Below are 56,123 nucleotides of genomic sequence, written 5' to 3' on the forward strand. Positions count from 1 at the left end.
TGGCGGCCGGGCGTGACTGGCGTGGTGTGCCCGGGCTGTGGTTCTGGCAGGAGGGCCGGGTCCGCAGCAGCGGCCCGCCCAAACTCCCCGACCTCGCCCACGAGCCCTGGCCGGCCCGGGACCTGCTCGTGCACCACCGCAAGAACGGCATCCCCACACCGCGTGCGTCCACGTACACCAGCCGCGGCTGCCACGCCAAGTGCACCTTCTGCTACGCGCCGCGGCAGCCCGGAGTGGTGGACGGGCCCTGGCGGGTCCGGCCGGTGGAGGACGCGGTCGACGAGATCGAGTACCTGCAACGGGAGTTCGGCACCCGGTTCCTGTGGTTCAACGACGACAACTTCGGCGGCGCCTTCCAGGACGGCTACCACCACGCCGTCGGCTTCGCCGAGGAGATCCTCCGCCGCGACCTGAAGATCACCTTCCACTGCGAGTTCCGCGTCGACACCGGCCTCATCGACCGGGAGGCCCTGCGCACCCTGCGCAGGGCCGGCATGGACCTGGCACTCCTCGGCATGGAGACCGGGTCGCCCGGCATGATGAAGCGGTTCCGCAAGGGGACCACCGTCGAGTACAACTTCGACGCCGCCCGCCTGTTCAAGCAGGAGGGCATCGAGCTCGAACCCGGCTGGATCATGATCGAACCGGGCACGACCCTCGACGAGCTCTGGGAGAACCTGAAGTTCATCGTGGCCGCCCGGGTGCACGAGAGCGAGAACCCGTTCTTCCTGATCAACCGGGCCATCGCACTGCGCGGAACCGAGATCTACGACAAGGCCACGCGGTACGAGGAGCCCGACATCCCCGGAGTGGAGGGCGCCGCCTGGGAGGTGCTGCGGCACGCCCGCCGCGACTACCTCGTCGAGGACGAACGGGTGGAACACCTGTGGACGGCCTGGAGCCGGGTCTCCTCGGAGATCAACGACCGCAAGGAGAACGAGGTCCCGTTCCTCGCGCAGAGCATCGCGGACGCCGTCCGGGCCCGACGCGGCACCGGCGCCGAATCCCTGCGCCCCCTGCTGGGCCGGCTGCGCAGCTGGGACCAGGGGCTCGCCGGGCTGCTGATCGCCTTCCTCAACGCGGGACTACTGCTCGCGGACGAGAACCCACCCGGACTCGCCGACCGGCTGGAGACCGAACTGCGCGCCATGATCACCGCGTACGACCGTGAGCACCTCGGTCACGCCTTCCCGGACTTCGTCGTCGAGACGGCGAAGGCGTGCGGCGAGCACGCCCTCGCCCAGGTGAGGGGCTGAGGCGATGACCCGCGAGCGGATCCGGTTCGCGGCCGTGGGCTGCGGCAGGGTCTTCCAGCGCTACCACCTGCCCTGCGCCGACGAACGGGACGCCATGGAACTGGTGGGTCTGGTCGACGCCGACGTCGAACGGGCCCGGTCACTGACGGCGGACCGCCCGCAGGTGTGGACCGGCACCTCCGTCGACCGCCTCATCCACGAGACGCGGCCGGACCTGATCAGTGTCTGTACGCCCAACGACGCCCACGCCGAGCCGGTGCTGGCGGCGCTGGACGCCGGCATCGCGGTGCTGTGCGAGAAGCCCCTCGCCGCCACGGTGGAGGAGGCGCGGCGGATGGCTGCCCATCCGGCGGCCGAGAAGCTGCTGGGGGTGAACATGCCCTTCCGTTTCCATCCGCTGCTGGAGGCGTTCGCCGACGCGGCACGGCCCGGCGCGCAGCGCGTCGACTTCTCCTTCGCCACCCCCGGCAACAGGGTGTGGCGGGCCTGCACGCCCTGGTACGGGGACGCACGACGGGCCGGCGGCGGCGCGCTCCTGGACCTCGGGCCGCACGCCCTCGACCTGCTCATGACGGTGTTCGGACCGCCGGACGTGGAGGCGTGCGAGGTGGATGCGCCGGGCGTGGAGGAGCGGGTCCGGCTGGACCTGTCGTTCCAGGGCGTGCCGGCGACGCTGCGCATCGACCGGGCCGCGCGCAGACTGGAGACCTCGGTCACCGTCACCACCGCGGACGGTGACCACGTCCTGGACCTGCGCCGCAACGAGCTGCGCCGGGCGGACGGCGCGGTCGAATCGGCCGGACAGGGACCCGAACTCGCCGCGATCTCGGCCTACTTCGACCTGGTGACGGGGGCTCCCGCCCCGCATCCGAAGGTGACCGCCCAGGACGCCCTGGAGGTCCAGCTCGTCGTGGAGTCGGCCTACCGGCGCGCCACGACAGCGGCGGCGCCCCTGCCGCAGGGCAGGTGACGGACGGTCATCGGAGGAAGCGGGCCACTTCGGCGCAGAATCGCTCCGGTTCGGTGCGATGCACGTAGTGGCCCGCGTCGATGGCCAACAGCCGTCCCCGGGGCACTGTCTCGGCGACCTCGGCCAGCAGGGAGCGGGGGACCGGGCTGGACAGCCCGCCACTGATCACCAGCGTCTCGGCGGTGACGTCGGCAAGCCGCCGCCACCACACGGGGTCCGCTTTCCGGAGGTCGTCGATGACGGGGCGTACCGCGGCGCTGTCCAGCTCTCCGGCCCGGCGCAGCTCGCGGAACTCCTGATACAGCGAGATGACGTGCGCCTGTCCGTCGGCCGGCCCGGACCGCGCCCGCAGCTCCGCCTCCGCCGCCGCGTCCCGTGGCGGCGGAGGCGTGTCCTCGATCACCAGCCTGCGGACCCGTGAGGGATGGCGCTGGGCGATGAGCCAGGCCACATGACCCCCCATGGAGTGGCCCACCAGGTCCACCTCGTCCAGGCGGTGCCGGTCCAGCAGGGACAGCACGTCCCGGTACATCAGCTCGAAGGTGTAGGCGTCCGCCCGGGGGCTGCGCCCGTGTCCGCGAAGGTCCGGTACGAACAACCGGCGTCCCCGGGCAAGCAGCGCGCAGACGAGCCGGTCCCAGCTCCGTCCGGTGTTGCCCAGCGCGTGGAGCAGAACCGCCGGTCTCCCCGCCGGATCACCGGTGATGCGGCAATTCAGCGTCAACGGTGCCTCGCTCGCCCCACCCCGGCCCGGCGTCTGATCCACGTCACGCAGCACCCCCCGATGCTATCCGCCGGGGGCCGCGACAGACAGAGGCCAGGAGCGGGGCCCGGCCGGCCGGGGCGTCCGCCCGGCCGACCGATCCGTCCTTCCGTCCTTCCGTCCTTCCGTCCTTCCGTCCTTCCGTCCTTCCGTCCTTCCGTCCTTCCGTCCTTCCGTCCTTCCGTCCTTCCGTCCTTCAGGAGCGTGAACTGGTCACGAGGTAGTCCACGATGGCCGTGACCGTCTGCTGGTGCCAGACCAGGTTGGCCGGCAGCTTGCGCTCCAGCAGCCGTTCCAGGCGGCGGCGGATGACGATCGCCATCACGGAGTCCAGGCCCGTCTTCAACAGCGACCGGTCGGGGTCGAGTTCGGCCGGGTCCAGCTTCATCTCGCTGACGATGACGGAGACCGTCTGCTCGTGCAGCAGAGCCCGCAGCGCCTCCTCCGACAGCTCCTCGGACGGCCGGGCCCCGGCCGACGCCCCCTCCCCCGCCGGCCCCGCCGGGTCCTCGTCGGCAAGGTCGCGCAGCAGACCCGTACGGCGGACCCCGTCCGGGAGCGGCACGGTGCGCAGCACCGCGAGGGACGCGGCGCCGGTCCGGCCGGCGAGGTCCCAGGCGGCGAAGGCCTCGGGTGCCGTGATGTCGCCGACACCGTGCGCCTGGAGCTCGGCGTCCACCGCGGCGTTGGCCGCCATGCCCATGCCCCGCCAGGACGTCCACGCCAGGCTCATGCTGCCGACGGCACCGAGGGTGTGGTCGTATCCGGCCATGGCGTCGAGGAAGGCGTTGGCCGACGCGTACGCGGCCTGGCCGGTGAGGCCCAGGTACTGTCCGCACGACGAGAAGTGGACCAGGAAGTCCAGGGTGCCCGGCGGGAACAGCCGGTGCAGGGTCAGGGCACCGCCGGCCTTCGGCCGCATCACCGCCGCCAGGGCGTCGGCGTCGAGCCGGTCGACCAGCTGGTCCTGCAGCACGCCTGCCGCGTGCACCACCCCACGGACCGGGGGCATGCCCAGCGCGTCCGGGGTCAGGGCGGCGGCCGCCGCCTCGACGTCGGACAGGTCCAGGGACAGCACCCGTACGGCCGCCCCGAGGGCCTCGAGCCTGCGGACGGTCGCGACGCGGCGCGCCTGGACCTCGTCGGTGACGGCGTCCCACTCCGAACGGGGCGGCAGGGCAGCGCGTCCGGCAAGCACGATGCGGCGTGCGCCCCGCTCCACCAGCCACCGGGCGATCTCCCCGCCCAGGCTGCCCAGACCGCCCGTGACGAGATACGTGCCGTCCTGCCGGCACCGCAGCGGGGCGCGGTCCGCACCCGCGCCCACGGAGCGGACCAGCCGGTTCGCCCAAACCCCGCCCTCACGGACGGCGACGACGTCCTCGCCCCGGTTCGCAGCGACCACGCGCAGCGCTGCGACCAGGTCGTCCCTGGTGGGCCGCGGGCCGAGATCGACCGTGCCGCCCCACAGTCCGGGGTGCTCGCCCCCGACGACCCGGCCGAGACCCCACCGGGCCGCCTGAGCCACCGCCTCCAGCCGGTCCGCCTCGCGGACGCCGCAGGTCAGTGACCAGAGCCGCGCCGTACCGGGCGGCCACGCGCCCAGCCGCCGCGCCGCCGACGCGAGCTGCCACGCCTCGCGCACGGCACGGTCCGCGGCCTCGGTCTCCCCGGCCGGACGTTCCGTCAGGGGCAGCAGGAGCACGTCCACGGGACCGGGGAGCTGCCCGCGCAGGCCGTCGAGACCGTCCGGATCCTCCGCCGCCAGGCACGGGATCCCTCGCTCTTCGGCCGTGGCCCGCAGCGCGGCCGTCAGCTCCCCTTGCGCGCCGACCAGCACCAGGGACCGGTGCGGGCGGGGGGCGTCGGAGCCGTCGAGGGGGAGGGACTTCCAGTCCGTCCGGAACAGCAGTTCCCCCGGCGGGGCCGAACGCGCCTCGACCTCGCCGCCCGCGTACCGGACCCCGGCCAGCACGGCCACGGTCCGTTCGTCCTCCGCCGTGATCCGCACGCCCACCGAGCCCCTGCCGTCGGCGTACGCCTCGAGGCGGGCGCGGGACGGGGGCGCGCCCGTGGTCCACACGCGGCCGACACCGGCCACCACCCGTAGCGCGGCGGGTCCGGGGAAGGCGACGGCCGCCATGGACAGCGCGGCGTCGAACAGCGGGGCCCATGTCGCCGGGGTGGACGTCGGCTCGTCGGCCGCGACGACGTCCGCGCGCAGCCCGTCCGGGACCCGCTCCAGACGGTCCACGCGCCAGGGGAAGGCCATTCTCGGCACGCCGACCGAGGCGAGGTCGGTGGCGATCCGGTCGACGGGGAGCGCCGTCCCCGGTCCGGCCGCGGCCGGCGGAAGGGGTGGCGGCGAGCCGTCGCCGGACACGGACGCCACCGCGTGGGTCAGCGACTCGTCCCCGTCCGGCCCGTCCGCGCCCGGATCACCGGGACCCGGCTCCTTCGGGTCGGCAGTCCGGGACAGCAGGCGGATCACGCCGTCCTGCGCGATCACGTCGACGTCCTGGGCCGTGGACAGTGTCAGCGGCAGCTCGAACGACACGTCGGAGAGACCGCCCGTCCCCCGGCTCGCCCCGGCCGCGTCCAGGAAGGTCTGGAGGACGACGGCCGCCGGGACGATCTCCACGCCGTGGATGGTGTGGCTGCCCGGATACGGCCGGGACTCCAGGTCGACGCGGGTGCGCCAGAGGTCCAGCGGCGTGGTCCCGGCCAGCGTGGTACGCGGCCCCAGCAGGGTGCGGCTCGACGGGTCGTGCCGCCCCCGGTCGGCCCGGTGGACCGGCAGGTCGCGCCAGTACCGCTGGCGCCGCCAGCTGCGGACCGGCAGCGACAGGGGCCGCGCGCCGGGGGCGGAGGGCCAGTCGAGGGAGACGCCGTGGCAGTACAGCAGCCCCGCGTTCAGCAGCAGGTGTTCCCTCTCCCCGGTGTCGCGGCGCAGGGAGGCGGCGAGACAATGCCGGTCGGCCCCGACCGTGTCCAGCGTCTCCTGCACGGAGTGCCGGACCACCGGATGGGCCGACACCTCCAGGAACGTGCGGAACCCGTCCTCCGCCGCCGCGGTCACGGCGCCGGACAGCCGTACCGGGCTGCGCAGATTCGTCGCCCAGTAGGCGCCGTCGCGGACGGCCGCGTCGCGCGGGTCGTCCAGCGCGGTGCTGTAGACGGGGATGGTGGGGGCGTGCACGGTGAGGTCGGCCGCGGCCTCGGCGAGCTCCTTCATCAGGGGCTCCATCTGCGGGCTGTGGAAGGCCACGTCACTGTCGACGCGGCGCACCAGCAGGGACGGGTCCGCGGCCAGCTCCCGCGCGAGGGCGTCGATCTCCGCGACCGCGCCGGCCACCACGGTCGTGGTGGGCGAGGCGAGGACCGCCGGCGCCACGCCGCCGGTGCCGCCGAGCCGTGCCGCGGCCTCGTCGGCGGGCAGGCCGATCATCAGCATGCCGCCCGCGCCGGCCACCCGCCGCAGCAGGACACTGCGCCGGCACACCAGCCGGGCGCCGTCCTCCAGCGACAGGATGCCCGCCGTCGCGGCGGCCGCGATCTCCCCCATGGAGTGGCCGATGACGGCCGCGGGCCGGACCCCGAGCGACCGCCAGACGGCGACCAGGCCCATCTGCACCGCGTAGATCATCGTCTGGGCCACGTCCACGCGGGTGACGTCGCCGTCCTCGATCAGCTCCCGGGCCGTCGTGCCGAACTCCTCGGCGAAGACCGGCCCGATCCTGTCGATCACCTCGGCGAAGACGGTGTCCGTGGCCAGCAGCTCGCGGCCCATGCCCGGCCACTGGGCGCCGGTCCCGGAGAAGACCCACACCACCTTGTCCAGGCCCTCGTCCGTCACCGTGCCGTCGGCGAGGCCGGGCGCCGAGTCACCGGCGGCGAAGCGGCGCAGCCTGCCCTCCAGCTCCGCGCGGTCGGCGGCGACGACGGCGACCCGGCGGTCCAGGTGGCTGCGCCGGGTTCCCAGGTGCTGCGCGAGGGAGGCGAGCGGAACGCCCGCCCCCGGTCCGTCCAGCCAGTCGGCGAGCCGGGCGGCGTCCTCCCGGACGGCCGCCCCGGACCGGCCGGAGAGCGGGAACAGGCGGGGCGGCGCCGGGACGACCTCGGCCGCGGCGGACGGCTCACGCCGTGCGGGCACCTCCTGCGCGGCCGGCGGTGCGCCCTCCAGGACCGTCCGAGCGTCCTCGCGGACCGCCGGTGCCTCCCCCAGAACCGTCGGTGCGTCCTCGCGGACCGCCGGTGCCTCCCCCAGAACCGTCGGTGCGTCCTGCGAGGCCACCGGTGCCTCCCCCAGAACCGTCGGTGCGTCCTGCGAGGCCGCCGGTGCCTCCTCCAGGACGACGTGGGCGATGGTGCCGCCGTAGCCGAAGCTGGAGACACCCGCTCGGCGGGGACGCTTCCCACGGCGCCACGGCGTGCGCTCCTCCGTCACCCGCAGCCGTGACTCCGCCCAGGGAATGCGCGGGTTGGGGGTGGAGAAGTGCACGCTGGGCGGGATCTCTTCATGGAGAAGCGCGAGGATCGTCTTGATCATCCCGGCGATCCCCGAGCCGGCCTCCAGGTGCCCGATGTTGCCCTTCACCGAGCCGATGAGGCACGGGCTGCCCGCCGGCCGGCCCGCGCCGAAGACCGCGGCGAGCGCACCGGCCTCCAGCGGGTCGCCCGCGACGGTTCCGGTGCCGTGGGCCTCGACGTAGTCGACGGTCTCCGGGGCGATGCCGCACTGCGCGTACGTCCTGCGCAGCAGGTCCGCCTGCGCCTCGCCGTTGGGCGCCATGATGCCGGCGGTCCGGCCGTCCTGGCTCACCCCGCTGCCGCGGATCACCGCCAGGACCCGGTCCCCCGCCCGCTCGGCGTCCGAGAGGCGCTTCAGGACGAGGACGCCCGCCCCTTCGCCCCGGCCGTAGCCGTCCGCCGAGGCGTCGAACGGTTTGCTGTGGCCGTCCGGCGAGGTGGCGCCCGCACGGGCCAGGGTGACCGAGAGTCCGGGCGCGACCATGAGGTTCACGCCCGCGGCCAGCGCCACGTCGGACTCCCCGGAGAGCAGGCTCCGGCGCGCCAGGTGGACTCCGACCAGGGAGGCGGAGCACGCGGTGTCCACGGCGAGGCTGGGGCCGCGCAGGTCGAGGCTGTGGGAGATGCGGTTGGCCGTGGCGCACAGCGCCGCGCCGATACCGGTCCAGGGCTCGATACGGGCGAGGTCCTCCAGCAACCGGCGCCCGTAGTCGTCCGAACCGACGCCCACGAAGACTCCGCAGTCGGTGCCGCCCAGACCGAGGGGCGGGATCCCCGCGTGTTCCAGGGCCTCCCACGCCAGTTCCAGCAGCAGCCGCTGCTGGGGGTCCATCAGTTCGGCCTCGCGCGGCGCGATCCCGAAGAACTCCGCGTCGAAACCGGCGATGTCGGCGAGGAAGCCTCCACGGGTCGGGGTCTCCCGTACGACGGCCGCGTGCTCGTGTCCGGTGTCCGCGTACGGAGCCCAGCGTTCCGCTCCGTCGCCGATGCCGTCCCGGCCCTGGACGAGGAGGTCCCAGAAGGCGTCGGGAGAGTCGGCGTCACCGGGGAACCGGCAGCTCAGCCCGACGACCGCGATGGGCTCCCCGGGCCCGCCGGTTTGCCCCCGTGGGGCCACCGGGCTCGTCACACCGGGCTCCCCTCAGCGCCCGGGGCGCGCCAGGCGGGAGGTTCCAGCACCGTGACCACGGCTGCGGTGATCATGAGTCCGGGGCCGGCGCTCAGCAGCAGCAGGTGGTCACCGGCGTTCACCTGCCCGTCCTCGACGAGGTGGTTGAGCTGCAACCCGACGTCGGCGGCGCCCGCGTGGCCGAGGTCGCGGAAGAAGTCGACCGCGCCCAGCGACGCGTCCAGGCCCATCGGCCGCAGATGGCTGTCCAGGAAGTCCGTGGTGCCCGCCCCGAGATGGAGCACCTTCGACAGGTCCGCGACGGTGATCCCCGCCTCGCCCGTCACCTGCTCGACCAGCTTGGCGCCGCTCGCGCCGTACTCCTGGCCGATCTCGGACGCCTTCGGGCCCAGTTCCTCGACCATCGCCTCCAGGTGCTCGTTCATGTCGAGTGCGCGCCCGGTGGTGACCGCCGGAGGGAAGATCGGCTCGTGCCCGCGGTTGAGGATCTCGAACTGGGGCAGCGACACCGACTCGACGGACCGTAGCGCGGCCCATCCGGACCGCTTCGACAGGACGACCGCCGTGGCCGCGTCGGCGAGCACCGCGTCACGGTGGGCGTACCACCGGTCGACCGAGGGGGTGCCGAAGTTGTCCGCGCTGCTCACCACGGCGCCGGTGCGGGACGGCGCGCACAGCAGGTACTGGGTGGCCATCTCCAGGGCGGCGAGGAACGCGTTGCACCCCTGCTCCACCGTCAGCGCCGGGACCGGGGAGCCGAGGGTGGAGCGCAGGATGTAGTGCGGTGCCGACCAGCCGTCGGGGCCCTGGTGGTACGCACAGGAGTGGACGAGGATGTCGATGTCCTCAGGGCCGAGGCCCGAGCGGTCCACCGCCTGCCGGACGGCCGCCACCGCCATGTCCGGCGCGGAGGTGCCGTCGGCCACGGCGATGTTCCGCCATCCGCACGACTCCATCCGCTCCCGGTCGTAAGCGCCGCGCCGGACCGCCTCCTCCACACTCACCCTGGGCGGAATGAACGCCCCGGTCCCTGCCAGGAAGATGTTCTCTGTTCTCACTCTCACATGTCCTCACTGACCGGTCCGGGGCCTGATGACCTTCCCGGTCTCGGTGGTCGGCAGTTCCGCCCTGGAGGCGAAGACGTGGGGGACCCAGGAGGGCGACAGCCGCTCCCGGCAGAAGCGCTCCAGCTTGTCGAGGTCGACCGTGTCGGGTGTCACCGTCGCGTTGATCCGCTGTCCCAGGACAGGATCGTCCGCACCGGACACCAGACAGGTGGCGACATCCGGGAAGGCGAGCAGGACGGCTTCGACCTCCTCGGGGCTGACCTTGGCGCCCGCGACGTTGATGCTGGTGGACAGGCGCCCGGCGAGGACGAGGTCCCGTCCTTCCCAGCGGGCCAGGTCGCCGGTGGTGAACCCGTCGCGCAGCGGGGTCGCGTCGACGGCCCCGCCCTCGACGTAACCCAGCATCATCGACGGCGACCTGACGGTCACCAGCCCCGTCACGGCGTCGCCGACACCGTCCCCGGCCCCCGGGACCGGGGAGAGTTCGACCCGCACACCGGGCAGGGGGGCGCCGGGCCCGGAGACGCCGGGCCGCCACGGGGCCGGGCGGCTTACACAGATCGGCCCGGTCTCCGTGGTGCCGTAGACCTGGCCGACGTGCCCGCCGAGCCGGGTCGCGACCAGTTCGGCGGTGTGCGCGTCCAGCGCCATGCCGGCGGAGAGGAAACCGATCGCGGGGCCGTCGTGCGGGCGCGTGCGGGCGGCCTTGGCGAGCAGCCGCAGCATGGGGGGCACACCGACGAACAACGTCACGTCCCCGACGGCGAGTTCGCGCAGCAGCAGGCGCGGCTTGTCCGGCGTCGTACAGCGGACGGGCGCGCCCGCCAAGGGCGCAGCGACGGCGCACAGGCCGAAGCCGTACGCGTGCTGGAGGGGTACGGGGCAGAGCAACCGGCTCTTCGTCCCCAGCCCCAGAGCCGTACGGTAGTGCTCCGCCTCGGCCAGCAGAGCGGCGGCGGAGCGCAGCGCGACCCGGGGGTATCCGGTGGTGCCCGACGTGATCTGCGCCGTCGCCGCCTCCTCGAAGGCCGACCGGCGGGCTCCTTCCCGGCCGACGCTCAGGATCCTTTCCCCCCAGTCCGCGGCCGTGACCGGGAAGGCCGGGGACGAGCTCGGGGCCGAGAGGAAGTCGAGCGGACAGCGTTCCTGGATCCGCTGGAGCTCCCACGGCGTCAGCCGGCGCGAGAGCGGCACCGCGACCGCGCCGGTGGAGATGATCGCGAACACGTCGCCGACGAACTCGGCCGCGGGCCAGGCGACGGTTCCCACCAGGGTGCCCGGCCCGACGCCGGCCTCCCGCAGGGCACGGGCCCTGGCGTCGACGCGCTCGGCCAACTGCGCCGCGCTGGTGGTCCCGGAGTCGTCGATGATCAGCGGCGCATCCCCGGCACGGGCGCCCTGGGCGCGCAGCAGGGAGAGCAGCTCCGCACGCGCGGCGGTCATCCGAGACCGGTCAGCGCGCGCCGCAGCGCCCCTACCGCCTTGTCGAGGACGTCCCCGGTGTGCGCGGTGCTCAGGAACCACGGCTCCAGCGCGTTCGGGTGGAAGTAGACACCCTCCCGCTGGGCGAGGGCCTGGAAGCGGCGGTGCCGGGGGAAGTCGACGGCCTCGGCGAGGTCGCGCAGGGTGTCGCCCTTCTCCAGCGGTTTCCTGAGCAGGGCCACCCCCATCAAAGTGCCGACCCGGTTGATGTGCACGGGCCGCTTCTCCACGGCGAAGACCTCGCGCACGGCCTCCTCCGCGCCGGCGCCGATGGCCTCGAGCTCCTCGTAGAGGCCTGACAGCGCGCGGATCTTGGTCAGTACGGTGACGACCGCACGCAGGGCCGCGTGGTTCCCGGCGTAAACGCCTGCGTGGTGCGCCTCGTTCGTGGCGAGCATCCGCATCGCGGCCCTCCGCCCGCCGAAGGCGGCGACCGGGAACCCGCCGCCCATGACCTTGGACAGGACCGTGAGGTCGGGCTCGACGCCGTACAGCTCCTGCGCCCCTCCTCGGGCGACCCGGAAACCGGTGATCACCTCGTCGAAGATCAGCATCGCGCCGCTGCGCGCGGTCAGGTCGCGCAACAGCTGGAGGAAGCCGGGTACCGGGGCGATCACCCCGGCGTTGACCAGAATCGGCTCCAGGATGACGGCCGCGATCTGGTCACCGTCCCGCGCGAAGAGCTCCTCGACGGCCTCGGCGTCGTTCCACGGCAGCTGCGCGGTGTGGGCGAGGGCCTCGGGGATCATTCCGGGAGCGCCCGCGACGACGTCCGTCGGCCGGGTGCCCTGTATCTGGAGCGTGGTCTTGCCCGCGCGCAGGACGGTCTCGCTCCAGCCGTGGTAATGGCCTTCGAAGGTGACCACCAGGGAGCGGCCCGTGGTGGCGCGCGCCAGCCGCAGCGCGGAGGCGACCGCCTCCGTGCCGGAGTTGGCGAACCTGACCTGCTCCACGCCCGGCACGAGTTCGGCCACCAGGGATCCGGCCTCGGCGTCCAGTTCGTGCGGCAGGCCGGTCATGTGGCCCTTGGCGAACTGGTCGGCCACGGCGTCGGCCACGTCGCGGTCGGCGTAACCGAAAAGATTCGGACCGTAGCCCATGTTGAAGTCCACGATCTCGTGGTCCTCGACATCGTGGATCAGGCAGCCTTCCGCGCGCCGCACGACCAGTGGCACGGGGACGGCCGCCGCACGCATGCTGCTGCTGACACCACCGGCGATGACCTCTTTGATGTCCTCCAGACAATCAGCGTTCGTCCGACGTTCGGCGTCCATGGCACCCACTGAAATCCTCCAGCTTCGTCGGCCTGATCCGGCATCACAGAATGCCCCAGGGATTTCGGGCCCGACAGCGGTCGTTACCGGAATGGCCGGATCGCGGGGGTGATCGGCCTGTCTTGGATGGCAGTATCGGACGGGCTGATCGGCGCGCGTCGCGGAGGGGGAATGTGATGTCGTCTCGGGGCGTCGCCGTGGTCACGGGGGCGGGATCGGGCCTCGGGGCCGGCATCGCCGTACGGCTGGCCGCCACCCACGACCTGGTGCTGACCCATCTGACCCGGGACACCGGGCTCGCCGACACCGCTGACCAGGCGTCAGCGGCCGGCGCGGAGGTCGTCGCCACCGTCGTCGGGGACCTCACACACGAGGAGACGGTGGACCGTCTCGGACAGGCCATGGACTCCTGCGGGCCGAGACTGGACGTCCTGGTCTGCAACGCCGGGGCGTACAGGTACACCCCCTGGCAGGACACCACGTGGGACGACGTGCGCTCGGCCGTGGACGTCAATCTCCTAGCGCACATCGCCTGCGTCCGTGCCGCCACACCCCATTTGGTGGCGCGCGGAACCGGCCGGATCGTGGCCGTTTCCACGGTGCTCACGCGGATCGGGCGCGTGGAGCTCGCCCCCTACATCGCGGCGAAAGGGGGCCTGGAGGCATTCGTTCGCGCCCTGGCCCGCGAACTCGGCCCGCACGGCATTACCGTGAATTCCGTCAGACCGGGGCCGATCGAACTCAGTACCGGGCAGAGGTCCCACCCGGATTACCCTGCCTGGCGGCAACGGGAATTCGCCCGGCAATGCATCAAACGGCACGGACGCCCCGAGGACGTGGCCGCGGCCGTTGCGTTTCTGACTTCTCCCGGAGCCGGTTTCATCACGGGCCAGAGTCTGACCGTCGACGGCGGCTGGGATCTCCACTGACCTGCCCGCGCAGGCCGATCCAAGGAACCATGACGCGAATGGCGCACGAACAGGAACAGGACTCCACCACCCGGGTACTGCTGGTGCGGCACGCCCAGTCGCATGCCAGCGTGAAGAAGCTGATCGCCGGGTCCCGCACCTGTCCCGGTCTCACGGAGCAGGGGCGGGAACAGGCCGCCCGGCTCTCGGCGCGGCTGGCGGCCGAACCACCGCGGCCGCACGCGCTGCTGACCAGCCCGGTGCGCAGAGCCCGCGAGACCGCCGAAATCCTGGCGAGCGGGCTGGAGTTCGGGGCACCGGTCGTCGAGACGGAGGCGCGGGAACTCGACTTCGGGGCGGCCGACGGTCTCTCCATCGACGAATACCAGCGTGTGCACGGGGCGTTCGACATGACCGCCCAACCCGACCGCCCGTTCGCCCCCGACGGTGAGACCTGGAACCGGTTCCGGGCCCGAGCCGGCCGTGTCGTCGACGACCTGGTCTCCCGCCACCGGGGCGGAACGGTCCTCCTGGTGTGCCACGCCGGGTTCATCGTCGCGGTGATGTCCGCGCTGCTGGACGTCGTCCCGCCCGTGCTGTTCACGGACTCGACACCCGCCGCGACATCGATCAATGAGTTCGTCCACGACGGCTCACGGTGGCGCCTGCTCCGGTTCGACGACGCGCGGCACCTCGACACGGCCACATGAGGACAGCGGCACCTCGACGGTGCCGCACGAGGACAGTGACACCTCGACGTGACCGGATGACGGAAACGACACCTCGACGGGGCCGTACAAGCACAGTGGCACCTCGTCTCGGCCGTACGAGGACAGCCGGTCCGTCCGGCCGGCGACCGCCCCGGAAGCGGACGGCGGCGCCCCGGTCCGCCGACGGGCGGGCCGGATTCACTGCTGCGGGCCGCGCTTGCGTTCCATCATGTGGCGGCCCAGCGCCTTCTTCCGCTTCCAGCTCCGCAGGATCTCCGCGTTCAGCCGCGCGTCGCTCCGGGCGGCGATCCGCTCGTTCTCGCGGAGCAGCTTGTGGTAGTTCTCCAGCCGCCGCACGGACAACTCGCCCTCCTCGACCGCCGCGCACACCGCGCACCCGGGCTCTGCGCGGTGCGAGCAGTCGGGGAAACGGCAGTCCCGGGCGAGGGACTCCACGTCGGTGAAGGCCTGGGCGACGCCGTTGTCTGCCTCCCACATTCCCACCCCGCGCAGCCCCGGGGTGTCGATCAGGAGACCGCCGCCCGGCAACGGCAGGAGGTCGCGGGTCGTCGTCGTGTGCCGCCCCTTGCCGTCACTGTCACGCGTGGCGTCGACCCGCTGCGCGTCCGCTCCCGTGAGCGCGTTGACGAGGGTGGACTTGCCGGCACCGGACCGGCCGAGGAGAGCCGCGGTGCCGTCGACGAGGGCCGCGAGGGCGTCCATTCCCTGGCCCGTGGCCGCGCTGACGGACAGCACGCGTGCTCCGGGGGCCACCCTCTCCGTGTCCTCGACGAGATGGGACAGCGTCACCGGGTCGGGAACCAGATCGGCCTTCGTGAGGACCACCACCGGCTGCCCGCCGCTCCCCCACGCCAGGGAGAGGAAACGCTCGACGCGCCCGAGATCCAGCTCGTCGGCGAGCGAGACGGCGATGAGCACCTGGTCGATGTTGGCGACCAGGACCTGACCGTCGGAGCGCTGCGAGGAGACGGCACGGACGAACGCCGTGCGCCGCGGCAGCAGCACCCGGACGACCCCCTGGTCCGGGTCGAGCGCCACCCAGTCCCCGGTGCAGGGGGTGAGCAGAGGATCGGAGGAGGCCACGGGCCCTGTGCCCGCCCGAACGGTCGTCACCCGCCCGTCCTCGGCGGCGGTGACGGTCTCGCAGCTCCCGCGGTCGACCCGCACCACACGGCCGGGCCGGAGACCGTCGGCCTCGTGAGGGGCGAAGTCGGTGGCCCACGCGTCGTTCCAGCCGTACCGGTGGAGCGGATGGGAGGCAGTGTATGCGGTCACGCTCGCCCCTCCAGAGGGGTGTGAGGGCAGCGGAACCGGCGAAGGGTGCGTGCACCGGCTGCTCAGTCCCGCAGTCTAGTCCCCGCCCGCCGGGCACACGAGAGACCGGCGTACCCCGCGAGGACCGCCCGCGGGGGTGGGTCAGCGGTTTCCGGCCACCGCGTCCGACGCGGACAGGTCGCACAATGCCTCGCGGTCCGGCCGCGTGGTCTTGGTCAGCAAGGCCGCCACAGGCTTGCAGGCGGGGCGGGTGCGGGACGGCCCCGGTACCGCGAACGCGCTACCGGGCCGGGAGTGTTGCCGGACAGGTGCGGGGGCAATCCGCCTTCACTCGGCCGCGGTGACAGCCGCGTTCGCGAAGGCCATCTCCTGCGCTGCCGCCGCGTGCGCGCACGGGCCGACGCCATGGGGAATCGCCTTGGCCGCCCCCATCGTCCCGGGGGACGGCCCGGCCCCCCGCTCTTACGGCGCGCCCGCCCGGCCACGCGTCGAGCCCCCGGCCGCTGGGCCCCCGGCGGCCGCAGACTGGCCAATTGGACATGACGTATCGATACTGCTTTTCCCCAGGCCGCATGAGCCAGCTGATGGCACCGAGGACGAGGCACGACTCCAGGACCGCTCGTGTCCGCAAGGGCGGGTGCTCTCGCGGTGTCTTCGCCCAGCGCGCACGGTCTGCCGCTTGGTGCGTCTTCAGTGCATGGCTCGGGCGGCTTTTTCTCGGGTGATATCGGCGTAGAGCCGGAAGAGGGCCGGGCGGGACTCGCCCTGGTCGCGTTCGTGCAGGGCTGCCCAGCACCGGGTGATGAGCTCCCGGGCCTGGGTGCCGGGCCAGGGCTGGGGCAGGAGCTGAGGCGCCAGCAGCGGGTCGGGCTCCATGGCGCGGGTGAGTTCGGTGGCCAACTCGATTGCGATGGTGAGCAGTGCGGCCGGGGAGAGTTCGCCAGGGCCGGTGAGCCGGGCGAGGCGGGGCTGGGTGATGCGGCTGAGGCGGTGGTAGCGGTCGGCGATCTCCTGTAGAGGCCACAGACGGCGGGCGAGTTCGGCAGGTTCTCTGGTGTCGCCCCTACGCAGGTCCGTCGTGGTGAGGAGGGTGAGCGCGCCGTGGGCGCCGAGGCGGCGGGCCGCTTCTTCGACGTACGGTTCCCATGTGTTGGCGCAGACGTACAGTCCGCCCTGGAGCGGGGCGCCGCCGAGGTGGATGAGCGTCTCGCGCAGGGCGTCCCGGGCGGTGCGCGCCGATTCGGGCACCGCGAAGGCGGCCAGGTGCCAGACACCGTCCCAGGGCGCGAGCCCGGCGTCCTGTTGGAATGCGTGCCGCAGGAAATCCGCGTTGGGGGCGAGGGCACGCATGGTGTCTGGGGTCGCGTGCAGTTCCGCCTTGCGGCCTCGGCCTTCGTGGGTGAATCGCCCTTCGGACACGAGGCGTTTGACGCACAGCCGTACCTGCTGGTCGCTCATGCCCAGGGTGTTGGCGACGGTGTACAGCTCGTCCGCGCCGACGGTGCCGTCCTCGCGGATCAGCGCGTGGACGAGCATGCGGGTGGGGACCTCGACGTGGTCGGTGTCAGCTCTCACAGTTCTTTCACCCTTCTGTTCCGACCGGGCGGTGCATGGTGGTCACCGCGCCGAATCCGAGCAGCCCGCGCAGGTAGGGCGTGTGCTCGGTCCGTACGGCCGTGAAGCCGCGCCGCTCGTACAAGGCCCGGGCGCGCGGGTTGGTGTCGATGACGTCCAGTCTGATCTCCCGGCAGTCCTGCTCCGCCGCGACGGCGGCTACTTCCTCGATCAGCAGGCTTCCGACGCCGCGGCCGCGCATGTCCGGGTCCACGGCGATGCCGTCCATGACGAGCTGCCCGGGAGCCGGGTGACGCTCGAACAGGGCGAGGAGTAGGAGTCGGTGCAGCCCACGCAGGTGCCCGTAAGCGCGCAGCACGGCACAGGCCGATCCCCCGGTGAGGGCGCGCCCGCCGTGTTGGTAGCCGGCGAGGCCGACGACCTGCCCGTCGAGGAGTGCGCAGACCGCTCGATCGGTGTTCAGGTGGGCGGCGATAAAGGGCACCGCCTTGCCCGCCGGGTTCAGGGCGGGACCGAGTTTGCGGCCGAAGGCGTCCCAGTACAGCTCGGCCACCCGCCGCTCGGCTCCAGCCGGAACGCCCCGCTGCACCGTCACCGGGCCGGCCCCGGGGCCTGTCGCGTCCAGTCCCATGCCGTGCCTCCTCTCCACTTGAGACCTAGACCTAAAAACTATCAGACCCCGTACGGCCGTTTTTCAAGTGATAGTTTTGGTGCCTGCTCCACACCCGAACAGAGGCGGCCCTCCCATGCGTACGAAGACCCAGCCCCGACGGCGCGGGCTCCGCATCGCCGTGTGGTCACTCGTCACGGTCCTGGCCGTGGCCGTCGGTCTCGTCGGTGTGGTGCTGTGGCAGAACTCCTACGACATGGACGAGCAGCGGGTCACAATCCGCCACGGCGGCCACACCCTCAGCGGCGTACTGGCCATCCCCAAGGACGGCCGCAAGCACCACGGCCTGGTGGTGTACGTCCACGGCGACGGCCCCGTCGACGCCACCCACGACGACGGTTACAAGCCCATGTGGGAGGCAAACGCCAAGGCCGGGTACGCCTCCCTGTCCTGGGACAAGCCCGGCGTCGCGGGCGCGCCCGGCGACTGGCTCGACCAGACCATGGACGACCGGGCCGACGAGGCAGCCGCCGCCATCGCCTGGGCCCGCGCCCGCCCGGATATCGACGACGACCGGATAGGACTCTGGGGGGCCAGCCAGGCGGGCTGGGTCCTGCCGAAAGTCGCCGCCAAGACGTCCGTGAGCTTCGTCATCGCCGTCTCGCCCGCGATCAACTGGCTCCAGCAGGGCCGCTACAACCTCCTCGCCGAGCTGCGCGCCGACGGCGCATCAGCAGCCCGCACCAAGGCGGAGGTCGCCAAGAGCGACACCACCCGCCAACTGCTGCGACACCACGCGACCTTCGAGGAGTACGTCAGGGCGATGGGCGGCGACGCGGACGGCATGACCGCCGACCGCTGGGGCTTCGTCTCCAGGAACTACACCGCGGACGCCACACAAGACCTCCGCGCCCTGCGCGGCGTGCCCGTGCTGCTGACGCTCGCGGGCCATGACATCAACGTGGACACCGCCGACACGGAGCGCACGTACCACAAGGTGCTGGACGCAGGCGGTGCATTGACGGTCAGGCGTTACCCGGACGCGACCCATTCCCTGCTCAAGCAGTCCATCGAGCAGTCGGACCTGAAGATCACGCTCACCGCGCTGTTCTCCCCCCGCTCGCTCTTCGCGGACGGATTCCTGGACGGCCAGAGTCAGTTCCTCAAGGAACTCAGCCGGGGCAGTCACGCCACTTCATGACACTCCGTGAAGGTGACGGAGACTACGCTCGCCTCCCTCCACGACGTGGGACGCCCGGCAGAAGCGGGGGGGGAAGGTCAGCCCCCGCTGGGCGATGGCATCGATGGGCAGGTCCTATCCCTGCTGGGCAGTTTGCCGTCGATCAGGTAGCGGTTGACGATGTCGTCGATGCACTGGTTCTGCGGGGCGAAGAGCCCTGCGTAGACGGTGTGGCGGAAGGCCCCGCGCAGGGTGACCAGGCGGGAGCCGGCCAGGGCCCGGTGCGCGACCTGCTGACCCGGATAGCCGGCCGCCGGGTCGCCGGTAGCACCCACCATCAGGACCGGGACGTTGTTGTGGACCTTCGTGGCAGGTTCCGCCGGGGTGGTACCGGGCGGAGAACAACCACCGGACGACCAGGAACGAGAACGGGCGATGAGGGGCTTCCGCTCGGTGGGCGGGGCCCGGCGGATCCTGTCCGCGTTCAGTGGCATCTCGCCCTGCTTCCGGCCCCGCCGCCATCTGATGCCCGCACACGACTACCGGGCCGCCCAACGTCGTCGCCGAGGTACGCGCCGGCACAGCGGTGGACCACGGCCGGCACCGGCACCCAGTGCGCTACCTACGTATTCGGGACGACCTCACCCCTGACGACGACATCAAGCCTTGGCAGCGGTGTGACCGTACGTCAGTGCCAGGTTGGCTCTGTCCACGAGTACCGGTTCTGGCACGAGTTGTGTGACGCGGGCGCACGATGAGCGACGGCCCCGTGCCTAGTGGATGTGGTCGTCGGCGCGTTCATCCTCGGGTGTCCGTCGAAGACGCCACACGCCGAAGCCGGCCCCGACGGCCCCACCCATGAGAGCTGCCGCTCCTGACCACATGCCGCTGGGCGAGAGCGCCGCAGCGAGCAAGCCGACCAACAGGGCGCCAACCAGCAGGTACATGACGACGATGAAGCACGCAGCGAGGTATCGATTCCTCAGCGGCGTCATGCCACCTTGCATGAGGTCCTCCTGTCCCCTTCGACTGGTCCCCTTCTCGCCTTTCCCCGAACGTTCACGACAATCCGGCTCACGGTCGGCTGCGATTCGAGCAGTGCAGGAGTCTCGGCAGTGCCGCGGCAGCCGATTGCGACGGAGGGCCCTGGTGCCGAGGCACTTCACACCGTGGCGGCTGGACGTCCGGACACCGTCGTTGAGCACCATCCTCTGATTGACCCCATGCGTCCGACGGCGTGGACCGTCCGATAGGGGACGTGGCCGCGTGGGAGGGCTTACTTAGATTCGACCCGTCCTATCGGATCGGGGTGGGTCGTCAGTGCCTCGCATGCGGCCTGCCACGTGGGGGCACCGGGACGCAGCTGGGTGCGGAGGTAGGCCGCGGTGAGCCGGGCGAGGACGGCGACTCGTTCGGGGTTCTCGTCGGTGGTCTCGGCGGCGTCGTATCCGGCGATCCCGCCTAGTCCGTGCTCCGCGCCGAACAGGGTGAGCAGAGTCTTGGGTCCGGGTGCGAGGGTGTAGGGGTCGGCGTGCCAGTCCGGCCCCGTGTCCGTGAAGTGCCGGGAGTCGTCCTTGTCGCCGACGACGACCAGCGCGGGTGTGGTCATCGTGGAGAAGTCGATGGTCCGGAAGACCGGCAGTGCGTCAGCCATCGGTCCGTTGAGGACGTCACCCCTGCCGGGCGCGGCGAGCAGTACGCCCGCCTTGATCCGGGGTTCGAGAAGACTCACCTCTCCCCCCTCGTCGGGGTCGGTGACCTGCGCACCGAGCAGGAGGCTGGAGGTGAAGCCGCCGAACGAGTGCCCGGCAACGGCAACCTTGGTGTGGTCGATCCGCCCGGAGAGCAGCGGCACGGCCTTCTCGATCACGTCGAGTCGGTCGATGATGTGCGACATGTCCTCGGAACGCGAGCGCCAGAAGAAGGGCGCCCCCGGGGCGTCGGCGACCAGGTGGCTCAGCGTCCTGGAGGTGAGGTGGGTCGGCTGGATGACCACGAATCCGTGGGCGGCCCAATAGTTGACGAGCGGCGCGTAGCCGTTGAGCGAGGAGAGGCTGTTCGAGGGGCCTTGACCGTGGGACAGGAGGATGACGGCAAGACCGGTTCCGGTCGCGGGTGCGGAGACGCGTACCTGGAGCTCCACGGGACGTCCGGGCACGGAGAGGGCGACGGGGCTGAAGGACAGGACCGGGACGGGCGTGCCAAAGGCGTCGGCGCTGGCGATAGTGGATGTGCTCACGATGTGGGTTCCCTTTCGGTGGCATCTGCTGCCCGGCGGGCTCCTGCGACCGACAACGGACAAGGTGGTCAGGGGCATCCCGCTTCGACTAACCTGAAGCGGAGCGCCGCTCCACTTAGTATCCGGAGCAGCGCTCCGTTTTGTCAATCGGCGTAGGAGGAGAACGTGATGGCCACCGACAGCGCAGGGCAGTCGCCGTCCGGAGGAAAGCGTGCCGACGCCCAGCGCAACCGGCAGACAGTGCTCGCTGCCGCCGCCGAGGTGTTCGTCACCTCCGGCGTCGACGCGCCGATCCGCCAGATCGCGGCCCGGGCGGGCGTCGGGATGGCCACGATCTACCGCCACTTCCCGACCCGGGCGGATCTTGTCACCGCCGTCTACCGCCACCAGATCGAGGAGTGCGCCGAGGCCGGCCCGAACCTGCTGGCCAGTACCGACTCCCCGCTCGACGCCCTGCGCCGGTGGATCGACCTCTTCGTTGACTTCCTGGTCACCAAGCACGGACTCGCCGACGCCCTGCAGTCCGACAACGACCGCTTCGCCGCGCTGCACGCCTACTTCCTCGACCGCCTGCTGCCCGTCTGCGCCCAATTGCTCGATGCTGCGGTCGAGGCCGGCGACATCAGGCCCGGCATGCAGCCGTACGAGCTGATGCGCGGCATCGGCAACCTCTGTATCGGACGCGACAACGACCCCCGCTACGACCCCCGACGCCTGATCGCTCTCCTCCTCCGAGGACTCCAGCGACCTCACGCGCCCGATGCCGACGAGTGACATCGCGGCCTGCTCCCTCCGCGACTTCCACGCGATCTGAGCGGTCGCCTCTCAACCGCCGGAGACGCCGGCAGGTGACAGCGCTCCCGAGCCGGTGCTGTCGCATCTCATGAACATCGAACACGGTGCCATCGAAACGCCGCTCAACGTCGGGAACATCCGTTGTCGTGACTGGGGTTCTGGCACGAGTTGCGTCAAGGATCTACGCAGCGCGACTGAGGCTATGAGGGCGTCAGATTTGATCTCCCGGGTGCCGGGCGGTCCAAGAGCTGAATATCGCTGCTCGCTGGTCGTCGAGAGTGGCAACGTCTCCGGTGGGTGCGGGGGCGAAGATGTCGACTGTCTCAGTACCCTCGCTCCAGGGTTCCGGAGCTGTTCTGCAACTTGACCTCGCCACCGCTGTCCGGCATTGAGCCCGACGCCTTGCGCACGGGATTCCTCGCGGCCGAGCTCCTCGACGGTATGACGGCCGGTCACCCACGAACCGCGGACGTCCGCAGGGTTCCGCCACTGCGGACCGCGCCCCGGCAGTCGTCCGACGTCGTCGCCGTCGACGAGCCGTTGCTCGCAGCGGCACTGCGCTACATCCATGACCACGCCGACCAAGCCCTGACCGTGCAATCGGTCGTCGACCACACACCCCTGTCGCGCCGTGCCCTCGAGTACCGTTTCACCAGCGTCCTCGGCCGCACCATTCACAGCGAGATCGTCCGCGTACGGATGGCCCGTGTCGCCGCTCTGCTCACCTCGACCGATCTGCCCCTGCCTCGGATCGCCGAACGCCTGGGCTTCCCGCACTCCGAGTACATGGGGGTGATCTCCAAACGGCACATCGGCATGTCGCCCGGCGCGTACCGCCGCCAGGTCTCAAGCCCATCGGCAGGATGACGAGGCTACGCCGTTTCCCGACTGACGGCGTCGGAGTACGGCATGTTCAGAACGGCACACAGAGCGCGTGTCACTCTCTCCGGCACATCGTCCGAGGACAGCGCCGGAAGCAGCATGTGGCTGAGGGTCAGCCGCACGACGACGTCCGCCGCCTCCTCCCGCCGCCTGGCCGCGGTCTGCGGCGCCACCTCCCCCAGCCAGGCGACCATCAGGCTCCTGGCGGAGGAGAAGACCGGATCGGGACGGCTCGTCAGGAAGGGGAGCAACGCGTCCGTCCCGCCACGGGCCGCCGTGAGCACCGCGCCGATGAAGGGATTGGCGGATGCCTCGGCGAGCGCGTGCGCGACCCCCTTGCGGATCGCAGTGGAGAGGTCATCGCGATGCTCGTCGAGCACGGCTGCCAGTCCCAGCAGGAACCGTTCGGTCTCCCGTTCCACCAGTGCCCTGCCGATGCCTGCCCGGTCGCCGAATTCCTTGTAGATCGACGGCCTGGACACCTCCGCCCGCCCTGCCAGATCTGCCACCTTGACCCGGTCCCAGCCCTCCTGCGCGGCGAGCGCCCATGCCCCGTCCAGCACGCGCTCGCGCATGTGGCGGCGCCAGGCGACACGCGGCGGATCCGGACGTTCATCGGAGTCAGCGACCAAGCTCATGCGCGCAGTCTGTCAGTGCTGCGGCGGCCCTGCACCGGTGCCGTCGCAGCCAGGACCGCGTGCGGATCCTACGGTGGCACGCTCCACGAACGCTGCAGTTTCGTAGGCATCGCGGGCGGTGCGCAGCAGCACACTGCCACTGGCTTCGGCCAGCCCCACACGGTGGGGTCCGCCGGTGTCGGACCGAGGGGCCGAGGGGGCTCGCATGGTCGTCACGTGACCGTTCCTCACAGGTTGCCGCAGGTGTGCCGGGACATCAGGTGGTGGCGGCCGCGGGGCCTCACGGACGACGACCACTCCGCCGGCCATGTGTACTTGCAGCGGCGCTGCTGCTCGTCGCCGCTCTCCTCACCGCCGCCCCCTCGGCCACGGCCGCCCCGGGCGCCTACTACATCAGCAGTCCGCCAGTGGACGTGGTGAACCGTGCCGGCCGTGGTATCGACACGCAGGATGTAGCAGGAGGTCGCCGTACCCAGCACCACGGTGCCAGTGGGGTCGTCGATCTGCACAGTCCTGTGCGGGGGCTGTGATGTCTGGACAGGCATGGATGGCTTCCCCGGTAGGACGTGGAACGGAGTGCGCGCACCGGTCTGCGGCGTCAGGGTTGCGGCAGGGCTTTCTCTTCGCGCACCACGGCCACGCCGCCGGCCGGGATCTCCGTGCAGGACCCGTCGTCTGCCACGTCCAGAAGGCACGTCCCGTGGACAGGCATTTTGACGACGACGTCGGTGTGGTTGATGAGAAAGAGGAAGGACCCGTTGGCACCGGTGCGGCGCAGTGCTTCCACCCCTTCCGGGGACGGCAGCCACCGGGCGAACGCCTGCCGTGTCACTGACGTGTTCCATGAAATCGCGCATGGTGTCCGCCGAGGCGCGGGTAGGCAGGTACCAGCTTGTTCCCTTGCCGTAGGTGTGACGGGTGAGGGCAGGTCTCCCCCGAGCGGGGCCACCCTCGGAGGTGTCCGCGAAGTGGAGCATCGGGACGGAGCCTTTCGGTTCGACCCACTCGGCCCACTGCTCGGCCGTGGTCCCGTCACTCAGGCGGACTGTCTCCTTGGTCCGTAGCGGCAGGTATTCATCGATGTGCAGTCCGAGTACCTCGTGCAGCACGCCCGGGTACGCGCCCGGGTGCACTCGGTCACAGGCGTCCACTACTCCGCTGAAGCAGCCGACCGCCAGGTGTCCGCCTTCGCGCACGTATCGCGTGAGGTCTTCGGCATGCTGGTCGTCCAGGAGGTAGAGGTTGGGGGCGAGGACCGCCTTGTAGCGCGAGAGGTCGGTTCCGGGCGCGACCAGGTCGCAGGTGATGTTCAGGTTCCACAGGGCCTCGTACCAGTCGCGCACCAGGTCGAGGTAGCGCATCTGGCTGGACGGGCGGGCCTCCTGTTCGAGCGCCCACCAGTTGTGCCAGTCGAAGAGCAGCGCCGTCTCCGCCTCGACCTGCGTTCCCGCCACGTCGCCGAGGTTGGCCAGGTCCGAGCCGAGCGCGCACACTTCGCGCCAGACGCGGGTGCTGGTCCCGCCGTGCGGAAGCATGGCGGAGTGCCATTTCTCTGCGCCGGCCCGGGACTGCCGCCACTGGAAGAACATGATTCCGTCCGCGCCTCGAGCCAGGTGTGTCAAGCTGTTGCGCCGCATTTCCGCCGGTCGTTTGGCCACATTGACGGGTTGCCAGTTGACAGCGGAGGTCGAGTGCTCCATGAGCATCCAAGGACGACCGGCGGCCATGCCGCGGGCCAGGTCCGCGTTCATCGCGAGGTCGACATGGCCTTTCGGATCGGCGGCGGGGAGGTAGTGGTCCAGGGAGATGAAGTCGCACTCGGCCGCGAAGGCCTGGGCGTTGACCTTCTTCTCCAGTGTCCCCAAGTGGTTGGTGGTGAGGGGTACGTCGGGCGCGAAGCGGCGCAGCAGATCCACCTCGGCCCGGTGGCGGGCCAGTAGGGCGTCGGAGGAGAAGCGCCGGTAGTCGAGATCTTGACCGGGGTTGCGGAACGCCGTCGTGTCACGGGGCGTGTCGATCTCCTCCCAGTCACTGTATCGCTGGCCTCAGAAGTCGGTCCCCCACGCCTCGTTCAGGTGGTCCGGCGTCTTGTACCGCTCGCGGAGCCAGGACCGGAACGCGGCGGCGCTGACGTCGCAGTAGCACAGGGCGTTGTGGTTGCCCCATTCGTTGTGGACGTGCCACATGGCAAGCGCGGGGTGATGGCCGTAGCGTGCCGCGAGTTGCGCGACAAGAGCGTCGGCTGCCTCGGCGTAGGCGGGGTGACTGGGGCAGAAGACCTGCCGGCCGCCGTGTGCCAGGCGGGTGCCCGAAATGGTGACCGGTCGGGCGTCAGGGTGTCGGTGCGTAAACCAGGGAGGCGGGGCCGCGGTGGAGGTGGCGAGGTCGACCGCGATGCCGTGTTCGTACAGCAGGTCCAAGATCTCGTCGAGCAGACTCCAGTCGTAGGCGTCCGGGTTCGGCTGAAGGCGGGACCAGGAGAAGACGCCGACGGTGACGAGGTTGACCCCGGCGTCGTGCATGAGTCGTACGTCCTCCCGCCAGACTTCGCTGCGGCCATTGCTCTGGGTTGTAGTCACCGCCGTATGCGATGCCTCCGAGTCGGCGGGTCAGTTCCGTCAGGGCGTGGGTCACGATTTCACGGCTCCGGCGGCGAGTCCGGCGCGCCTGTAGCGCTGGAGGAGGAGGAAGGTGAGGACGATGGGGACGACCGAGATCAGTGCCCCCCCATGGTGAGGGTTTGGAGTTCGGGCAGCCGGCTGGTCTGTGACTGCCAGGTGAACAGGCCGAGGGTGACCGGGTAGAGGCGGTCGTCCTGAAGCATCACCAGAGGCAGCAGGAAGGCGGCCCACCCCCGGTGATGCCACCGAGGCGGGCTCCGGCCTCCCTGAGAAGCGCCGGAGCCCGCCGACATCAGCCCCAGCCGCCGAACCACACGCCCCGGCAATGCCCTCATGATCAGCCACCGAGAAGTCGCCGTTCCCCTGGCGGCCAGGCGTCTCGGTGAGACTGAGGACGCCGACAGTTGATCCCGGACGGTCTTCCCTTCAGTGACGGTCCGTCAGAACATTTACATTGCGCCGCCTTTGTCAACAGAGTCTCGGCCTGCCAATGTCGTGGAACCCCTCCAGCGCACCATTCTGCCGGTCGGACGTCCGACCGGCAGCAGTGCGCACCTCCCCATAGGCCCCGAAGGGAGTCCTGATGGAGTCAGCACCGAACGGTGCCCGTCCTTGGCGGGACCGCAAACGACCTCTGTGGCTTCTCGCCTGCGCGGTCCCCACCCTGCCCTTCCAAGCCGGCGCCCTCGTCTCTGTCACACACCTCGGCGCCTTCTGGTGGTGGGGACCGTTCTTCGCCTTCGTGCTCGTCCCGGTCTTCGACCACCTCACCGGCCGGGACAGCGCCAATCCTCCCGAGAAGGTGATGGCGGAACTGGAGGCCGACCGTTACTACCGCTGGTGCACCTACCTCTATCTCCCCCTCCAGTTCGGCGCCCTGGTCTGGGCGTGCGGCATGTGGTCCGACGGTCAGCTGTCCCTCATCGAAAGCCTCGGACTGACGGCCACCACGGGCGTGGTCGCGGGAGTGGCCATCAACACAGCACACGAACTGGGCCACAAGCGCGAGCAGTTGGAGCGGCGGCTGAGTCGGATGGCGCTCGCCCAGAGCTGGTACGGACACTTCTACGTCGAGCACAACCACGGCCATCACATCCGAGTCGCCACCCCGGAGGACCCGGCGAGCAGCCGCATGGGTGAGAGCTTCTACCAGTTCCTGCCTCGAACCGTGTTCGGCAGCTTCCTCTCCGCCTGGCGTCTGGAGAAGCGCCGCCTGAGTCGGCGAAGTCGGCCGGTCTTCAGCCGGCACAACGAAATATTGACGGCCTGGGCGATGTCCGCCGTGCTGTTCGCCTTGCTGACGGCAGGCTTCGGCCTCCGCGTCCTGCCTTACCTCGCGCTCCAAGCCGTCCTGGGTTTTTGCCTCCTGGAGACGGTCAACTACCTCGAGCACTACGGCCTGCTCCGACGGCGTCGTCCTGACGGCCGGTACGAGCGGGTAGCGCCACGGCACAGCTGGAACAGCAACAACACCGTCAGCAACCTGTTCCTCTTCCAGCTGCAACGCCATTCCGATCACCACGCGAACCCACTGCGCCGGTATCAGACCCTGCGGCACTTCGACGAGGCTCCCGAACTGCCCTCCGGTTACGCGTCGATGATCGTGCTGGCGTGGTTTCCCCCTCTGTGGCGCAGGGTGATGGACGCGCGGCTTGCGGCTCACTACGAGGGCGACTTGTCCCGGGCGAACCTCCATCCGCGCATGCGCCGGCGGCTCAGCGCGCCCCACGGCAGTGGGGCGCCGTCCGACGCGACCTCCACCGGAAGAAGCGCCTGACCGCCTGCGTCTTGCCCACATCCCGGCACCATGTGAGATGCACGGCACCGACACCAGCCGGCGCGTACTCGTGGTGCGGAAGTCACCTCATGCACCTGGACCTGTTGCGGCGCGAGGAGGAGCAGCCACCCCTGCTCCTCCTCGGTCTCCCCGGCGGCCCGGTCGGTCGTCGGCAGCCGTCCGGCGAACTCATCGTGGAGCCGGAACATCGCGTTGTCGGTGTTGGCGGAGTTCACCTCGTCGCCACCGGCCACCGGCTTGTCGTGTCCCTCAGTTCGACGTCGTCCCGCTCAAACGCCTCAAGTGAGCATCGGCTGAACGTCATTGATCACCGAGCCTGCCGACCTGACGGTCGCCGGGCCCACGACGTGAGGTCATCGAGCGCGGCCGGTCCAGTTCGCCGCCGATCGCATCTCGCAGCACGTCGTGCTGCGGACCGAGACTGAACCGGCGCATCACGGTCGGGTTCTCGCCCCTCAGCGCAGTCCCGATCCGATCCTTCCGCCAGTCGCCAGTCATGGCCGGAACCTACATTACGTGGATCAACGACCGATCCTCGCTCCCCAGCGGATCGGGTTTCGGCCGGCATGGGGTTCGCGGAGGGTGAGAAGACCGCGGTGATCGCGAAGGATCTGCGGGTGAGCGTGCGGTCGGTGGAGCACTGGCGCCGTGCCTGGTGGGCTGGTGGCTGTTCTCCGCCCGGTTGTTCAGGCCCTTGGGGGAACGGTGCTGGACGGAGGGCTTCGCCTCGCCGTGGGCCGCGCTGTGGGAACGAAGCTTGTCCGTGGCGACCACCGTGGGTATCGCGCCTGTGCTCTTCGTCTGAGGTTCCCCCGCCGTGCGGGAGGGGCTGCCGACATGTGCATCAAGCGGGAAGAGGCCCAATCCCGGTATGGGTTCACGCCCGACCGGGGGCACGGGCGGCGGAACGTCGTGGCCCGCCGTCGTGCGATCCCCCGGCGGTTTCGCCGGAGGATCGCACGACGCTCAGCGTTCGATGGTCCACCGTTGGCCTTCGGAGTTGTCGCAGGTCCACACTCCGAGCTTCTTGTAGTCCTCGTGGTAGGTCAGGCAGTCCTGATCGCTGATCCTGATCTGGTAGGTGCCGTCCGCAAGGGGGTTGACCTCCCACTTCTGGTTGGAGCTTGCCTTCCAGGTCTCGATCTGGGCGAAGTAGGTGCTCATGTTCCCGGTGAGGACGGGGCCGTGACCGTTGACGATCTCATAGCGCCCGCCACCCGCGTCCTTGAACGTCCATGTGCCGTTCGTGCCACCCAGCTTGCCCGCGACCACCGACGAGCCGGACGAGGCGTTCGTCGCAACTGCTCCAAGGTCGTTGGCGGTCCTCAGCCGCACGGGCACACCGACCGGCGGACGGTCGGTTCCGGAAGGCGTCGTGGGTGCGCTGTCGGCGCGGAAGCCGGGGCGAGGACCGGGGTGGGCGGGTACACCGGGGATGAGAGGGGTGTCACCGGGACCGGGGGTCTCCCCCTTGGGCACTCCGGGGACCGCCGGCTCGATCGTGGGGTGGAAGTTCACGGTGGACCCGTTGCGGTCCCACAGGCCGTAGAAGCCCCAGTTGATCCAGCCGCCGTCGCCCTGGTTGGTGAAGCTGCCGCCGCCGGAGAACACCCAGATGCGGTAGGTCTGGTCCTCCCGCGAGGTTGCGTCGTTGTAGTCGATGTCGCCCTGGAACACGACATCCTGGAGATTCTCTGTGTAGTGGTTGACGAACCACGGGTCCCCGAAGGCGTTCTTGCCCTTGATGTCGAAGATCATGATGTTGTAGTTGCCGCCGGTGTGGTTCGTCAGCATCTCGAGCAGGCCTTTGACGAAGCCCTCCCGGGCCAACTTCTTCTGCTCGCCGCTCTGCTTGGCCGCGATGATGCACCACGACAGCGTGCCGCTCCCGAACGACCCCGGCGCCACCGTGTCCGCCGCGTTGCAGTTCTCCACGGGCACGTCGACGGAACCATCCGCCTGGGCGGGCTGCGCCAGGCCCCCGACCAGCAGGGCGCTCACGCATGCGGCGGCCGCCACGGCAGTGACCTTGGGCTTCTTCACTTACAGGCTCCTGGGGGTGAACTGGGAGATCGACGATCTCATCTTCGACTTCTGCTTCAACGTCCTGCTGATGACCCACTCGCGTACGCGTCGAAGGGTCGCCACCGCCGCGACGCCGCTTCAGGGACCGGCCCTGGTCTTGTCGAGCACTCCGTCGACCGCGCCACAGACGTCTGCGGCGAAACGGGTGCCCGTCGGCTTTGCGGTGGAGCACGAACGCCACGACCAACGACAACGCCGTGAGAAACGACCCGGTGGCCATCCCGCGTCCCGCGCCTTCAGCGGGTGTCCGCCCATGTCAGTGAGGTGTTCTCACCGTGAACGGTTTCAGGTAAGCGGGGACGGACGGCTCGGCGCCGGTGGCGCCCCGTCGGCTGCATGCCGTCAGGGCCGGTACCGCTCGCCCGCGGCGGTCACGGGCAGAACTGGCCGTTCGGTTCGACGGCGCAGCTCACCCGCCAAGCGGTCCACCAGCCGCTAGGGTAGCGAACCCTGAACCAGTAGTTGTCGTCCTTGCCCATGGCCCACATGAAGATGAGTGAGTCACTGGTCTTCTGCTGAGGGTCGACTTCAACGGGGCTCTTGACCCACCCGCCCAGGGACTCCCACCCGTTCCAGGAGCCGTCGGGGTAGGTCCAGTTCGTCCACACCGCGTGATCGGCACCGACGACGAACTCCTCCTTCGTCCCGTTGGCGAGTTTCGTGGTCGAGACGCCGTACTCACAGAAGTACTTCTGCCCCTTGGTGGTGCAGTAGGTCGCCGCCTGCGCCGGCGCCGCCGCGACCCCCACGCCCGCCAAGGCGGCCAGAGCCGCGACCGCCGCGAGGGCACCCTTGAATCTGCGCATGTCCATGCTCCTTTACCTGCCGAGTGGCGTGATCGTGCCGGGGAAGAACCGTGTCGGGGAAGGGGGAGAACCAGCGCCCCGATGCCCGCCCCGACAAGTCGATCACGGGCAGGCGGGAGCGGACCAGGCAGAACTACCGGCAGAAATAGCCTGCTTCCTCTCCGAGCCGAACCGGGCGCAGGTGCCGACGAGCAGGCCGGTCCTGGTCGCGACCCGGCGCCGAGCCCGCCGACCGCTGGGGCTTCGTCTCCAGGAACTACACCGCGGACGCCACACAAGACCTCCGCGCCCTGCGCGGCGTGCCCGTGCTGCTGACCCTCGCGGGCCATGACATCAACGTGGACACCGCCGACACGGAGCGCACGTACCACAAGGTGCTGGACGCAGGTGGTGCATTGACGGTCAGGCGTTACCCGGACGCGCCCCATTCCCTGCTCAAGCAGTCCATCGAGCAGTCGGACCTCAAGATCACGCTCACCGCGCTCTCCTCCCCCACTCGCTCTTCGCGGACGGATTCCCTGACGACCGAGGACAGTTGCTCAAGGAACTCAGCCGAGGCAGTCAGGCCACTTCATGACACTCCCGCACGGCCATGGCGCACGGTGCACGTTCACGTGTACCGCCCGGTGCACTGTGAAGTGAACGCCGACAGACGTGGAAGTGCCCGAACCCGCATCGGGCGAGGCATGGACCGTCGCCCGCCGCCATCCTCAACCGGGCTGGCGAAGCCCTCGCTCACAAGCAAAGGTCTGACCGACGCCACTTTCCCGACACCTGGGACATCGTGGGCGGCCACGTCGAGGCCGGCGAAACGACGTCCACCCCCTGCCGGTGGACTCCACACGGTGGAGTGGACGCCGGACACCGTCGGTGCGCACCCCGGCATCGGGTGCGCACCATCGGGTCCACTCAGTGACCGGCCTCCCGGCCGCGGTGTGGTCCCGGCTCCTGCGGCCGGTGTGCCTGCTGGTCGCCCTGGCGCACCGGACGCACTGCGTCGGCATCGTCCTGTTCGGCGTAGCGGTCCGTGCGGGCGCGGGAGTCGTCGGCCGCTCTGGTGAACGCGTCCTGGAGGGAGCACAGCCGCTCGGCAGTGAGATCGAGGGCTTCCATGTCCGTACGGGGCTCCCTCAAGGCCCGCGACGCCGTCAGGTCCGTCGCCTGCCGTCGTGCGGCCTCCGAGCCCTGGGTTGTGCTCGGGGGCCGGCGGCCGCGGGCGCGGGCGGCTGCCCGGGCACCGCCGCCTGCTGGTGCACGACGACGTCGTACGCCCGGCCCCGCACGGCGGTGGCGGCGCCCAGCTTCTCCCGCACGACCGCGCCGGCGAGGACAGCTCGCTCGTACGGCGGGAGCCCAGTCGTGGTGCCCCTCCCCTCACCAGCGGGCCAGCACCATCACCACCGGCGCCTGGAACGGGCCCCTGTCCTGGTCCAGCAGGCCCGTGCGGCGTACGCCAGGCCGCACACCACGGCACAGCCCAGCGCCGTCCGGGCGGCCTCCGGCCAGGTCACGGGTTCAGGTGCGCACCACGAAGTAGAGCCAGCCGCCCCACGTGCTCACGTTGCTGAGGTCCTTTGTGGAGCGCTCGTACTCGGAGCGGACGCGGAACTTCTGGTTGACTGCGTTGGTGAGGCTGAGCTGCGCCTTCGCGCTGCTCGTCGACGACAGGGTGTAGCAGCCCGACGTGGTGAGCGTGTGCCAGGCGCCGCTGTAGTACTGCTGGACCTGGAAGCGCTCGCACTGGCCCGCCTTGTTGGGCGTGACGGTCGCGGTGACCGTGGGCTTCACCGTCTTGTGGAAGACGCGGTAGGTCATCCCGCTGTATGTGGTGCTCGTGTAGTAGCCGCCGAGCGCTGTCGCGATCTTCACGTAGCCGTTGACGGTGCGGGTGGCCGTCGCGGGGGCGTAGCGGTGGTCGCCTGCGAAGGAGGCGGTGAAGGTGGTGTTGCGGGTGACCTTGTAGGTGGTCTTCAGGTTGCCGTAGGTGTCCACGGTGCCCGTCGTGACCAGGGTCTTCGCCCCGCCGTAGGGCGTGGCGTAGATCGACACCGTGCGGCCGTTGTACGTGGTGCCCAGGTGCGCGGTGACGGTGGCCGTCGCGCCGTACGCGTACGAGGGCGCGCTGCTGGTGACGGTCAGGGCGGTCGCCGCGCGGGACACCTGGACGGTGGCGACCGCGGTGGCCGCCTTGTGGGAGGCGTCACCGGGGTAGGTCACCGTGTAGGTGTTGGCGCCGCCGATGTCGGGGGTGTCCTTCACCGTGATGGTGCCGTCGGCGGCCACCGGCGTGGTCCAGGTCACCGGGGTGCTGTGGGCGGCGTCCTTGCGGGACACGGTGACCGTCCGGCCGGCGGCGTACGGGCCGTCACCGAGCTTGCCGCCGAAGGACAGGGCCGCCCCCCGGACGGCGGTCGCCGGGGCGTTCAGCGTCAGTGTCGGGGCGTACGGGGCGACCACGATGCCCATGCCGCTCTCGGACGGCTGGTGGGTGGCGTCCCCGGCGTACGTGAAGACGTACATGAACGAGCCGGCGCCGCCCGGGGCGTCGGTGACGGTGAACCGGAGGGTGGCCGGGTCCACGGGTACGGATCCCAGCGGCACCGTCTGCTGGGTGGCCTCGTCGCGCCGGGCCACCTGGACGGTGGTGCCCTGCGGGAAGGTGCCCAGGCCCAGCTGGGCCATGAGGCGGCCGGTGATGACGACCGAGCCGGGGTTCGCCGAGGTGATGTCGGTGCCCACGACATCGGTCGGCAGCTTCGCCACGTTCACGGTCAGCGAGGCCGTCGCGGGGCGGTGGGTGGCGTCACCGGCGTACGCCACCTGGTAGGTGTACGTGCCCTCGTCCTGCCGGAGGTCGGTGAACGTGAACGTGCCGTCCGCGCCGAGTGTGGCGTCGGGCAGGGCGTTGCCGTCGCGGGTGACCTTCAGCGCGGCGCCGGCCGGCAGGAAGCCGCGGGTGCTCAGCGAGCCACTGACCGTGTAGCGCGCGGTCGGCACCGCGTACTGCGGGTGCCCCAGGGCGAGTTCGGTGTCCGTCAGCTTTGGGGTGCCCAGCACGTTCAGGCTGTAGGCGCCCGAGGAGTCCTTGGTGACGGCGTAGAGGGTCGTGCCGTCGGCACCCCACTCCAGGCCGTCCGGGGCAACCGTGCCCGACGGCAAGGTGAGGTGGTTCTCGGCGAGGGTGTTCGTGCCGGCATAGAGGTAGACGCCGGAGGTGCCGGCGACGGCGACGGTGCCGTCGGTGTCGACGGCCACCGAGCCGGGCGCGGAACCGGAACCGCCGGTGAAGTACGCGGCGGGGTCGGCGGCCGCGAGGTCCGTGCTGCGGTACGCCCGCAGGGCGAGCTGTTGCGGGGCGGCCAGCAGCACCCGCGTGCCGTCGCCGGTGACGGCGAGCCCGGTCGCCGTGCCGCCGTAGACCAGGGTGTCCGCCTTGACCGACGCCGTGCCCGACGCGACGCCGAAGGTCGCCACGTGACTGAGGTTGCCCTGCGGTTCCTCGGCCGCGAGCACATCGCCGCCGGTGGCGAGCAGCGGTGCGGTCGTCCACTGCGACAGGGCCGGCTGTGGGATCGCTGCGGGCGTGGGCGCGGACGGGTCGACCAAGCCGATGCCGCCCTTGCCGGCGGCCGTGTAGCCGTACCAGACGCGGCCGCCCGCCACCGCGACGGAGACTGGGGAGCTGTCGGCCCCGGTGGTCCAGCGGGCGGTCTCGGTGAGCGTCGCGGTGTCGATCGCGGCGATCGCGCCGCCGTCCGCCAGCGCCGCGTACAGCGTGCCGCCGTCGGGCGACAGTGCCAGACCGGTGGCGCCCTGCTCCCTGGCAATGGTGGTGATCGGGGTGCCGGACAGATCGGTCACCACGATTCCGGTCGAGCCGGCGCCCTGGCTGACGAAGACGTGCTGGTGGGCGGGATCGACCACCAGGTGCGCGTAACCGGACAGCGGCAGTGCGGCCGTGTCGTCGGCGTATGCCGCGGAGCCGGCCAGTCCAACGGTGGCGGTGGTCAGGCCGGCCACGAGCGAGAAGGTCGTGACCAGGGAGACCTGATTGAGGCGCATGAGGCTCCTGTGAGAAAAATGGAACAAGCAGCCGGACCATAACCCGCCGGCCCGACGCGCCGGGAAGCAGGGGCCCACGACGGGCGGGCAGTCCGCGCGGGACTTCCGCCGGGACTCCGGCGCCACCGCCTCGAGCCCGTCCGACGGGAGACCAAGGGCAAGTCTCTTTGACTTCACGGTGGTCGGTCACGTGCGAGGGGGTGGCTGTGCCGCAGCTTGGTCACCGTCTCCGATCCTTCGGATTCACGTCCGGGCTGCCCCGACGGGCACTGCATGCCGGGAGACAGGTGACCCTGGGCTGGAGCACACCCTGGCGGACAGGCGACGCTCTGTGGCATCCCTCAGCGCCACGTGACGGCCTCTCGGCATCGTTCGTGGCGAAGAGGTCCGGGAGATGCTCGGCACGCAGGGTGAAGGCAGTCGACGCTCAGGAGACCTCGGACGGGGAGAGCCCTCCGCTCGAGTACGCGCCCGACTGTGAACGCGCGCAAGTGATGCGTCGTCTGGCGCTGCTGGAGTTCACGCCTGATCTTCAGGAGCAGGTGGAGGCAGGCGAGCTGAAGGTGGAGTCGGCTCGCCGGATCAATCGGCTCCCCAAGGAGCAGCAGGCGGTCGAGGCGCAGAAGGCCATCGTGGCTGCTGAGACGCCGCGCCAGGCCGCGACCGTAGTACCGCATCCGCCGGCGCAGATCCGCCCGAGCGAACCGGCCCGCCACCCGCGCGAACGCCGACTTCAACTCAGGCTCCCAGGAGATGACTTCAGCCGTCCCCTCCGTACCAGGACAACGACAGCCGCCGACTCAGGGCGCGAACGGCTGGTGTATGAGAGGTCGTCCCATCTGGCAAGCCTGCGCCGGCGGACGTGAGGACAGGCGATGCCGTGAACGCATGGAAGTGGTCAGCCGGTGAGACTTGAGTTATTGCGCTTGGCGTGTCAGTTGGCGTTGATGCGGCCCGGCACATCGCCCGGCGCGGCACCGAACACGGCTCCGGACTCGGCGCGCACCGCTGGGTCGTGGAAGGCGCCATCGCACCACTGCACTGGTTCCGCCGCCTACGCATCCGCTGGGAGATCCGCGACGACATCCACCAGGCCTTCATCACACTCGGTTGTGCCGTCATCTGCCGGCGACGACTGAGGACCCCGCTGTGATTCCAGTGCAAAGTAAGGTGGCATCCCATGTCGCGAACTCGCGCCGAGCACAGGGAGGCGGAATGCTCGCTGACTCGTCGGCGCTGGCGGCCGGAAGGCGTCATTCGGTCGGACGGCGCTGGGATGGAACCGTTCTCGCCGTGGGCAGTACCGCAGCCGCTGAATGTCGGGTCGAGCGATGGGAAGACGTCGTCGCGGTGGCAGCTGGCAACGTCCACACCGCGACGAACACGGGCAGGTCTCATACGGTGGGCCTCCGGTCGGACGGTACGGTGCTGGCAACGGGGTGGAATGGCGACGGGCAATGTGATGTCGCCGGATGGCGAGGCGTCACGGCCGTGGCCGCAGGCTGGCGCCGCACGCTCGGGCTGCTCGCGAACGGCCGCGTGCTAGCAGTTGGTCGGAGTTCGGAAGGGCAGTGCGACGTGCAGTCCTGGCGCGAGATGGTCGTCCTCTCGTGTGGTGACTGGCACTCGGTCGGCGTCCGTTCGGACGGTTCTGCCCTGGCCACGGGGAACAACCGGCGACGGCAGTGTGCCGTTGAAGGGTGGCGTGACCTGTCCTCCATTTCGGCCGGGTATCTCCATACCGTCGGCCTCAGAGCCGACGGGCGGGCAGTAGCGACCGGCGATCGGGCAACCGGGGCGTGCGAGGTCGATGAGTGGGAAGACGTGGTGGCGCTCGGCGCGGGCAGCCACCACACCGTCGGTGTCACTGCGTCCGGACGGGTCCTCGCAGCAGGAGACAACAGCTACGGACAGTGCGCAGTCGGCGATTGGCGCGACATTGTCGCCGTGGCGGCCGGTTCCACGCACACCCTCGGCCTGCGTACCAACGGCACAGTCGTGGCCACAGGGAACAATGCCGACAGACAGTGTGAAGTCGATGCCTGGTCCGGAGTCCGGCTTCCACAGGCCGCCGTGCCGCGCCAACCCGAACTGACACGCCGTCATTCCCGAGCCACAGAGACGTCATTCTGATTCCAAGCCTTGAATACAACAGCCGTGGATCGTGATCCTCATGCTTGAGCGGCTTGACGCCGGTAGTGGCTGGTGTGGGATCGGCCCTGGTGGCGGCGTCGCCAGACGGACCAGCGAAGTCGGTGGACAGGGTCAAAGACGGTCCGGTTGACGAGCGTGGCGAGCAGTCGTCGGATCTCGTCACAAGTGAGCGGTATCAGCTCGTCGGGCGAGGGACGACCCTCGTGTTCGTTCGCGCGGAGGACAGCGAGGAAGGCATCCGTGAGCATGGCCAGGGTGACCCAGCGAGACCAGGACGGGTAGCGGCGGACCTGGTGCTCGTCCAGGGCCGCCAGGCCCTTGCCGGACTGGAAAAACTCCTCGACCCGCCACCTTGATCCAGCAACGCGCACCAGGGTGGTCAGCGGCACTGCGGCAGGCGAGTAGCAGCGGTGTCTCCCGCGACCCAGGCGGCTCGATGGCCGGCGTCGAGGAATCGGGTGACCATGCGAGCGGCCAGCTCCGGCTTGGTCGCGCACCCCGTATGGTCACCGTGGCCGGCGGCCCGGCAGCGGTCGGGATCAGAGGTCCAGGAACGCGGAACGTAGAGTTCCCGGTCCACTGCGGCGTGCCCGCGGCGACCGGCGTAGACCAGGTGGACGGCGACCTGGGCGTTGGCGATCCTGCCCGCGGTGCCGGTGTACTGCCGCTGGACTCCAACCGTGTCGGTGCCTTCTTCATGTCGCCGGTCTCGTCGACCACCAGCACCGTGCAGATGCTCGACCACGTAGTCACCCACCTCGTCGCGGACCTGGTCGGCATCCCACTTCGCCCTCCCGAGCAGGTGCTGCATGCCGTCCGGGGTCCTGTCCCCGGCCCACTCGGCGATGGGCCAGCATTTCTTGCGCGGCAGGTCCGACAACAGGCCGAGTACCGACTTCCGGGCCGGCGTCGGGATTCGACCCGTGTGAAGCGTCCCGCTGTCCGGCTCATCAGGCCCTCGAACGCCTCCTGCCAGCAGGCAGGGTCTACGCTGTGACCTGCGGCCACCGCGTGATCGTTTGTCTTCACACACCGGTGATCAACGGTGGCCGCACCCGTCTCGACACCGCGTCAGGTCGCGCAGCGTCTGCCTGCCGTCCTGTGTATCGGAGGGCTTGTGCAACGTGGCGAAGTCTGGTGGGTCCAGTTCGACGAGCGGAGGTTGGTCGTACTGCTGTCAGGAGAAGACGCGTCCGGGTTCCAGGTGATGCAGGTCGTCGCTCCGGCGGGCCTCGACATCAGCGGTCTGGGCATCGAAGTGACGGTCGGCGCCGGTGAAGGGCTGCCGCTCGAAGGCGTGCTGCGGCTCGCGTTCCCGCGTCCAGGCTTCACCCCGTGCACGTGGCTGACCACCGTGTCCCGGGACGACCTGATAGAGCGGGCGGGCGTCCTGTCCTCCAGGAAGCTCAGCGAGATCGACGATGCCCTCCGACTCGCTGAACAAGCACAGGAGCGGACCCCGGCAACGACCGCGAAGCTCAGCGAGATGAGGGACCTCCTCCGCCGCGGTGAACTCGGGTAGACGGAGAAGGAGCCGACGCCCGCGACGGCATGGGCGATCTCGGGAGACGAGAAAGGCCAGGTAGTTGCCTGGTGTCCGTTCGTAGCGGTGGTGGAGACGGCGGTAGCCGGTCAGCCAGGACATGGTGCGCTCGATGACCCACCTGCGGCGGCCGAGCCGTTCGCTTGAGTCGATGCCCTTGCGGGCGATGCGGACGCCGATGCGTTTGCCCCATGATCATCGCCGCAGGTGAGGCACGTCGTACGCCTTGTCGGCGTGAAGGCGCTGGAGCTTGGAATCGGTCGCGTGGGACTCGTGTCCCATGTGGAAATGGGGCAGCATCGGCTTCGGGGCCTGGCTGTCGTGGGTATCGGCCGCGGTGAGTCCGACGCGTACGGGCAGTCCGTTCGCGTCGGACGCGACGTACCTTCTGGAACCGGGCTTACCCCGGCCCACAGGGCTCTGACCTGCAAGTTCGCCGGCCTACACCGCCGCGGCCCTGGTGCTGCTGGTCCGGCTGCGCCCGGACCCGCTGCTCCTGGCACCGCCCCGGGAACCCCGCGGTGCCGTGGCCGAGCCCGGCACCGAGTCCCTTGGCCCGGTACTCCGTACGCCCGACGTCATCACCGGCGCCACCGTGATGATCACCGCTCAGCTGGTGCTGATCGCCGCGATGACCATGGCGCCCGTCCATGACCGGCCACGGGCAGGCGACGCAGGCTGTGGGACTGGTCATCGCCCTGCACGTGGGCGCGATGTCCTGCCGTCGCCGCTGAGCGGCCTGCTCCCGGACCGGATCGGCGGGCGGCGGGTCGCTTCCGCGGCCGGTGCCGTCCTGCTGGCCGCCGGCCTGTCCGCGGCTCTCGCCCCGCCGACCTCCGTCGCGCCGCTAGTCTGCGCGCTCGTACTTCTCGGCGACGGCTGGAATCTGGCCCTGCTGGGCGGCACGGCAGGACGGTGGCCGCGGGAGGCGTCCCGTTCGTCGGTCTGTTTCAGAACGCCTATCGGGGCGGGCCTTTTGAGGCTGAGCAGAGAAGCGGTCCAGCAGGCCGGCGAGCATGAAGGGCCCTCAGGCCGAGGATGGCGAAGGCGTTGCTGGTGTAGACGATGAAGGCGTCGTCGCTGACCGCGAGGACGGCGGGCACACTGTCGACGGCGGAGATCAGTCGGCGGCCTCGACCGCGGCGACCACCGCGAACAGCGGGGTCGCCATCCATATGCCGGCTTCCTTGACGGAGAACCTCGCCCCGGCGTACTCGTCGCGCACCGAGAGGAACTTGCGGAGCTTGTAGGTGCTGTAGAAGAGCACCGCCGCAAAGGCGAACAGCACGGCGGTGAAGCGGCTGACCACGGCCACGCCGAGGGAGAGGACGATCGAGCGGAAGACGAGCGCGCCGAAGATCAGGGCGAGGCTCACCCACAGGCCACTCCAAGTGCCTGGCATGATCCTCAGGAGGCAGGTCAACGGCGCGTACGCGCCTTCGCGGCGGCCGCCTTCACGGCCGCCTCGGCCTCCGCGGTGCATCGGAGCGATGTCGCCACCGGAGCGGCGATCAGCCTGGCCAGTGCCTGGCTTACCCGGCACGCCCTGCACCCGATCCTGCGCCGCTGGACCAGCTACGCGGGGATGTCGCTTCGGTGCCGGGTAAGGAGGCAGGTCACCAGTAGTGTCGACGGCCGGCGACTGCGTGGCCCATGGATCCCATGATCCACAGGATGGCGCCGATGACCGCGAGGATGATCCCGATCGTCCACAGGATCGATATGCCGGTAACGAATCCGACAACCAGCAGAATGATGCCTAGCAGGAGCATGACCGCCTCCGTTGCGCCGTAGTGCTGCTTTCACTGTGGACCTCGCCACGGCATTAGGGAAGCCCTGGTGTCTTCTGGGATCGGCATCTCCGCGGCCAGTCTCCACGACAGCCAGGTCCTCATCCCGCTGGTCTGCGGCATCCCACCCATCCGCTCGCGTCGCGGAAAGCTGGCGCCTCTCCAGCCAGCTCGATGTCGGCGAGAAGACCGGGGAGGCCAGCCGCTCCCAGCAGCCGCTGCTGGACAGCGTCGCCGACCTGGCCGGAACCGTGGTCACCAGCGACGCGCTCCACACGCAACGCGAGCACGCCGCCTGCCTCCTAGGCCGCCGGGCCCACCACATCGCCATCGTCAAGGGCGATCAGAAGAAGCCGCGCCAGCAGCCGAAGCCCCTGCCCTGGAAGGGCATCCCGCTCCAAGGCCGCATCCATGGCACCGGCCACGGCCGCGCCGCGATCCGTCGCATCAAGGTCGCCCACCGCGGCAACCTGCTCTTCTCCGGCGCCCGTCAGGCCGTGCAGATCAAAGCGCCGACGCACCGACCGCGGACAGCCACGTGAACATGATCCTGAGAGCGGCCGCCAGGCCGAACACGTCCTCACGCCGGCGAGATGGGCGGCTTCGGTCAGGTGGAAAGCGCGGCTTCGAGCATCCGCCGGACCACTGGGGTCAGCTCGGCCGCATCGGGCAGGGGGCGGGTCGTGGCCATTGCGCCGACGAGCCAGTCGTACAGCAGGCCGTCGGTCCAGGCGACGAGCAGATCCGCTGCCGGCGCCGGACGAGGAGCCCCGAGCGCTGCCAGCAGGGCGGTGGCCCTGGACCGTGCGGCGAGCCCGGCGGTCCGCAGGTCGGCACGCAGCTCCGGCCGTCGGGTCGCCTCCAGGCTGAGTTCGAAGCGGGCGAGCTGGCGCTCGCGCGCCGCCGTCAGCCAGTGGTGCAGCAGTGCGGCCAGCGCGCCTGCGGCGGAGTCCAAGTCCGGGGGGCGCCCGTGGTCCGCTTCCCAGCGATCCGCGTCGGCTACCGAGAGTTCGGCCAGGCGGAGGTAGCAGGCGCTGATCAGAGTGCTGCGGGTGCGGAAGTAGTACGACGTGCTTCCGGCCGGCAGGCCCGCGGCGGCGTCGACTGCGCGATGGGTCAGGCCGCGCAGTCCGGCGGTGGCCACGGTGCTGATGGCGGCATCGGCGATCAGGTCCCGGCGGTCAGGGATGGACATACCCGCACTCTACAGATGTAGAGTGCGGACTTGTCGCCTCTACAGATGTAGAGGCGACAAGGGTTGGAGGAGGCAGTCGACATGGGTGTTCGTCATGCTGTTGTGGTCGGAGGCGGAATCGGGGGCTTGACCGCGGCGGTGGGCCTGAGCCGCCGCGGATGGCGCGTCACCGTGTGCGAACGGGCCGCCGAACTCACGGGTGCGGGCGCGGGCATCGTGCTCGCCCCGAACGCGCTGCGCGCCCTGGATTCGATCGGCTTGGGTCCCGACGTGTGGGCGGGTGACGCACTGCCCGGTCAGATCGGGCTGCGTACCCCCGACGGCACTTGGCTGAGTCGATCCGACGGCGGCGCGGTGCCCGCCCGCTACGGGCTTTCCGCGCGTGCCGTGCACCGCGGCTTCCTGATCGACGCTCTCGCGACCGCACTGCCCGCCGGTGTCGTACGCCTCGGCGTATCAGTGACCGGCGTGGACGACGCGGGGGACGCCGTGGCCGTGCGTACCTCGGCAGGGGACCTACGCGCCGACGTCGTACTGGCGGCGGACGGCATTCGCAGCGTGCTCCGCGGACAGCTCTTCCCCGCCCACGGCGGGCTGCGTCACGCCGGTGAGGCCGGATGGCGAGCGGTGCTTCCCGGTGCGGGCCTGCCTGCCCAGCCGGCTGCCGAAACCTGGGGGCGAGGCGAGCGGTTCGGCGTCGTTCCACTCGCCGATGGCCGCATCTACGTCTACGCCACCGCCGTTTCCGGCCCCGGCGCGAGACCGGAAACCGGCCATCACGCGGAGCTGATCCGGCGCTTCGGCGCGTGGCACGATCCGATACCCGCACTGCTGGACCGGCTGGACCAGCGGGATCCAAACCCGGTCGGCATACTCCACCATGATTTCCACGAGCTGGTCGCGCCTCTGCCCCGGATGCACGTCGGCCGGGTGGCCCTGCTCGGCGACGCCGCCCACGCGATGACCCCCAACATGGGACAAGGCGGTTGCCAGGCCATCGAGGACGCCGTAGTGGCGGCGCATCTCCTCGCACCCGCCGATGACGTGCCGACCGCGCTCGCCGCCTATACGAGGGCCAGACACCGGCGGACCACCCGGATCAGCCGCCGCTCCCGGCGCATCGGCGAAGTCGCCCGGCTCTCCCACCCACTGGCCGTGTCCATCCGGAACCTGGCAGTACGAGCCACGCCGCAAGCGCTGTCGCTGAGAGCCCTGGACACGGTCCTGGGCTGGCAACCACCATCCTCCCCCGCCACGCAGTAACGGTGAACACCACAGTCACGTCCCGTCCCCCTGCGCCGGGGCCGACCGAACACGCAGCGCCACCCTCGCGGAACTGCCCGGCTGCGGGCATCTCGAGACCTTCCTGAGAACGGATCTCACAGTTCGCACGGAGCTGAGTGCCGGCTCTCAATCTTCATGCGTCACACCGAGGTCGTGGCGCATGGCGGTTCTCATGGTCCGGAGCATCTCCCAGACCTCGTACTGGGCCTGGGCTGCGGTCTCCATCGTTTCGCCTGGTTCGGGGGCACCGCGCTCGAGGCGCTTGACCTGGCCGTAGACCTTGTTCAGGGCTTGGTTGACGACACTCGCCCGCATGAGTACTTCTTCGGGGGCGATCATCTGTGCTTCGGAGTATCGATCGCGGTGCGCGTTCTTCGCCTCCTCGAGTGCGTCGCTGTCGGCCTCCTCCACGCCGCGTTCTCTCATGACGTGCAGGTGGCGGTTGAGCGCGGTGGTGAACTGCCGGGCATCTCGGTTGAGTTCCACGTAGCAGGTGCGTCGCAGAGAACGGTTCTCGCGGACCTCCTCATGGTCTCGAACGAGTTCCATCTCCCGGCGCTTCGCTCGTTCGGAACCGCGCTGGGTGAGTAGCGCCCCTCCCAGGGTTCCTGCGACGCCTGCCACCGCGATGATCAAGGAGCTGAGATCCACCGACGTACCCCGTGAAGTTCTTCGGCCGCGTGCCCGCTGCACATGGCCCAGGCCGTCAAGTCTGCCGCTCCTCGGTGCGCCGGGGTCCGATGGCCCTTCTTGTGGTGGCAGGGGCGGCTGTACGCCTCGCCGGTGGCAAGGACTCTGCCACGTGATGACGGGTGGCCGGGTGGCGGTTCTTCGAACCAGGCGGTCGGCCAGGCCCGGGAAGGTGCACCGGCCGGAGAGCCGGTCCTCGTGTACAGGTTCCTGAACGCCGTGCGGCCGTGCGCCTGTTCCGCGTTCCTGGCCGGGCGGCTGCCTGCCGGATGGCGCCCACCGTGCTCGCTCTGGTCGGGCTTCCCTCGGCCGGCGTGGTGGCATCCCGTCGTGCCTGCCTGGCTGCCTTCGGCCAGCCGATCTGTGACAGTGAGGGTCGTCGCCACGATGCTGCCCTGGTTCACCGGGCGCTCAAGACCACTCGCGCCCGAGCCGAACAACAGTCCCTGGGCTGAAGGGCCCGGTCGAAGAGGCGAGAAGGGTCAGGACTGCGCGGTCCGGAACGCAAGATACCGGCTGAAGGCTTCGTGGCTATGGGGAGTGAAGCGCCACTGCAACAGGGCCGAGTGAAGCTCCGACTCGGTCAGCCGGCCACGTCAGGCGACCTCATCGGGATCGGGGGTCACAGCGTCCGGAACCACGGCTTCGTGCACGCCGAGCCAGTGAGGGCTCAAGCCGCTGCGGTTGATGAACGTGAACAGCAAGCGCGGCAGGCCACGGCCGCCCATCTCTGCGGCCAACTCCCGCGCGGCAGCCTGTTCATGGGATTCGCCGACATCTGCGGCGTCACCGACCATGACCTCACTACTTGATCAGGGCATTCGCGACAATGATCACCAGGCCGATCAGCATGTCCAGCCCCCCTGCCCGGCACGAGGACGGCCATCCGTGCCCGGCGGTGCGGGCGGCCCAGGCGCCCCAGCCGAACAAGGCGATGGTGTTGAACAGCAGGGCCGCGTCCACTGCCGTGGCCTCTGTCCACCACCCGCCTACCGCGCCAAGCAGTATCCCCACCGTAGGCAGCACGGCGGCGACCAGTGGCCACTCGGCGAGCACCAACCGCAGTCTGCCGGTGGTGGCTGCCCCGTCGACGGACGCACGCTGGGCGATGACGTGCGCGTACCCGTGGGCGGCGCCTGACGCCAGTGCGGTGAGCAGGACCCACAGCGCGTCCGAACCGGGATCGGCCTCTTCGCCCGTCGCGTCCAGCGCGGCCACCAGGGCGCTGGCCAGCACCAGTCCGTAGATGCCGCTGAACAGTGACTGCTCCGGCGGCCGGTGCCGCGAGATCCACCGCGCTGCGACGTTCTCGGGGCGGACAGGGTCGGCGCGGTCGGGCATCGCATCGCCTCGGTGCGGGAAGAGGGCTGGGTTCCCACATGCTCACCCGCGCCACGTCAGGGAACACGACGCCACGCGCTGATCGCATGATTGTTGTGCCCGAAGGGTGGCAGGACGCCGGTGTCGGGTCCCGTGCCGGGACGGGCGGCACGGCACGCCATCTCGTCAACGGCAGCGGCTGCTCGGATGGGCCTCCCTACGATCCCTGAACCATCCGCCCGTGGCGCCGAACGATATGGTACGGACGCCTTCACCCACACATGCTGTGCGGCCAGCAGGCGGGAGAGCACAGCCGAGCTGGGGTACGAGAGTGACGCGACCCCCGGCAGCCCCAGATGGCCCACGACCACCGCACCGGGCCGGCGGAGCCCCCTGAAGTCTGTGCGTCACCGGCCCGCCGGAGGGTTCCCGCGGGACGGTTGCGGCCGGAGGGAGGGCAAGGTCAGGTGCCACCAGTCGGTCAGGCGGTCGTCGAGGACGGTCGTACCCTCGAGTGCCTCGGTGAGGGTGCACAGGCCGAAGAACGCGCGCACCAGGGTCCGGGCCGTGCGGGCGGGGCGGACGAGCTCGTGGACATGCCCTGCCAAACGGGCCTGCGCGAGCAGTCGCGTGGCGGCGGCGGTCCACCGCGCGAAGGGGTCGGGAACGGGAGCCTTGATGATGGTGCGCTCGGCCCACAGACGGGCACCGGCACGCGTCACGGGATCCCGGGTGAGGGCATGGGCGATGTCGTAGCTGAGGGCGACGAGCCGTTCGAGCGGGGGGACCGTCTCGTCTCCGTAGCGTGCAGCGAGCTGGGACCACGTGGCGAACCGGTCCTCGACGACGGCGACGGCGATGCCCTCCTTGCCGGTGTAGTGGAAGTAGACCGCGCCGCTGGTCCGGCCCGACCTTGCGCTTATGTCGTTGACGCTGGTGGCCGCGTATCCCTGTTCAGCGAACAGTTGGGCAGCCGCTTCCAGCAGTGATCTGCGGGTTGCCTTCGCCCGTTCCTGCAACGTTCCGTCCGCCCTCGCTCTGTTCTCATGCCGGCCACGAATTTAGTGCGCCAGCGTACGCCCGGAGCCCAAAGAGGCACTTTCGGGCGGTAATTGCGCAGTTCTTTCGAATGCGCACGCGTGCGAGTGGTAACGGACGCAAGGCGCTCCGGGCCCCGCACGGCGAAGCACAGTGGCAACTGACCTGCGAGCACGTGGTGTTGACGGTCTCGGCGGCTGCGTCACGGCTGTCACCGCCGCACGGCCATACGCCTGTTTCCGGCGCCCGTCGAGTCACCGAAAAGGGTTATTGCCCGATTTGCCTGGACGGAAATAACGTAGCGGACACTATCTTTCCGTTTCCTGCGGATACGGAAGTGCCGCATGCGTACATGCGAAGGCATGGGAGGCCCCCAGTGACCATCTCGGACCACGATCTGCTCGACTGGTCGCCCGAAGCCGTCGTCTTCGACTGCGACGGCACCCTGATGGACAGTGAACGCCACTGGCAGGAGGCTCGCAGCCGGGCCTTCCGGGAGCACGGACTCCAGCCACCGCCCGGGTTCGCGGAGCAGGCCCTTGGCCTGCACTACGAGGACTGCGGCCGGCTCATGGCGCAGTCCGCGCACAAACCCGAACTGACCGAGGACCTGACAGCCGCGCTTCTCGACCACTTCCTGGCACTCGTCACCGACGAACCGGTGACGATGCCAGGTGCGGTGCAGCTCGTACGACTGCTCTCCGGCCGGATACCGCTGGCGGTGGCCAGCAACTGCCCGAGGGTCGTGGTGGAAGGCAGCCTGGAACGGGCCGGCCTGCTCGCCCACTTCCAGCACCTCGTCGTCCCCGACCCCGGGGACCGCGTGCGCCCCAAGCCGCACCCCGACGTGTACGCCGTGGCGGCCCGGCTCTGCGGTGTCCCCCCGCAGCGGGCGTTGGCGGTGGAGGACTCCCTGACCGGTGTGGAAGCGGCCCGCCGGGCCGGCCTGCGGGTCCTGGGCGTCGGTCCCCGTCCGCAGGGCGACGGCGCCAACCGGGCCGACGGGTGGATACCGGCGCTGGACGCTCCCGAACTGCTGGCCTGGGCCCACGCGCTCGGCAGCCCGCGGGGGCCGCAAGTGCCCTGACAGCAGCGCTCCTGTGCTTCTGGGTTGCGGCGTTGAACGCCTTTCTCAGCGGCACCGGAGCCCTGTCCGTCTCGCCTCTCACCCCACGCCACCGGCATCACCGATCCCGGCCTCGCCGAAGAGACTCGGCCGACGGGAACCCACGGCCGGTCCCCCTCGGATCGCAGAGGCCCGTCCCGATCCCGAAAGCCATCGTCGACCAGTGGCTTGTAATGTGACATGCCATCTGTCCGGTGACGTAGCCCTGGTTGTGCTCGCGCGTGACCTCGTCGGCCTGGCGCCCGTCCGAGCGATGCCCCAGCCTCGACAAGCGGGGTGCACCACCACACCGCCCAATTCTGTGACCCGTTGCGATGCGGCTCAGAAGTGCGTCAGCCGATCATGTCGCCGGTGAGGGCGGTATCCAAATGCGTGAGCAGGACGTCGAGCGTGGCCAGTTGGTGCGGTTCGAGCACGCCGAAACACTGTCTGAGCGCGTTCGTGCCCGCTTGTTCCGCGGCGGCCAGTGCCGTACGGCCTGCGTCCGTGAGGGAGACGGTTTTGCGGCGACGGTCCTCGGGGTCGCCGGTTCGGACGACCATGCCGAGGCGCTCAAGGCCCTCCACGATCTGGGTGACCGAGCGTGGCGCCTGGCTGAGGGAAGCGGCCAGCTCCGCCTGGTGGAGCGCGCCGCGGCCGGCCAGGGTTTGAAGGACCTTGGCGCGCGAGAGGGACAGGCCGGCGATTGCCAGCATGTGTTGGTCGACCTGTTCGCGCAGGCTGTGCGCGAGGGTGAGGAAGGACAGTCCCACCTGCTCCGGGGCCCTGCCCGTCGTTGCTGATTCGTGCTGCTCCATGGTTCGGGTATCCTCGCACAACAGAATCGTGAGGTACCTCATGAAAGGGGTGGAGATGGATCGTCCCGTCGCCGTGATCACCGGAGCCACCTCCGGACTGGGCCGCATCGCCGCCTTTGAACTGGCCCGCGAGGGCTACCGCATCGGCACGGTGGCCCGCTCCCGCAGCAAAGCGCAGACCCTCGTCACCGACCTGAAGGCAGTGACCGACGCACCCGTCGACGTCTTCCACGCCGACCTCGGCCTGCTCTCCGATGCCCGCCGCGCGGGAGAGCGGATCGCCGCGCACTACCCGCGCCTGGACGTCCTGGTCAACAACGCCGGCCTCCACGCCTTCGCGCAGCGCGTCACCGCCGACGGTCTCGCGGAGATGACGGCCGTGAACTACCTCGGCCCGTTCGTCCTGACCGAGGCGCTGACGGCGAAGCTCGGCGCCTCGGCGCCGGCCAGGATCGTCAATGTCGCCTCCGAAGCAGCCCAGCAGGCGAAAACGATCGCCCCGGCCAAGGACCTGCGGCGCACCGAGCCCTACACCCGCCGGGAATCGATGCCCCTGTACGGGCGCACGAAGCTGATGAACATCATGTGGACGCAGGAGCTGGCCCGCCGCCTGGACGTGGACAAGGTCACCGTGAACTGCTGTGATCCCGGCTTCAATGCCACCGGACTGGGCCGGGACCTGCCCGGCTCCGCCGTCCTGCAGCGGGTGCTGAACACCCTGAGGATCGGCGATCCGCGCAAGGGAGCCGGCATCATGGTGCGGCTCGCCACCGACCCGGCGCTCGCGGGCACCACCGGCGGCTACTTCTCCGCCCGCGGCGCCCGCCCGCTCCAGTGCCCAGAGCCCGGCCGGAACCCGCGCGTACAGCGGGAGCTGTGGGACGCGACCACGGCACTTCTCGCCGCCCGTCCGGTCGGCTGAGCCCCGGACGCCCGCCTCAAGGAGGACACCGCCCGGTACGGGGGTACCGCCCTGGGCGCGGATCGGTACCGGAGGAGGAGCAGAGCAACGCCGCCGAGCTGATCGGCCTGCTGGTCGCCGCCCTCGTCCTGGTCGGCCAGGACGCGCTCGCCGGGATCGCGGAGCTCGGGAGCATCGCCGCGGCGGCCGGCGCCGACGAGGTCGTCCTCGCCGGCGGCGACTGGGCCTTGAACGCCCGCAGTTACCGGAAACTGCGGCTCTCCGACGCGTGGGTCCCGGAACAGCTCCGGGTCGCCGGGCTGCGTCCCACGCGGGAAGGGTCCGGGCCGGGCGGCATGCGGATCGTGGCGCTCCGGCATGCGTAGGGAGGCGTCCAGGCGCGCGGCAACCTCCGAGCGGTCGGCGGCGACCAGAGGGGGAAGTGAAGGCTCGTGAAATCCCGTCCCCGAAAAGGGAGATCACCATGCGCAAACGCCTCGCAGGACTGCTCACCGTGTTCACCACCGTCCTGGCCGTGCTGCTCGCGCCCGGCCTGACGACCCCGTCCGTGGCACAGGCGGCGAACGACCGATCGGCCAAGGAACGCACCCAGGACCAGGTTGTGGCCCAGGCCCTGGCGAAGACTCAGGGCCAAGCCGAGGCGGCGGTCGCCTCGGCGGACGTCTGGAACCCACCCGCGAACCTTGTCCAGCCCCTCGACGAGGTCTGGAACCACGTCGAGTCCACCTACGGCAACCTGTACGGCTTCCGCAATTACGGCTGGGACCAGATCATGGCCAACCGCGGCAGCGTCAACTACTGCGTCCGCTGGGAGTCGGACCAGCCGGTCAGCGCCGCCCTGCGCGACCAGATCCACGCCGCGCTGAAGAAGCAGTTCGGCAAATGGACGGCGGCGATGGTCGACAACGGCTTCGGCCACAACGCATGGCCGTACACCAACGTCCCCGTCAACATCGTCGGCTGGGCGGTGAAGAACCGCTCCACCCTCCAGTGGAGCGACAACTCCGTCGACATCTACACCAACATGCTGGACGGCGGCGGAGCCCCGCAGTGCGCCCCTGACTGCGGCCGCTTCTTCCACCAGGACGGCAACTACTCCCGTTGTCCCGGCGGCGCCGCCCGCCACTACGACCAGTCCCTCTGGCTCACCGAGGACTTCGGCGGTGGCGCCGGCGGCGACTGGGGGCAGCGCATGGGCCGCTCCTACTTCACCGGCGCGCTCGACCAGGAGAACATCCACATCTACCTGCACGAGGTCGGCCACACCTTCGGCCTCGACGACTTCTACGACTGGTCCCCGACCGGCCAGTGCTGCTTCCTGATGAAGGCCGGCAGTGCCACCCAGATCACCGAGTTCGACAAGTGGATGTTCCGGGACTTCTGGCGCCACATGAAGTCCCGGTACGGTCTCTGACACCTCCCTCCACCGACCTTCGCGGGGCCATGACAGATGTCATGGCCCCGCTGTGAAGACGGTCGTCCCCGAGACGGATGTGAGGAGCACCGGCACCTCGCGACAATCACCTGACAGAGCCGAGGAGTTGACCGTCCAGGCCCATGGGTAACGTCAGAAACGAGGGAACAGTCGTGCGTATCAAACGTCTCGTCGGGACCGCGCTGGGCACCACACTCCTGCTCGTCACGGCGGCGCCGACTGTGTCGGCCGCCCCCGGAGCGGCGGGAACGGCACCGGTGCCCACCAGGCTGGACCGGGCCGAGCTGCGCGCCACGCTCGACGCGATCCACACGGCCGGGATGTACGGCACCTACTCGTCGGTGCGTGACGGTCGGGCACGCTGGACCGGCGCGTCCGGTCTGGCCGACGTGGACACGGGCCGCGAGGTCACCCCCCGTATGCGGCACCGTGTCGGCAGCATCAGCAAGACGTTCACTTCGGTGGCGATCATGCAGCAGGTGGAGCGGGGCCGGATCGGTCTCGACGCCCCGGTCACGGACTACGTCCCCGAACTGTTCGAGGGGAGCGGCGCCGACCGGGAGCGCGGCGAGGCCATCACCGTACGCATGCTCCTCAATCACACCAGCCACATAGCCGACTACGTCCTCGGCGCCTTCCCCTCCCTCGCCCAGCAGTCCACCGCAAGCCTCGACGAGGGGCGCTTCCGCTCGATCGCCCCCGGGGAACTGGTACGGCTGGGCCTCGCCGCCGACGCCACCGGCCGCCCCGGCGCGCAGCCGGGCTCGTACGCCAACACCAACTACGTGATCGCCGGCCTGATCCTGGAGAAGGTCACCGGCCAGAAGGCTTCGACGTACATCACCCGCAACGTCATCGACCGCGCCGGCCTGCGCGACACCTCGTACCCGCGCACCCCGTACATCAACGGCCCGCACGCCAAGATGTACGAGTCCTTCTACGGCATCATCGACCCGCCCCGCGACTACAGCGTCTACGACATGTCCTGGGGATACACCGCGGGCGCGATCGTCTCCACGACCGAGGACCTCAACCGCTTCTACCGCAAGCTGCTCACCGGCGGCCTCGTCGGCCGCGCGTCCCTCGCCGAGATGCAGCGCACGGTCCCGGTGAAGGTCGCCCCGGGCGCCGCCATCGACTACGGCCTCGGCGTCTACGCCCTCGACCTTCCCGGCTGCGGGCGTTTCTGGGGCCACGACGGCGCGGTCTTCGGTGCCGGCACCATCAGCCTCACCAGCGCGGACGGCGAACGCCAGCTCTCCATGGGCTGGAACCTGATGAAGTACCAGCGCCTCAACGCGGACGGCACGGCCCTGGAGCCGAGCCCGATCGACGAGGCGATCAACGGCCACCTCGTCCAGGGACTCTGCCCGACGCCGGCCACGGTGGAGGAGCCGGGTACGGGCTCCGGTGCGGCCCTGAAGCCCGGGATCGCGGCGGCGGACGCCGGGCGCGTCCTCCCCGACGGCCTGCTGGGCGTGGACCTGTCCACCGGGAGCCGGCCGGTGGCCCCGAACCGGTGACCCGGTCTCACGGAGTCATGACGGCCGGTGGGGCCCGGGCGGGGTCTTCCGTGGCCCGGACCGTGTGGTCGCGACGCTGACCCTCGCTTGCGACCGGGAAGGCCGCATCTCAAGACCATCCACAACGTGGCCAACCCCGACAAGCTCCACGCCGTCGCCGACAGCACTCGGCACGACCTTCCTGACCGTCCGCTCGATATCGACGCCCGCCGGAATCCCGTGATCGCCTGGGCCGGCTGCCCCAGCACGGGCGGGCGGGTTCAGATGGAAGCGGATACGGCAGGCTGTTGCCGTCGTGATCCACTTCTGCCGATCGGTTCGCCTGCCCTGCCTGTTGCCGCCGCCCGCCCGATAATCCTGACCACCGCCGAGCGGCACCGGTTGAAGGAGGCGGCTCGGGGACCACAGCCGAGCACCGGGCCAGGGCGCGGGCACAGATCGTGCTCCGCGCGCTGCTCGTCCTGACGAACATCGGTGCCATTACCGAGAATTGAGTTCTGCCGCAGGTGGCCCACACTCAGCACATGCCCCCGGAGCAGCGTCACCGGGCCGGGATCGGCTGGGTGAGGTTCAGCGGGTTGCCGTCGGGGTCCTGGATGTGGGCGACGCGCTGTCCCCACGGCATGTCGTTGGGACCGCTACGTACCGAGCCGCCCAGCGCCACCACCCGGCCGAGCGTCTCGTCGACGTCGTCGACACCGATGCTGAGCAGGATCCGCGACGCCGCCCCGGTACCCGGGTTTTCCTTGGCCACCAGCCCGAGGTCGGTGTCACCGATGCGCAAGCCGAGGTAGAAGGCCGGGCCTTCCGCCGGTACCCGGAAGGTCTCCTCGGCGCCGAACAATTTCGTATAGAAGCCGAGCAGGACGTCCTGGTCGGCAGTGATGATCACTGGCTGGATGGTGGACATGGCACTCCTGTCGCGAACGGTCGTGTCGCCGGGTAGACCGTTCGAGGACGGTGAACTCATCGGCGCAACCGCCCCGCCGGACGATCCACACCCCAGACTCCCGCCCACCACCAGCACGAGCACCCCGAAACGAGGTCACACCACCTGGCTCGCCAGCCACTTCAAGGTGGTGCAGCCTCACCGAGTTCCCACACGCTGCGCGGACCAGAAGGCGTCCCCGGCGAGTGCTGCCCCGTACCGGGCGCGGCGCGGGGCAGTGCGTCCGGCGGCGTGTGTCAGGCAGCAGGACGGACTGCGAGGCCGACGGCGGTATGCGCGAAGCGGACGGACCAGTGAACCGTCGGTGCGCAGTCGGTCCGGACGGGCCGAAACCCGTCGGCAGCCGGCGCCAGGTACAGCCCGTCGTCGCCACGACGATGATGGCCGCCAGCACCTGCCGGCCCCCGTACCTGCGCCGGCCCCCGTACCTGCGCCGGCCTCCGCCCTGCGGCCGAACCGGAGCGGCGGGCATCACCCGCTGGAACGACCTCCACGACCCGTCCGGCACCCGACGCTCCACCAGCGGTATCACGGCCGTCAATCCAGTGATCGAGCCAGTTGAGTCGATCTCTTGTCCGCAGTGCCGGTGGGGTGAAGCCGAGGCGCGTCGGCGCGGCGACAGTGCCCCATTGACATGTGATCGGAGACGCTGTCCGCCGGATCGTGGATGCCGACGGAAAGAAACGCATCCGAGAGGACTGACAGGAGATGGCAACGTGTCTGTCGAGACCAACAAGGCCCTGGTACGCCGGTTGTTCGAGGAAGTGCTCAACGGTCGGCGGATGGAGATCATCGACGAGCTGGCCGCGACGGACTACCAGGAGCACGACCCGCTGCCTGGACAGCGTGAGGGACGCGAGGGGCTGAAGGATCGAGTGACCATGCTCGTGGCGGGACTGGCACCGACCTTCAGCATCGACGACATCATTGCCGAGGGTGACCGTGTCGTCGTCCGCTGGACCAACAGCGCCACCCACTCCGGAACGTTCCTGGGCATTCCTCCGACGGGGCGATCATGCCGCTTCGCCGGAGTCGACATCTTCCGGCTCGACGGCGGCCGGCTCGTCGAGCACTGGCACGTCGTCGATCAGCTCTCCATGCTTCAGCAACTGGAGTTGCTCCCGTCATCCTGAGCCTGAGTAAGCCCGCACCTGGTCGGCCTTGAGCCGCGACGATGCCGCGGGCGTGCAGGTCGCCGAGGGCCGCACGACCGCCCTGACGAGTGAGTGCCGTAGGCGTGCTTCCCGTCGCCGGTCGCACGGGTGTGGCCGGGCCCGTGGACCTGCGAAAGGTGTCGGCGGCGATCCGGGCCGACTCTGGGTACGCGTACTCATGTGCCGGCCCCGCTGCTCGGCCAGGACGGCGGGCATGGAACTTCCCACGGCGCCTGCGGCGTTCGATGCTTCCGTACGGCCCCGCGCCGGTCAGGGCGCGGACGTGGGGACTGCCGTGGGACTGTCGCTCCCCGAAGTGCTCGCTCTACTGGTGATCTTCGGCGCCTGGTTGATGTCCGGCGTGAGCCTGGATCCGAGCAGGACGGTGAGCCCCGACCCGCTGGGGGGCCATCTCGTCGCCGCCGGCGTGGTGGGCCCTGGCCGTCATGGCGGCCGTGATCGCGGCCAGGTCCCGTGCTGTGGTGACGGCGTGGACCCAGTGCTTCATGGCCGTCGTGGTGGTGGCGGGGGTGACCGGCGGAGTGGCGGTCCAGCGGCACGAGGACCGCACCGTACCCCCGCTCCGGCCCCCGCTTTCACCGGCGGAACGGGGTGCCGCAGCGGCGGCGACAACAACGAACGCGCGGACACCGGCGGCTGAGTCGACACCACGACCGCCAGGGGCGCCCGTGGAAAGTGCCACGGCCCACGACCCCCTCCTGCACCTGTTCTGTCCGGAGTGAGAAGGCGGAACGCAGACGGCGGTTCGTCGGGGGCCGTGGGTTCCGTGTTGAGTCTCCCTGGCCTGACGCGCGGTTCCCCGTCGCGTGCTGCGGATCACTCCGTGCAGGCTCTATCTACGTGACCTTGGGAGCAGCTTCACGTACTCGCTCTCCCCTCGACTGTGCAGGGCCAAGATCGTGAGGCAGAATGCCGTGGCCCACGAATGGGAACTCTGAGAGCCTGCACGTCGCCACAACGGAACAGGATATTCCGAATGTGGTCCTACCCCGTGGGTTCAGCCGGTCCAGTCGCGTGAGCACAGGACGAGGAAGTATCCGTCGGGGTCGGCGACGGTCACGCCGTGCTTGTCCCAGTAGGGGTTGTGCGCGGGTACCTTGGTGCCCCCATGGGCCTCCAGGCGGTCGACCAGCGACGGGTCGACCGGAGTGCCGAGGTAGACGACGAACAGGTCGTCCCGTGTCGGGGTGGGCTCGATCGGGCGTTCGGGGTCATGGGTGAGTTCCAGGTGCCAGGCGGCGCCCGGCGGCCCGACCATGAGCAAGTCGTGTTCGCCTGGGACCCGTTCAGTGGTCCGCCATATCACCTCGAGTCCGAGACCCGCTGTGTAGAAGCGTTCTGCGGCGGCGAGGTCCCTCGATGGCCGGGCCATTCGGATGCGGGTCGTGGAGTCGATCACGCGGAAGCCTCCAGGGCGGCACGCCAGGCAGGGCTGTCGACGTAGTGGTTGTCGAAGCGCTCCGATGACTCGGCGATCTCCTTCGGGTCGGCCTCGCCACGCATCACCCGGCCGAGCAGGCGCAGGTAGTCGAACCTGCCCATCCCGGGGGTGAAGACGAACAGGACATCCGCTTCACAGCCCGGGGCAGCCGCGAAGGCGTGCGGGGTGTGGGGCGGCACCGCGAGGAAGTCGCCTTCCTTCAGGACGGTGACTTCCTCGCCCACCAGCACCTGTAGAGCCCCGTTGATCACGAAGAACAGTTCCGTTGCGCGGGTGTGGAAGTGGGCCGGTGCCCCTGCCCCACCCTTGGTGAAAGTGGACCGGTAGCTCGTGAAGCCGCCTGGGGTGCCGTCCGAATCGGCCAGAAGGGTCATCACACTGCTCGCGTCGGAACAGGTCTCGGCATCTGCCTGGCGGGTCAGCACCGCCGCAGGCGGAGTGTTGGTCGTGGACATGATGGGTGTCTCCTCGTTCATGATCATGATTCTAGGATCTTGAGCAGTTTTCGTACACGCGTGCGGGGTGGGACCAGATCGGCCGCGTGTTTCAGCCACCCAGCGTGATCAGGGCCGCGACCGCCGGGCCGAAGGCACCGCCCAGCCGGCAGCAGAGATATGTCGAGAGGTAGAGCAGATGAGCGATGTCGTGGACGCGATCATCGGCCAGTGGGCCAAGGAGCGCCCAGCTGTAGTGGAGGACCTCTGGCCGGTAGAACTCTTCGCGCGGATCCAGCGGCTTGGCCGCCTGATCGACAAGTCCGCCAAGGCCGCGGCCGCGGCGCACGGAGTGGAGCACGGCGAGTTCGATGTGCTCACCACACTCCAGCGCTCCGGGCCTCCCTACGCCCTGACCGCCGGGGCCTTCCTCAAGGCGTCCATGGTGACCTCCGGCGCCATCACCAACCGCATCGACAGGATGGAGGCCAAGGGTCTGGTCGAGCGGGTGCGCGAAGACAGCGACCGACGTACCGTCAAGATCCGCCTCACCGAGTACGGGCACGAGGTCACCCGGGCCGCCTTCGCCGACCATCTGGCGAACTATGCGCAACTGCTCGCCGACGTGGAT

Annotated in this window: 47 protein-coding genes and 12 pseudogenes (1 of these 59 running past the window's edge); 24 read left to right on the forward strand and 35 right to left on the reverse strand. The window is 70.2% G+C overall.

Annotated elements, in window-relative coordinates; genetic code table 11:
• Nucleotides 1-1,256, forward strand: a 1,256-nt coding sequence (locus ACZ5Y0_RS24735; RefSeq protein ID WP_469130869.1) for a B12-binding domain-containing radical SAM protein, incomplete at its 5' end; no start/stop codon positions are given.
• A 4-nt stretch (nt 1,257-1,260) separates the two neighbouring features.
• Nucleotides 1,261-2,226: a Gfo/Idh/MocA family protein gene (locus ACZ5Y0_RS24740; RefSeq protein WP_469130870.1), complete on the forward strand. Its 966-nt coding sequence runs from the start codon at nt 1,261-1,263 to the stop codon at nt 2,224-2,226.
• Nucleotides 2,227-2,233: 7 nt separating this feature from the next.
• Here ACZ5Y0_RS24740 and ACZ5Y0_RS24745 read toward each other — a convergent pair whose 3' ends face one another.
• The 5 genes from ACZ5Y0_RS24745 to ACZ5Y0_RS24765 form a co-directional block, all read right to left on the reverse strand.
• Nucleotides 2,234-3,004, reverse strand: coding sequence for an alpha/beta fold hydrolase (locus ACZ5Y0_RS24745; RefSeq protein ID WP_469130871.1), 771 nt, complete (start codon nt 3,002-3,004; stop codon nt 2,234-2,236).
• Between the two features lie 181 nt (nt 3,005-3,185).
• Nucleotides 3,186-8,648, reverse strand: coding sequence for a type I polyketide synthase (locus ACZ5Y0_RS24750; RefSeq protein ID WP_469130872.1), 5,463 nt, complete (start codon nt 8,646-8,648; stop codon nt 3,186-3,188).
• The gene (locus tag ACZ5Y0_RS24755) at nt 8,645-9,706 is read right to left on the reverse strand and encodes a ketoacyl-ACP synthase III family protein (protein WP_469130873.1); all 1,062 of its coding nucleotides are present in this window, start codon (nt 9,704-9,706) and stop codon (nt 8,645-8,647) included. Before ACZ5Y0_RS24755 ends, ACZ5Y0_RS24750 begins: the two co-directional genes overlap by 4 nt.
• A gap of 12 nt (nt 9,707-9,718) precedes the next feature.
• Entirely contained in the window at nt 9,719-11,158 is a 1,440-nt protein-coding gene (locus tag ACZ5Y0_RS24760; RefSeq protein WP_469130874.1) for a class I adenylate-forming enzyme family protein, read from the reverse strand.
• On the reverse strand, nt 11,155-12,471 hold the full coding sequence (locus ACZ5Y0_RS24765) for an aspartate aminotransferase family protein (RefSeq protein ID WP_469130875.1): 1,317 nt from the start codon (nt 12,469-12,471) through the stop codon (nt 11,155-11,157). Before ACZ5Y0_RS24765 ends, ACZ5Y0_RS24760 begins: the two co-directional genes overlap by 4 nt.
• Nucleotides 12,472-12,647: 176 nt before the next feature.
• Between ACZ5Y0_RS24765 and ACZ5Y0_RS24770 the strand changes: the two genes are divergently transcribed.
• Both ACZ5Y0_RS24770 and ACZ5Y0_RS24775 read left to right on the forward strand, forming a co-directional pair.
• A complete protein-coding gene (locus ACZ5Y0_RS24770) occupies nt 12,648-13,400 on the forward strand; it encodes an SDR family NAD(P)-dependent oxidoreductase (RefSeq protein WP_469130876.1) in 753 nt (250 codons plus the stop codon).
• A 38-nt stretch (nt 13,401-13,438) separates the two neighbouring features.
• Nucleotides 13,439-14,089, forward strand: coding sequence for a histidine phosphatase family protein (locus tag ACZ5Y0_RS24775; protein WP_469130877.1), 651 nt, complete (start codon nt 13,439-13,441; stop codon nt 14,087-14,089).
• 198 nt (nt 14,090-14,287) lie between these two features.
• Here the strand turns inward: ACZ5Y0_RS24775 and rsgA are convergent, their stop codons facing one another.
• The 3 genes from rsgA to ACZ5Y0_RS24790 all read right to left on the reverse strand — a co-directional run bounded on the left by rsgA (nt 14,288) and on the right by ACZ5Y0_RS24790 (nt 17,591).
• The gene (gene rsgA / locus ACZ5Y0_RS24780) at nt 14,288-15,385 is read right to left on the reverse strand and encodes a ribosome small subunit-dependent GTPase A (protein ID WP_469130878.1); all 1,098 of its coding nucleotides are present in this window, start codon (nt 15,383-15,385) and stop codon (nt 14,288-14,290) included.
• Between the two features lie 690 nt (nt 15,386-16,075).
• Nucleotides 16,076-16,921 carry a PaaX family transcriptional regulator C-terminal domain-containing protein gene (locus ACZ5Y0_RS24785; RefSeq protein ID WP_469131000.1) on the reverse strand — a complete coding sequence of 282 codons (846 nt, stop codon included), beginning with the start codon at nt 16,919-16,921 and terminating at the stop codon, nt 16,076-16,078.
• A gap of 46 nt (nt 16,922-16,967) precedes the next feature.
• Nucleotides 16,968-17,591 (reverse strand): GNAT family N-acetyltransferase, encoded by a 624-nt coding sequence (locus ACZ5Y0_RS24790; RefSeq protein ID WP_469130879.1) that lies wholly within the window; start codon nt 17,589-17,591, stop codon nt 16,968-16,970.
• Nucleotides 17,592-17,706: 115 nt separating this feature from the next.
• Between ACZ5Y0_RS24790 and ACZ5Y0_RS24795 the strand changes: the two genes are divergently transcribed.
• Complete coding sequence (locus ACZ5Y0_RS24795) at nt 17,707-18,771, forward strand: alpha/beta hydrolase family protein (protein WP_469130880.1); 1,065 nt, start codon at nt 17,707-17,709, stop codon at nt 18,769-18,771.
• A 77-nt stretch (nt 18,772-18,848) separates the two neighbouring features.
• On the opposite strand, the pseudogene ACZ5Y0_RS24800 reads toward ACZ5Y0_RS24795, so the two are convergent.
• Nucleotides 18,849-19,127 (reverse strand): annotated as a pseudogene (locus tag ACZ5Y0_RS24800) (alpha/beta hydrolase); the annotation flags it as partial.
• Nucleotides 19,128-19,141: 14 nt separating this feature from the next.
• On the opposite strand from ACZ5Y0_RS24800, the pseudogene ACZ5Y0_RS24805 reads away from it, so the two are divergent.
• Nucleotides 19,142-19,299: pseudogene (locus ACZ5Y0_RS24805) on the forward strand (IS6 family transposase); the annotation flags it as partial.
• Nucleotides 19,300-19,523: 224 nt separating this feature from the next.
• On the opposite strand, the gene ACZ5Y0_RS24810 reads toward ACZ5Y0_RS24805, so the two are convergent.
• Both ACZ5Y0_RS24810 and ACZ5Y0_RS24815 read right to left on the reverse strand, forming a co-directional pair.
• Nucleotides 19,524-19,757: a hypothetical protein gene (locus ACZ5Y0_RS24810; protein WP_469130881.1), complete on the reverse strand. Its 234-nt coding sequence runs from the start codon at nt 19,755-19,757 to the stop codon at nt 19,524-19,526.
• A 269-nt stretch (nt 19,758-20,026) separates the two neighbouring features.
• On the reverse strand, nt 20,027-20,989 hold the full coding sequence (locus ACZ5Y0_RS24815) for an alpha/beta hydrolase family protein (RefSeq protein WP_469130882.1): 963 nt from the start codon (nt 20,987-20,989) through the stop codon (nt 20,027-20,029).
• 168 nt (nt 20,990-21,157) lie between these two features.
• On the opposite strand from ACZ5Y0_RS24815, the gene ACZ5Y0_RS24820 reads away from it, so the two are divergent.
• Entirely contained in the window at nt 21,158-21,763 is a 606-nt protein-coding gene (locus ACZ5Y0_RS24820) for a TetR/AcrR family transcriptional regulator (RefSeq protein WP_469130883.1), read from the forward strand.
• Nucleotides 21,764-22,081: 318 nt separating this feature from the next.
• Nucleotides 22,082-22,651, forward strand: coding sequence for a helix-turn-helix domain-containing protein (locus ACZ5Y0_RS24825; RefSeq protein ID WP_469130884.1), 570 nt, complete (start codon nt 22,082-22,084; stop codon nt 22,649-22,651).
• Between the two features lie 5 nt (nt 22,652-22,656).
• Here ACZ5Y0_RS24825 and ACZ5Y0_RS24830 read toward each other — a convergent pair whose 3' ends face one another.
• The 3 genes and pseudogenes from ACZ5Y0_RS24830 to ACZ5Y0_RS24840 form a co-directional block, all read right to left on the reverse strand.
• Nucleotides 22,657-23,304, reverse strand: a complete 648-nt coding sequence (locus ACZ5Y0_RS24830; protein ID WP_469130885.1) for a TetR/AcrR family transcriptional regulator — start codon at nt 23,302-23,304, stop codon at nt 22,657-22,659.
• Nucleotides 23,305-23,531: 227 nt separating this feature from the next.
• The gene (locus ACZ5Y0_RS24835) at nt 23,532-23,849 is read right to left on the reverse strand and encodes a hypothetical protein (protein WP_469130886.1); all 318 of its coding nucleotides are present in this window, start codon (nt 23,847-23,849) and stop codon (nt 23,532-23,534) included.
• 53 nt (nt 23,850-23,902) lie between these two features.
• Nucleotides 23,903-25,938, reverse strand: a pseudogene (locus ACZ5Y0_RS24840) (beta-galactosidase).
• Nucleotides 25,939-26,508: 570 nt separating this feature from the next.
• Here ACZ5Y0_RS24840 and ACZ5Y0_RS24845 point away from each other — a divergent pair.
• Nucleotides 26,509-27,702 carry an alkane 1-monooxygenase gene (locus tag ACZ5Y0_RS24845; RefSeq protein WP_469130887.1) on the forward strand — a complete coding sequence of 398 codons (1,194 nt, stop codon included), beginning with the start codon at nt 26,509-26,511 and terminating at the stop codon, nt 27,700-27,702.
• Between the two features lie 435 nt (nt 27,703-28,137).
• On the opposite strand, the pseudogene ACZ5Y0_RS24850 reads toward ACZ5Y0_RS24845, so the two are convergent.
• Nucleotides 28,138-28,221, reverse strand: a pseudogene (locus ACZ5Y0_RS24850) (diadenosine tetraphosphate hydrolase); the annotation flags it as partial.
• A 68-nt stretch (nt 28,222-28,289) separates the two neighbouring features.
• On the opposite strand from ACZ5Y0_RS24850, the pseudogene ACZ5Y0_RS24855 reads away from it, so the two are divergent.
• Nucleotides 28,290-28,352 (forward strand): annotated as a pseudogene (locus ACZ5Y0_RS24855) (hypothetical protein); the annotation flags it as partial.
• Nucleotides 28,353-28,374: 22 nt separating this feature from the next.
• On the opposite strand, the pseudogene ACZ5Y0_RS24860 reads toward ACZ5Y0_RS24855, so the two are convergent.
• From ACZ5Y0_RS24860 to ACZ5Y0_RS24880, 5 genes and pseudogenes are all read right to left on the reverse strand, one after another.
• Nucleotides 28,375-28,521: pseudogene (locus ACZ5Y0_RS24860) on the reverse strand (IS6 family transposase); the annotation flags it as partial.
• Between the two features lie 168 nt (nt 28,522-28,689).
• Nucleotides 28,690-29,766, reverse strand: a complete 1,077-nt coding sequence (locus tag ACZ5Y0_RS24865) for an RICIN domain-containing protein (RefSeq protein WP_469130888.1) — start codon at nt 29,764-29,766, stop codon at nt 28,690-28,692.
• Between the two features lie 413 nt (nt 29,767-30,179).
• Nucleotides 30,180-30,614, reverse strand: coding sequence for a DUF8189 domain-containing protein (locus ACZ5Y0_RS24870; RefSeq protein ID WP_469130889.1), 435 nt, complete (start codon nt 30,612-30,614; stop codon nt 30,180-30,182).
• A 909-nt stretch (nt 30,615-31,523) separates the two neighbouring features.
• Nucleotides 31,524-31,727 (reverse strand): hypothetical protein, encoded by a 204-nt coding sequence (locus ACZ5Y0_RS24875; RefSeq protein WP_469130890.1) that lies wholly within the window; start codon nt 31,725-31,727, stop codon nt 31,524-31,526.
• A 402-nt stretch (nt 31,728-32,129) separates the two neighbouring features.
• Nucleotides 32,130-34,676, reverse strand: a complete 2,547-nt coding sequence (locus ACZ5Y0_RS24880) for a hypothetical protein (protein ID WP_469130891.1) — start codon at nt 34,674-34,676, stop codon at nt 32,130-32,132.
• A 410-nt stretch (nt 34,677-35,086) separates the two neighbouring features.
• On the opposite strand from ACZ5Y0_RS24880, the gene ACZ5Y0_RS24885 reads away from it, so the two are divergent.
• The 3 genes and pseudogenes from ACZ5Y0_RS24885 to ACZ5Y0_RS24895 all read left to right on the forward strand — a co-directional run bounded on the left by ACZ5Y0_RS24885 (nt 35,087) and on the right by ACZ5Y0_RS24895 (nt 36,809).
• On the forward strand, nt 35,087-35,542 hold the full coding sequence (locus ACZ5Y0_RS24885; RefSeq protein ID WP_469130892.1) for a hypothetical protein: 456 nt from the start codon (nt 35,087-35,089) through the stop codon (nt 35,540-35,542).
• Between the two features lie 95 nt (nt 35,543-35,637).
• A pseudogene (locus ACZ5Y0_RS24890) lies at nt 35,638-35,829 on the forward strand (IS5/IS1182 family transposase); the annotation flags it as partial.
• 62 nt (nt 35,830-35,891) lie between these two features.
• Complete coding sequence (locus ACZ5Y0_RS24895; RefSeq protein WP_469130893.1) at nt 35,892-36,809, forward strand: RCC1 domain-containing protein; 918 nt, start codon at nt 35,892-35,894, stop codon at nt 36,807-36,809.
• Nucleotides 36,810-36,847: 38 nt separating this feature from the next.
• Here the strand turns inward: ACZ5Y0_RS24895 and ACZ5Y0_RS24900 are convergent, their stop codons facing one another.
• Together ACZ5Y0_RS24900 and ACZ5Y0_RS24905 are read right to left on the reverse strand one after the other, a co-directional pair.
• Nucleotides 36,848-37,219 carry a hypothetical protein gene (locus ACZ5Y0_RS24900; RefSeq protein ID WP_469130894.1) on the reverse strand — a complete coding sequence of 124 codons (372 nt, stop codon included), beginning with the start codon at nt 37,217-37,219 and terminating at the stop codon, nt 36,848-36,850.
• Nucleotides 37,210-37,863 carry an IS701 family transposase gene (locus ACZ5Y0_RS24905; RefSeq protein WP_469130895.1) on the reverse strand — a complete coding sequence of 218 codons (654 nt, stop codon included), beginning with the start codon at nt 37,861-37,863 and terminating at the stop codon, nt 37,210-37,212. The genes ACZ5Y0_RS24900 and ACZ5Y0_RS24905 overlap by 10 nt, the downstream gene beginning before the upstream one ends.
• 84 nt (nt 37,864-37,947) lie before the next feature.
• On the opposite strand from ACZ5Y0_RS24905, the gene ACZ5Y0_RS24910 reads away from it, so the two are divergent.
• The gene (locus tag ACZ5Y0_RS24910) at nt 37,948-38,352 is read left to right on the forward strand and encodes a type II toxin-antitoxin system PemK/MazF family toxin (protein WP_469131001.1); all 405 of its coding nucleotides are present in this window, start codon (nt 37,948-37,950) and stop codon (nt 38,350-38,352) included.
• A 48-nt stretch (nt 38,353-38,400) separates the two neighbouring features.
• Here the strand turns inward: ACZ5Y0_RS24910 and ACZ5Y0_RS24915 are convergent.
• The 3 genes and pseudogenes from ACZ5Y0_RS24915 to ACZ5Y0_RS24925 all read right to left on the reverse strand — a co-directional run.
• Nucleotides 38,401-38,811, reverse strand: a pseudogene (locus ACZ5Y0_RS24915) (transposase); the annotation flags it as partial.
• A gap of 553 nt (nt 38,812-39,364) precedes the next feature.
• A pseudogene (locus ACZ5Y0_RS24920) lies at nt 39,365-39,733 on the reverse strand (TerC family protein); the annotation flags it as partial.
• A 256-nt stretch (nt 39,734-39,989) separates the two neighbouring features.
• Nucleotides 39,990-40,145: a DUF6131 family protein gene (locus tag ACZ5Y0_RS24925; RefSeq protein WP_086173352.1), complete on the reverse strand. Its 156-nt coding sequence runs from the start codon at nt 40,143-40,145 to the stop codon at nt 39,990-39,992.
• 79 nt (nt 40,146-40,224) lie between these two features.
• On the opposite strand from ACZ5Y0_RS24925, the pseudogene ACZ5Y0_RS24930 reads away from it, so the two are divergent.
• Nucleotides 40,225-40,311, forward strand: a pseudogene (locus tag ACZ5Y0_RS24930) (IS5/IS1182 family transposase); the annotation flags it as partial.
• A gap of 459 nt (nt 40,312-40,770) precedes the next feature.
• Here the strand turns inward: ACZ5Y0_RS24930 and ACZ5Y0_RS24935 are convergent.
• Nucleotides 40,771-41,358, reverse strand: coding sequence for a TetR/AcrR family transcriptional regulator (locus tag ACZ5Y0_RS24935; RefSeq protein ID WP_469130896.1), 588 nt, complete (start codon nt 41,356-41,358; stop codon nt 40,771-40,773).
• An 81-nt stretch (nt 41,359-41,439) separates the two neighbouring features.
• On the opposite strand from ACZ5Y0_RS24935, the gene ACZ5Y0_RS24940 reads away from it, so the two are divergent.
• Nucleotides 41,440-42,621, forward strand: a complete 1,182-nt coding sequence (locus ACZ5Y0_RS24940; RefSeq protein WP_469130897.1) for an FAD-dependent monooxygenase — start codon at nt 41,440-41,442, stop codon at nt 42,619-42,621.
• Nucleotides 42,622-42,768: 147 nt separating this feature from the next.
• Here ACZ5Y0_RS24940 and ACZ5Y0_RS24945 read toward each other — a convergent pair whose 3' ends face one another.
• The 4 genes from ACZ5Y0_RS24945 to ACZ5Y0_RS24960 form a co-directional block, all read right to left on the reverse strand.
• A complete protein-coding gene (locus ACZ5Y0_RS24945) occupies nt 42,769-43,293 on the reverse strand; it encodes a hypothetical protein (protein WP_469130898.1) in 525 nt (174 codons plus the stop codon).
• 635 nt (nt 43,294-43,928) lie between these two features.
• Nucleotides 43,929-44,129, reverse strand: a complete 201-nt coding sequence (locus ACZ5Y0_RS24950; protein WP_469130899.1) for an NUDIX hydrolase — start codon at nt 44,127-44,129, stop codon at nt 43,929-43,931.
• Between the two features lie 7 nt (nt 44,130-44,136).
• Entirely contained in the window at nt 44,137-44,673 is a 537-nt protein-coding gene (locus ACZ5Y0_RS24955) for a hypothetical protein (RefSeq protein ID WP_469130900.1), read from the reverse strand.
• A gap of 386 nt (nt 44,674-45,059) precedes the next feature.
• The gene (locus ACZ5Y0_RS24960) at nt 45,060-45,671 is read right to left on the reverse strand and encodes a ScbR family autoregulator-binding transcription factor (RefSeq protein ID WP_469130901.1); all 612 of its coding nucleotides are present in this window, start codon (nt 45,669-45,671) and stop codon (nt 45,060-45,062) included.
• A 395-nt stretch (nt 45,672-46,066) separates the two neighbouring features.
• On the opposite strand from ACZ5Y0_RS24960, the gene ACZ5Y0_RS24965 reads away from it, so the two are divergent.
• Nucleotides 46,067-46,777, forward strand: a complete 711-nt coding sequence (locus ACZ5Y0_RS24965) for an HAD family hydrolase (protein ID WP_469130902.1) — start codon at nt 46,067-46,069, stop codon at nt 46,775-46,777.
• Nucleotides 46,778-47,148: 371 nt separating this feature from the next.
• Here ACZ5Y0_RS24965 and ACZ5Y0_RS24970 read toward each other — a convergent pair whose 3' ends face one another.
• Nucleotides 47,149-47,613 carry a MarR family winged helix-turn-helix transcriptional regulator gene (locus ACZ5Y0_RS24970; protein WP_469130903.1) on the reverse strand — a complete coding sequence of 155 codons (465 nt, stop codon included), beginning with the start codon at nt 47,611-47,613 and terminating at the stop codon, nt 47,149-47,151.
• A gap of 55 nt (nt 47,614-47,668) precedes the next feature.
• Between ACZ5Y0_RS24970 and ACZ5Y0_RS24975 the strand changes: the two genes are divergently transcribed.
• From ACZ5Y0_RS24975 to ACZ5Y0_RS24990, 4 genes are all read left to right on the forward strand, one after another.
• On the forward strand, nt 47,669-48,535 hold the full coding sequence (locus tag ACZ5Y0_RS24975; protein ID WP_469130904.1) for an SDR family NAD(P)-dependent oxidoreductase: 867 nt from the start codon (nt 47,669-47,671) through the stop codon (nt 48,533-48,535).
• Nucleotides 48,490-48,900, forward strand: coding sequence for a hypothetical protein (locus tag ACZ5Y0_RS24980; protein ID WP_469130905.1), 411 nt, complete (start codon nt 48,490-48,492; stop codon nt 48,898-48,900). Before ACZ5Y0_RS24975 ends, ACZ5Y0_RS24980 begins: the two co-directional genes overlap by 46 nt.
• Nucleotides 48,901-48,998: 98 nt before the next feature.
• Nucleotides 48,999-49,949, forward strand: coding sequence for a hypothetical protein (locus ACZ5Y0_RS24985; RefSeq protein WP_469130906.1), 951 nt, complete (start codon nt 48,999-49,001; stop codon nt 49,947-49,949).
• 173 nt (nt 49,950-50,122) lie between these two features.
• Nucleotides 50,123-51,493: a serine hydrolase domain-containing protein gene (locus ACZ5Y0_RS24990; RefSeq protein WP_469130907.1), complete on the forward strand. Its 1,371-nt coding sequence runs from the start codon at nt 50,123-50,125 to the stop codon at nt 51,491-51,493.
• Nucleotides 51,494-52,034: 541 nt separating this feature from the next.
• Here ACZ5Y0_RS24990 and ACZ5Y0_RS24995 read toward each other — a convergent pair.
• On the reverse strand, nt 52,035-52,403 hold the full coding sequence (locus ACZ5Y0_RS24995) for a VOC family protein (RefSeq protein WP_469130908.1): 369 nt from the start codon (nt 52,401-52,403) through the stop codon (nt 52,035-52,037).
• Nucleotides 52,404-52,713: 310 nt separating this feature from the next.
• Nucleotides 52,714-52,983 (reverse strand): annotated as a pseudogene (locus ACZ5Y0_RS25000) (transposase); the annotation flags it as partial.
• A gap of 175 nt (nt 52,984-53,158) precedes the next feature.
• On the opposite strand from ACZ5Y0_RS25000, the gene ACZ5Y0_RS25005 reads away from it, so the two are divergent.
• Nucleotides 53,159-53,575, forward strand: a complete 417-nt coding sequence (locus ACZ5Y0_RS25005) for an ester cyclase (protein WP_469130909.1) — start codon at nt 53,159-53,161, stop codon at nt 53,573-53,575.
• 235 nt (nt 53,576-53,810) lie between these two features.
• Nucleotides 53,811-54,339: pseudogene (locus ACZ5Y0_RS25010) on the forward strand (DUF6234 family protein).
• A gap of 275 nt (nt 54,340-54,614) precedes the next feature.
• Here the strand turns inward: ACZ5Y0_RS25010 and ACZ5Y0_RS25015 are convergent.
• Complete coding sequence (locus ACZ5Y0_RS25015) at nt 54,615-54,989, reverse strand: VOC family protein (protein ID WP_469131002.1); 375 nt, start codon at nt 54,987-54,989, stop codon at nt 54,615-54,617.
• A gap of 23 nt (nt 54,990-55,012) precedes the next feature.
• The gene (locus tag ACZ5Y0_RS25020; protein ID WP_469130910.1) at nt 55,013-55,534 is read right to left on the reverse strand and encodes a cupin domain-containing protein; all 522 of its coding nucleotides are present in this window, start codon (nt 55,532-55,534) and stop codon (nt 55,013-55,015) included.
• Between the two features lie 157 nt (nt 55,535-55,691).
• Here ACZ5Y0_RS25020 and ACZ5Y0_RS25025 point away from each other — a divergent pair, with 157 nt between their 5' ends.
• On the forward strand, nt 55,692-56,123 hold the 5' portion of the coding sequence (locus ACZ5Y0_RS25025; RefSeq protein ID WP_469130911.1) for a MarR family winged helix-turn-helix transcriptional regulator. Its footprint extends 75 nt past the window's final position; the window shows 432 of its 507 coding nt (coding positions 1-432); the start codon lies at nt 55,692-55,694; the stop codon falls past the right edge of the window.

The organism is Streptomyces sp. NPDC033216, assembly GCF_055577115.1.

Bases quoted from the DNA above. Each gene is read 5' to 3' on its own strand.
- ACZ5Y0_RS24740 (WP_469130870.1), top strand. From the start codon at position 1,261: ATGACCCGCGAGCGGATCCGGTTCGCGGCCGTGGGCTGCGGCAGGGTC.
- ACZ5Y0_RS24760 (WP_469130874.1), bottom strand. From the start codon at position 11,158: ATGACCGCCGCGCGTGCGGAGCTGCTCTCCCTGCTGCGCGCCCAGGGC.
- ACZ5Y0_RS24765 (WP_469130875.1), bottom strand. From the start codon at position 12,471: ATGGACGCCGAACGTCGGACGAACGCTGATTGTCTGGAGGACATCAAA.
- ACZ5Y0_RS24770 (WP_469130876.1), top strand. From the start codon at position 12,648: ATGTCGTCTCGGGGCGTCGCCGTGGTCACGGGGGCGGGATCGGGCCTC.
- ACZ5Y0_RS24775 (WP_469130877.1), top strand. From the start codon at position 13,439: ATGGCGCACGAACAGGAACAGGACTCCACCACCCGGGTACTGCTGGTG.
- ACZ5Y0_RS24785 (WP_469131000.1), bottom strand. From the start codon at position 16,921: ATGCTCGTCCACGCGCTGATCCGCGAGGACGGCACCGTCGGCGCGGAC.
- ACZ5Y0_RS24790 (WP_469130879.1), bottom strand. From the start codon at position 17,591: ATGGGACTGGACGCGACAGGCCCCGGGGCCGGCCCGGTGACGGTGCAG.
- ACZ5Y0_RS24795 (WP_469130880.1), top strand. From the start codon at position 17,707: ATGCGTACGAAGACCCAGCCCCGACGGCGCGGGCTCCGCATCGCCGTG.
- ACZ5Y0_RS24810 (WP_469130881.1), bottom strand. From the start codon at position 19,757: ATGCAAGGTGGCATGACGCCGCTGAGGAATCGATACCTCGCTGCGTGC.
- ACZ5Y0_RS24820 (WP_469130883.1), top strand. From the start codon at position 21,158: ATGGCCACCGACAGCGCAGGGCAGTCGCCGTCCGGAGGAAAGCGTGCC.
- ACZ5Y0_RS24830 (WP_469130885.1), bottom strand. From the start codon at position 23,304: ATGAGCTTGGTCGCTGACTCCGATGAACGTCCGGATCCGCCGCGTGTC.
- ACZ5Y0_RS24835 (WP_469130886.1), bottom strand. From the start codon at position 23,849: ATGCCTGTCCAGACATCACAGCCCCCGCACAGGACTGTGCAGATCGAC.
- ACZ5Y0_RS24845 (WP_469130887.1), top strand. From the start codon at position 26,509: ATGGAGTCAGCACCGAACGGTGCCCGTCCTTGGCGGGACCGCAAACGA.
- ACZ5Y0_RS24870 (WP_469130889.1), bottom strand. From the start codon at position 30,614: ATGCGCAGATTCAAGGGTGCCCTCGCGGCGGTCGCGGCTCTGGCCGCC.
- ACZ5Y0_RS24875 (WP_469130890.1), bottom strand. From the start codon at position 31,727: ATGGAAGCCCTCGATCTCACTGCCGAGCGGCTGTGCTCCCTCCAGGAC.
- ACZ5Y0_RS24880 (WP_469130891.1), bottom strand. From the start codon at position 34,676: ATGCGCCTCAATCAGGTCTCCCTGGTCACGACCTTCTCGCTCGTGGCC.
- ACZ5Y0_RS24895 (WP_469130893.1), top strand. From the start codon at position 35,892: ATGCTCGCTGACTCGTCGGCGCTGGCGGCCGGAAGGCGTCATTCGGTC.
- ACZ5Y0_RS24925 (WP_086173352.1), bottom strand. From the start codon at position 40,145: ATGCTCCTGCTAGGCATCATTCTGCTGGTTGTCGGATTCGTTACCGGC.
- ACZ5Y0_RS24935 (WP_469130896.1), bottom strand. From the start codon at position 41,358: ATGTCCATCCCTGACCGCCGGGACCTGATCGCCGATGCCGCCATCAGC.
- ACZ5Y0_RS24940 (WP_469130897.1), top strand. From the start codon at position 41,440: ATGGGTGTTCGTCATGCTGTTGTGGTCGGAGGCGGAATCGGGGGCTTG.
- ACZ5Y0_RS24950 (WP_469130899.1), bottom strand. From the start codon at position 44,129: ATGGTCGGTGACGCCGCAGATGTCGGCGAATCCCATGAACAGGCTGCC.
- ACZ5Y0_RS24955 (WP_469130900.1), bottom strand. From the start codon at position 44,673: ATGCCCGACCGCGCCGACCCTGTCCGCCCCGAGAACGTCGCAGCGCGG.
- ACZ5Y0_RS24970 (WP_469130903.1), bottom strand. From the start codon at position 47,613: ATGGAGCAGCACGAATCAGCAACGACGGGCAGGGCCCCGGAGCAGGTG.
- ACZ5Y0_RS24975 (WP_469130904.1), top strand. From the start codon at position 47,669: ATGGATCGTCCCGTCGCCGTGATCACCGGAGCCACCTCCGGACTGGGC.
- ACZ5Y0_RS24985 (WP_469130906.1), top strand. From the start codon at position 48,999: ATGCGCAAACGCCTCGCAGGACTGCTCACCGTGTTCACCACCGTCCTG.
- ACZ5Y0_RS24995 (WP_469130908.1), bottom strand. From the start codon at position 52,403: ATGTCCACCATCCAGCCAGTGATCATCACTGCCGACCAGGACGTCCTG.
- ACZ5Y0_RS25015 (WP_469131002.1), bottom strand. From the start codon at position 54,989: ATGGCCCGGCCATCGAGGGACCTCGCCGCCGCAGAACGCTTCTACACA.
- ACZ5Y0_RS25020 (WP_469130910.1), bottom strand. From the start codon at position 55,534: ATGAACGAGGAGACACCCATCATGTCCACGACCAACACTCCGCCTGCG.